Origin of the sequence: Enterobacter cloacae complex sp. SHL021, from assembly GCF_049237765.1 — a bacterium.
GTDB classification, from domain to species: domain Bacteria; phylum Pseudomonadota; class Gammaproteobacteria; order Enterobacterales; family Enterobacteriaceae; genus Enterobacter; species Enterobacter cloacae.
Genome location: NZ_JBMKJG010000010.1, coordinates 57,672 through 114,876 on the forward strand (window position 1 = coordinate 57,672; position 57,205 = coordinate 114,876).

The 57,205-nt window shown below is 53.8% G+C and carries 53 protein-coding genes (2 of these 53 only partly in view); 29 read left to right on the top strand and 24 right to left on the bottom strand.

Features of this window, described 5'->3' with window-relative positions; translation table 11 throughout:
- A protein-coding gene (locus tag ACOTZF_RS11965; protein ID WP_100168001.1) for a glycoside hydrolase family 127 protein crosses the window boundary here: on the top strand, positions 1 to 1,491 show its 3' portion. Its footprint begins 465 nt before the window's first position; 1,491 of the gene's 1,956 nt are visible here — the last part of the coding sequence; the start codon falls outside the window, past its left edge; its stop codon occupies positions 1,489 to 1,491.
- 53 nt (positions 1,492 to 1,544) lie between these two features.
- Here ACOTZF_RS11965 and ACOTZF_RS11970 read toward each other — a convergent pair whose 3' ends face one another.
- The 3 genes from ACOTZF_RS11970 to ACOTZF_RS11980 all read right to left on the bottom strand — a co-directional run bounded on the left by ACOTZF_RS11970 (position 1,545) and on the right by ACOTZF_RS11980 (position 3,100).
- A complete protein-coding gene (locus tag ACOTZF_RS11970) occupies positions 1,545 to 1,949 on the bottom strand; it encodes a type II toxin-antitoxin system HicB family antitoxin (protein ID WP_023621194.1) in 405 nt (134 codons plus the stop codon).
- Positions 1,950 to 1,963: 14 nt separating this feature from the next.
- Positions 1,964 to 2,149, bottom strand: coding sequence for a type II toxin-antitoxin system HicA family toxin (locus ACOTZF_RS11975; RefSeq protein WP_071843252.1), 186 nt, complete (start codon positions 2,147 to 2,149; stop codon positions 1,964 to 1,966).
- Positions 2,150 to 2,359: 210 nt separating this feature from the next.
- Entirely contained in the window at positions 2,360 to 3,100 is a 741-nt protein-coding gene (locus ACOTZF_RS11980; RefSeq protein WP_013094942.1) for a MipA/OmpV family protein, read from the bottom strand.
- Positions 3,101 to 3,217: 117 nt separating this feature from the next.
- Between ACOTZF_RS11980 and ACOTZF_RS11985 the strand changes: the two genes are divergently transcribed.
- Positions 3,218 to 4,183 (top strand): LysR family transcriptional regulator, encoded by a 966-nt coding sequence (locus ACOTZF_RS11985; protein ID WP_061771396.1) that lies wholly within the window; start codon positions 3,218 to 3,220, stop codon positions 4,181 to 4,183.
- Here the strand turns inward: ACOTZF_RS11985 and ACOTZF_RS11990 are convergent.
- From ACOTZF_RS11990 to ACOTZF_RS12015, 6 genes are all read right to left on the bottom strand, one after another.
- Positions 4,180 to 5,718, bottom strand: a complete 1,539-nt coding sequence (locus ACOTZF_RS11990; RefSeq protein WP_020686520.1) for an aldehyde dehydrogenase family protein — start codon at positions 5,716 to 5,718, stop codon at positions 4,180 to 4,182. The two genes, ACOTZF_RS11985 and ACOTZF_RS11990, sit on opposite strands and share 4 nt — an antisense overlap.
- Positions 5,719 to 5,804: 86 nt before the next feature.
- On the bottom strand, positions 5,805 to 7,652 hold the full coding sequence (gene selB, locus ACOTZF_RS11995; RefSeq protein WP_058661807.1) for a selenocysteine-specific translation elongation factor: 1,848 nt from the start codon (positions 7,650 to 7,652) through the stop codon (positions 5,805 to 5,807).
- On the bottom strand, positions 7,649 to 9,034 hold the full coding sequence (gene selA, locus ACOTZF_RS12000; protein ID WP_129253097.1) for an L-seryl-tRNA(Sec) selenium transferase: 1,386 nt from the start codon (positions 9,032 to 9,034) through the stop codon (positions 7,649 to 7,651). Before selA ends, selB begins: the two co-directional genes overlap by 4 nt.
- A 103-nt stretch (positions 9,035 to 9,137) precedes the next feature.
- A complete protein-coding gene (locus ACOTZF_RS12005; protein WP_013094937.1) occupies positions 9,138 to 9,746 on the bottom strand; it encodes a glutathione S-transferase in 609 nt (202 codons plus the stop codon).
- An 89-nt stretch (positions 9,747 to 9,835) separates the two neighbouring features.
- Positions 9,836 to 10,972 (bottom strand): HlyD family secretion protein, encoded by a 1,137-nt coding sequence (locus ACOTZF_RS12010; protein ID WP_013094936.1) that lies wholly within the window; start codon positions 10,970 to 10,972, stop codon positions 9,836 to 9,838.
- A gap of 2 nt (positions 10,973 to 10,974) precedes the next feature.
- A complete protein-coding gene (locus ACOTZF_RS12015) occupies positions 10,975 to 11,331 on the bottom strand; it encodes a DUF3302 domain-containing protein (protein ID WP_058650596.1) in 357 nt (118 codons plus the stop codon).
- Between the two features lie 659 nt (positions 11,332 to 11,990).
- Here ACOTZF_RS12015 and ACOTZF_RS12020 point away from each other — a divergent pair.
- The 4 genes from ACOTZF_RS12020 to ACOTZF_RS12035 all read left to right on the top strand — a co-directional run bounded on the left by ACOTZF_RS12020 (position 11,991) and on the right by ACOTZF_RS12035 (position 16,157).
- Positions 11,991 to 13,898, top strand: a complete 1,908-nt coding sequence (locus ACOTZF_RS12020; protein ID WP_020686515.1) for a PTS mannitol transporter subunit IICBA — start codon at positions 11,991 to 11,993, stop codon at positions 13,896 to 13,898.
- 102 nt (positions 13,899 to 14,000) lie between these two features.
- Positions 14,001 to 15,149: a mannitol-1-phosphate 5-dehydrogenase gene (mtlD, locus tag ACOTZF_RS12025; RefSeq protein ID WP_013094932.1), complete on the top strand. Its 1,149-nt coding sequence runs from the start codon at positions 14,001 to 14,003 to the stop codon at positions 15,147 to 15,149.
- Entirely contained in the window at positions 15,146 to 15,736 is a 591-nt protein-coding gene (gene mtlR / locus ACOTZF_RS12030) for a mannitol operon repressor MtlR (protein WP_013094931.1), read from the top strand. Before mtlD ends, mtlR begins: the two co-directional genes overlap by 4 nt.
- A 58-nt stretch (positions 15,737 to 15,794) precedes the next feature.
- Complete coding sequence (locus ACOTZF_RS12035; protein ID WP_023621173.1) at positions 15,795 to 16,157, top strand: YibL family ribosome-associated protein; 363 nt, start codon at positions 15,795 to 15,797, stop codon at positions 16,155 to 16,157.
- 33 nt (positions 16,158 to 16,190) lie between these two features.
- On the opposite strand, the gene ACOTZF_RS12040 is transcribed toward ACOTZF_RS12035, so the two are convergent.
- From ACOTZF_RS12040 to ACOTZF_RS12055, 4 genes are read right to left on the bottom strand one after another with little or no spacing between them, the layout of a single operon-like run.
- Positions 16,191 to 17,285 (bottom strand): fimbrial protein, encoded by a 1,095-nt coding sequence (locus tag ACOTZF_RS12040; RefSeq protein WP_062935110.1) that lies wholly within the window; start codon positions 17,283 to 17,285, stop codon positions 16,191 to 16,193.
- Between the two features lie 9 nt (positions 17,286 to 17,294).
- Positions 17,295 to 19,775: a fimbria/pilus outer membrane usher protein gene (locus ACOTZF_RS12045; RefSeq protein ID WP_048972671.1), complete on the bottom strand. Its 2,481-nt coding sequence runs from the start codon at positions 19,773 to 19,775 to the stop codon at positions 17,295 to 17,297.
- Between the two features lie 3 nt (positions 19,776 to 19,778).
- On the bottom strand, positions 19,779 to 20,450 hold the full coding sequence (locus ACOTZF_RS12050; protein ID WP_038982547.1) for a fimbrial biogenesis chaperone: 672 nt from the start codon (positions 20,448 to 20,450) through the stop codon (positions 19,779 to 19,781).
- A gap of 31 nt (positions 20,451 to 20,481) precedes the next feature.
- Positions 20,482 to 21,063: a fimbrial protein gene (locus ACOTZF_RS12055; protein WP_029881911.1), complete on the bottom strand. Its 582-nt coding sequence runs from the start codon at positions 21,061 to 21,063 to the stop codon at positions 20,482 to 20,484.
- Between the two features lie 1,081 nt (positions 21,064 to 22,144).
- On the opposite strand from ACOTZF_RS12055, the gene lldP reads away from it, so the two are divergent.
- The 5 genes from lldP (at position 22,145) to trmL (ending at position 27,795) form a co-directional block, all read left to right on the top strand.
- The gene (gene lldP, locus ACOTZF_RS12060; RefSeq protein WP_023621174.1) at positions 22,145 to 23,800 is read left to right on the top strand and encodes an L-lactate permease; all 1,656 of its coding nucleotides are present in this window, start codon (positions 22,145 to 22,147) and stop codon (positions 23,798 to 23,800) included.
- Positions 23,797 to 24,570, top strand: a complete 774-nt coding sequence (gene lldR / locus ACOTZF_RS12065; RefSeq protein WP_020686511.1) for a transcriptional regulator LldR — start codon at positions 23,797 to 23,799, stop codon at positions 24,568 to 24,570. The genes lldP and lldR overlap by 4 nt, the downstream gene beginning before the upstream one ends.
- Positions 24,567 to 25,754, top strand: coding sequence for an FMN-dependent L-lactate dehydrogenase LldD (gene lldD / locus ACOTZF_RS12070; RefSeq protein ID WP_013094925.1), 1,188 nt, complete (start codon positions 24,567 to 24,569; stop codon positions 25,752 to 25,754). Before lldR ends, lldD begins: the two co-directional genes overlap by 4 nt.
- 181 nt (positions 25,755 to 25,935) lie before the next feature.
- Entirely contained in the window at positions 25,936 to 27,276 is a 1,341-nt protein-coding gene (locus ACOTZF_RS12075; RefSeq protein ID WP_020686509.1) for an MFS transporter, read from the top strand.
- Positions 27,277 to 27,321: 45 nt separating this feature from the next.
- Positions 27,322 to 27,795: a tRNA (uridine(34)/cytosine(34)/5-carboxymethylaminomethyluridine(34)-2'-O)-methyltransferase TrmL gene (gene trmL, locus ACOTZF_RS12080; RefSeq protein ID WP_013094923.1), complete on the top strand. Its 474-nt coding sequence runs from the start codon at positions 27,322 to 27,324 to the stop codon at positions 27,793 to 27,795.
- On the opposite strand, the gene cysE is transcribed toward trmL, so the two are convergent.
- The 5 genes from cysE to ACOTZF_RS12105 all read right to left on the bottom strand — a co-directional run bounded on the left by cysE (position 27,792) and on the right by ACOTZF_RS12105 (position 30,903).
- The gene (gene cysE, locus ACOTZF_RS12085) at positions 27,792 to 28,613 is read right to left on the bottom strand and encodes a serine O-acetyltransferase (RefSeq protein ID WP_013094922.1); all 822 of its coding nucleotides are present in this window, start codon (positions 28,611 to 28,613) and stop codon (positions 27,792 to 27,794) included. The genes trmL and cysE overlap by 4 nt on opposite strands.
- A gap of 75 nt (positions 28,614 to 28,688) precedes the next feature.
- Positions 28,689 to 29,708, bottom strand: coding sequence for an NAD(P)H-dependent glycerol-3-phosphate dehydrogenase (gene gpsA, locus ACOTZF_RS12090; protein ID WP_013094921.1), 1,020 nt, complete (start codon positions 29,706 to 29,708; stop codon positions 28,689 to 28,691).
- Positions 29,708 to 30,175 (bottom strand): protein-export chaperone SecB, encoded by a 468-nt coding sequence (gene secB, locus ACOTZF_RS12095; protein ID WP_003860835.1) that lies wholly within the window; start codon positions 30,173 to 30,175, stop codon positions 29,708 to 29,710. Before secB ends, gpsA begins: the two co-directional genes overlap by 1 nt.
- Before the next feature lie 33 nt (positions 30,176 to 30,208).
- Complete coding sequence (grxC, locus tag ACOTZF_RS12100; protein WP_010426371.1) at positions 30,209 to 30,460, bottom strand: glutaredoxin 3; 252 nt, start codon at positions 30,458 to 30,460, stop codon at positions 30,209 to 30,211.
- A gap of 11 nt (positions 30,461 to 30,471) precedes the next feature.
- A complete protein-coding gene (locus ACOTZF_RS12105) occupies positions 30,472 to 30,903 on the bottom strand; it encodes a rhodanese-like domain-containing protein (RefSeq protein WP_013094920.1) in 432 nt (143 codons plus the stop codon).
- Positions 30,904 to 31,151: 248 nt separating this feature from the next.
- Between ACOTZF_RS12105 and gpmM the strand changes: the two genes are divergently transcribed.
- From gpmM to ACOTZF_RS12120, 3 genes are read left to right on the top strand one after another with little or no spacing between them, the layout of a single operon-like run.
- Positions 31,152 to 32,696: a 2,3-bisphosphoglycerate-independent phosphoglycerate mutase gene (gene gpmM / locus ACOTZF_RS12110; protein WP_029881907.1), complete on the top strand. Its 1,545-nt coding sequence runs from the start codon at positions 31,152 to 31,154 to the stop codon at positions 32,694 to 32,696.
- Between the two features lie 33 nt (positions 32,697 to 32,729).
- Positions 32,730 to 33,989 carry a murein hydrolase activator EnvC gene (envC, locus tag ACOTZF_RS12115; RefSeq protein WP_229283278.1) on the top strand — a complete coding sequence of 420 codons (1,260 nt, stop codon included), beginning with the start codon at positions 32,730 to 32,732 and terminating at the stop codon, positions 33,987 to 33,989.
- Between the two features lie 3 nt (positions 33,990 to 33,992).
- Positions 33,993 to 34,925 carry a divergent polysaccharide deacetylase family protein gene (locus ACOTZF_RS12120; protein WP_013094917.1) on the top strand — a complete coding sequence of 311 codons (933 nt, stop codon included), beginning with the start codon at positions 33,993 to 33,995 and terminating at the stop codon, positions 34,923 to 34,925.
- Between the two features lie 11 nt (positions 34,926 to 34,936).
- Here ACOTZF_RS12120 and ACOTZF_RS12125 read toward each other — a convergent pair whose 3' ends face one another.
- On the bottom strand, positions 34,937 to 35,737 hold the full coding sequence (locus ACOTZF_RS12125; protein ID WP_038982550.1) for a glycosyltransferase family 2 protein: 801 nt from the start codon (positions 35,735 to 35,737) through the stop codon (positions 34,937 to 34,939).
- Between the two features lie 206 nt (positions 35,738 to 35,943).
- Between ACOTZF_RS12125 and ACOTZF_RS12130 the strand changes: the two genes are divergently transcribed.
- Together ACOTZF_RS12130 and ACOTZF_RS12135 are read left to right on the top strand one after the other, a co-directional pair.
- The gene (locus tag ACOTZF_RS12130) at positions 35,944 to 37,149 is read left to right on the top strand and encodes a glycosyltransferase (protein WP_038982758.1); all 1,206 of its coding nucleotides are present in this window, start codon (positions 35,944 to 35,946) and stop codon (positions 37,147 to 37,149) included.
- Positions 37,150 to 37,164: 15 nt separating this feature from the next.
- Complete coding sequence (locus ACOTZF_RS12135; protein WP_038982551.1) at positions 37,165 to 38,079, top strand: hypothetical protein; 915 nt, start codon at positions 37,165 to 37,167, stop codon at positions 38,077 to 38,079.
- Positions 38,080 to 38,150: 71 nt separating this feature from the next.
- Here ACOTZF_RS12135 and ACOTZF_RS12140 read toward each other — a convergent pair whose 3' ends face one another.
- The 3 genes from ACOTZF_RS12140 to kbl all read right to left on the bottom strand — a co-directional run bounded on the left by ACOTZF_RS12140 (position 38,151) and on the right by kbl (position 42,127).
- Positions 38,151 to 39,731, bottom strand: a complete 1,581-nt coding sequence (locus ACOTZF_RS12140) for a phosphoethanolamine transferase (RefSeq protein WP_129253093.1) — start codon at positions 39,729 to 39,731, stop codon at positions 38,151 to 38,153.
- 164 nt (positions 39,732 to 39,895) lie between these two features.
- Positions 39,896 to 40,921: an L-threonine 3-dehydrogenase gene (tdh, locus tag ACOTZF_RS12145; RefSeq protein ID WP_029881902.1), complete on the bottom strand. Its 1,026-nt coding sequence runs from the start codon at positions 40,919 to 40,921 to the stop codon at positions 39,896 to 39,898.
- Between the two features lie 9 nt (positions 40,922 to 40,930).
- A complete protein-coding gene (gene kbl / locus ACOTZF_RS12150) occupies positions 40,931 to 42,127 on the bottom strand; it encodes a glycine C-acetyltransferase (protein WP_013094909.1) in 1,197 nt (398 codons plus the stop codon).
- Positions 42,128 to 42,342: 215 nt separating this feature from the next.
- Between kbl and rfaD the strand changes: the two genes are divergently transcribed.
- From rfaD to ACOTZF_RS12180, 6 genes are read left to right on the top strand one after another with little or no spacing between them, the layout of a single operon-like run.
- Positions 42,343 to 43,275 (top strand): ADP-glyceromanno-heptose 6-epimerase, encoded by a 933-nt coding sequence (gene rfaD, locus ACOTZF_RS12155; protein WP_013094908.1) that lies wholly within the window; start codon positions 42,343 to 42,345, stop codon positions 43,273 to 43,275.
- A gap of 2 nt (positions 43,276 to 43,277) precedes the next feature.
- Positions 43,278 to 44,324, top strand: a complete 1,047-nt coding sequence (rfaF, locus tag ACOTZF_RS12160) for an ADP-heptose--LPS heptosyltransferase RfaF (protein WP_129253091.1) — start codon at positions 43,278 to 43,280, stop codon at positions 44,322 to 44,324.
- Positions 44,325 to 44,327: 3 nt separating this feature from the next.
- Positions 44,328 to 45,311: a lipopolysaccharide heptosyltransferase RfaC gene (rfaC, locus tag ACOTZF_RS12165; RefSeq protein ID WP_029881900.1), complete on the top strand. Its 984-nt coding sequence runs from the start codon at positions 44,328 to 44,330 to the stop codon at positions 45,309 to 45,311.
- Between the two features lie 3 nt (positions 45,312 to 45,314).
- On the top strand, positions 45,315 to 46,424 hold the full coding sequence (locus ACOTZF_RS12170) for a glycosyltransferase family 9 protein (protein ID WP_038982555.1): 1,110 nt from the start codon (positions 45,315 to 45,317) through the stop codon (positions 46,422 to 46,424).
- 6 nt (positions 46,425 to 46,430) lie between these two features.
- Entirely contained in the window at positions 46,431 to 47,339 is a 909-nt protein-coding gene (locus ACOTZF_RS12175) for a glycosyltransferase family 2 protein (RefSeq protein ID WP_038982556.1), read from the top strand.
- Positions 47,327 to 48,538: an O-antigen ligase family protein gene (locus ACOTZF_RS12180; RefSeq protein ID WP_038982557.1), complete on the top strand. Its 1,212-nt coding sequence runs from the start codon at positions 47,327 to 47,329 to the stop codon at positions 48,536 to 48,538. Before ACOTZF_RS12175 ends, ACOTZF_RS12180 begins: the two co-directional genes overlap by 13 nt.
- A 23-nt stretch (positions 48,539 to 48,561) precedes the next feature.
- Here the strand turns inward: ACOTZF_RS12180 and ACOTZF_RS12185 are convergent, their stop codons facing one another.
- Positions 48,562 to 49,518 (bottom strand): polysaccharide deacetylase family protein, encoded by a 957-nt coding sequence (locus tag ACOTZF_RS12185; protein ID WP_038982558.1) that lies wholly within the window; start codon positions 49,516 to 49,518, stop codon positions 48,562 to 48,564.
- A gap of 150 nt (positions 49,519 to 49,668) precedes the next feature.
- Here ACOTZF_RS12185 and rfaQ point away from each other — a divergent pair, with 150 nt between their 5' ends.
- The 7 genes from rfaQ to coaD all read left to right on the top strand — a co-directional run bounded on the left by rfaQ (position 49,669) and on the right by coaD (position 56,561).
- Positions 49,669 to 50,739: a putative lipopolysaccharide heptosyltransferase III gene (rfaQ, locus tag ACOTZF_RS12190; protein WP_072207952.1), complete on the top strand. Its 1,071-nt coding sequence runs from the start codon at positions 49,669 to 49,671 to the stop codon at positions 50,737 to 50,739.
- Positions 50,736 to 51,863 (top strand): glycosyltransferase family 4 protein, encoded by a 1,128-nt coding sequence (locus tag ACOTZF_RS12195; RefSeq protein ID WP_062857567.1) that lies wholly within the window; start codon positions 50,736 to 50,738, stop codon positions 51,861 to 51,863. Before rfaQ ends, ACOTZF_RS12195 begins: the two co-directional genes overlap by 4 nt.
- A 2-nt stretch (positions 51,864 to 51,865) precedes the next feature.
- Positions 51,866 to 52,966, top strand: coding sequence for a glycosyltransferase (locus tag ACOTZF_RS12200; RefSeq protein WP_062935115.1), 1,101 nt, complete (start codon positions 51,866 to 51,868; stop codon positions 52,964 to 52,966).
- Positions 52,967 to 52,977: 11 nt separating this feature from the next.
- Positions 52,978 to 53,967, top strand: coding sequence for a glycosyltransferase (locus ACOTZF_RS12205; protein WP_013094898.1), 990 nt, complete (start codon positions 52,978 to 52,980; stop codon positions 53,965 to 53,967).
- 66 nt (positions 53,968 to 54,033) lie between these two features.
- Positions 54,034 to 55,308, top strand: coding sequence for a lipid IV(A) 3-deoxy-D-manno-octulosonic acid transferase (waaA, locus tag ACOTZF_RS12210; protein WP_013094897.1), 1,275 nt, complete (start codon positions 54,034 to 54,036; stop codon positions 55,306 to 55,308).
- Positions 55,308 to 56,078, top strand: coding sequence for a glycosyltransferase family 2 protein (locus ACOTZF_RS12215; RefSeq protein WP_062935116.1), 771 nt, complete (start codon positions 55,308 to 55,310; stop codon positions 56,076 to 56,078). The genes waaA and ACOTZF_RS12215 overlap by 1 nt, the downstream gene beginning before the upstream one ends.
- Positions 56,079 to 56,081: 3 nt before the next feature.
- Positions 56,082 to 56,561, top strand: coding sequence for a pantetheine-phosphate adenylyltransferase (gene coaD / locus ACOTZF_RS12220; protein WP_013094895.1), 480 nt, complete (start codon positions 56,082 to 56,084; stop codon positions 56,559 to 56,561).
- A 2-nt stretch (positions 56,562 to 56,563) separates the two neighbouring features.
- Here the strand turns inward: coaD and mutM are convergent, their stop codons facing one another.
- On the bottom strand, positions 56,564 to 57,205 hold the 3' portion of the coding sequence (mutM, locus tag ACOTZF_RS12225) for a bifunctional DNA-formamidopyrimidine glycosylase/DNA-(apurinic or apyrimidinic site) lyase (RefSeq protein ID WP_013094894.1). The gene runs 168 nt beyond the window's last position; only the last 642 of its 810 coding nucleotides appear in the window; its start codon lies off the right edge, out of view; its stop codon occupies positions 56,564 to 56,566.

Consider the following 57,205-nt stretch of genomic DNA (forward strand, 5'->3'; position numbering starts at 1 on the left):
CGCCGACTGCTGGAGGTGGTGTGCAAACTGGCAGATCATATCGACACCGTTTTCGGCCCCCGGGAAGGCCAGCTTCACGGCTATCCGGGCCACCCGGAAATCGAGCTGGCGCTGATGCGGCTGTACGACGTTACTGAGGAGCCACGCTACCTGAACCTGGTGAAATACTTCATCGAGGCGCGCGGTACGCAGCCTCACTTCTATGATATCGAATACGAGAAGCGCGGCAGAACATCGTACTGGCACACCTACGGCCCGGCATGGATGGTCAAGGACAAAGCTTACAGCCAGGCGCATCAACCGCTTGCTGAACAACAAACAGCGATTGGCCATGCGGTGCGTTTTGTCTACCTGATGGCGGGTATGGCACACCTGGCTCGTCTGAGCAAAGACGACGCAAAACGTCAGGACTGCTTACGCCTGTGGAACAACATGGCGCAGCGCCAGTTGTACATTACCGGCGGGATTGGTTCGCAAAGTAGCGGTGAAGCCTTCAGCAGCGATTACGATCTGCCCAACGATACGGTGTATGCCGAAAGCTGCGCCTCGATTGGCCTGATGATGTTTGCCCGTCGGATGCTGGAGATGGAAGCGGATAGCCGCTACGCCGACGTGATGGAGCGCGCCCTGTACAACACGGTGCTGGGCGGCATGGCGCTGGACGGTAAGCATTTCTTCTATGTTAACCCGCTGGAAGTGCACCCCAGGACGCTGGCCTTTAACCACATCTATGACCACGTCAAACCGGTTCGTCAGCGCTGGTTCGGCTGCGCCTGTTGCCCGCCGAATATCGCCCGCGTGCTGACGTCGCTGGGGCATTACATTTACACCGTTCGCCCGGATGCGCTTTTCATTAATCTCTACGTAGGGAATGAGGTCACCATCCCGGTGGGCGATGAGACGCTTAAGCTGCGGATCAGCGGTAATTATCCGTGGCAGGAAGAGGTCAACATTGAGATCGCCTCGCCCGTACCGGTGACGCACACCCTGGCCCTGCGACTACCGGACTGGTGCGCAAATCCTCACGTGTCGTTGAACGGAGAAGGCATGACGGGCGAGGTATCACGGGGCTATCTTCACCTCACCCGTCGCTGGCAGGAGGGCGATACGCTCACGCTAACCTTACCGATGCCGGTCCGCCGCGTGTACGGTCACCCACAGGTTCGTCAGCAGGCCGGAAAGGTCGCGCTGCAGCGCGGTCCGCTGGTCTACTGCCTGGAAGAAGCCGACAATGGCGCCAACCTGCATAATCTTGCCCTGCCTGCCGACAGTGAATTCCGGGTTTTCGAGGGTAACGGAATTTTCGCTCATAAGATGCTGATTCAGGCGGAAGGTGTCACGCATGACGCCGCAGAAGCGGGATCGGAGGCGTTATGGCAGTACGACCGTCCTGCGGTGCAACGTCAACCCAAAACGTTGACCTTTATTCCGTGGTTTAGCTGGGCTAACCGGGGAGAAGGGGAAATGCGCATTTGGGTGGATGAGGACTGAATATCTGCGGCCTGATGCCCTCACCCCAACCCTCTCCCACGGGAGAGGGATCGTTAAGGCAGCACGCGACGCGCTGCCTCAGCCAGAAAAGCGCTTCGGTTACTAAACTGCGGATGCTCACTCACAAAAGAATCAATTTTCACCAGCAATCGACGAGGCAGGGTGATATTGATACGCTCCGCCTTACCGTCGAATTGCTTCATATTGATATCTACAAGCAACCATTGTCCGCCGATAAAATCACCCGGTGTGGCTTCAAGATGTGCTTCAACATTGCCAGGGAGAGGTAACTCTTCATCCATTTCAAATAGCGCTTCGAAGTGAGCTGTCAGTGCATCACGTGCATCCTGAAAAGCATCATCCAGAGAATTGCCGGCAAAAAAACAACCAGGAACGTCAGGAAAAAAACCGCTGGCGCTACCGTCGGGATCAGAATGAATGTAAGCCGGATAAAACATAACTACTCCTGATATCAGTGTTTGATTCCCGCCTGCCGCCAGATTTGCGCGAGGGTGCCGGGTTTTATGTCCTTTTTGGGATGTGGAACGGTCACCAACCCCGCATGTACTGGGTGGCGAAACTGATGATGGCTTCCTTTCGTTCTTACACATTTCCAGCCATGCCTGACCAGAACAGTAATGACATCCGCACTTTTCACATTCCAACCCTTCCATGATTATACACATCATACACACCATCGCTACTGGTGCAGATGACAATAGACGAAAGGAAATGCACACGCAGCCGGGTTTTGTCTGAACAGGAAGGAGCAACGCAAAAAGAAAGGCGGAACAGGTAAATTGCAGATCAAAATACAGGCGCTATCACAACGCCGGGTAAGGCGAAGCCGCCACCCGGCTTTACAGCATCAGAAGCGCCAGCTCAGCCCGGTCATCAGTGCGAAGCTGTCGTCGCGGTCGATCATCGGGCTGTTCTTCACGTCGTCAGGCAATACGGTATAAACCGCGCTGGCGTTAAGGAACAGGTTCTGGGTTAACTGATATTTTGCCGCCAGACCCACGTATGGCGTCCAGCTGTCACCGGCGGCGTATTCATTCAGACCCGAGCGGCGAGACTCGCTGCCGGAAACCCCGTAGTAGTAGTCGTTATAGCTCTCGTCACTGTAGAAAATGCCCACAGATGGCGTCAGCGTGAGGCGTTCCATGCGGATGGGGCGGAAGTACGAAATCTCACCGACTACGCCACCGCTTTCATCCATCGCATCGCCGGAAACGGCCACTTTCAGCGAGCCCCAGTTTTCATGGCGGTAATAGGCGCCCCCCAGGAAAGCAGACGCTTTACGCTCATCCAGATGTTTCATCTGAGGGTCGTCGTTATCGTCGGGATCAAAATGCAGCGGCATCCACGACGCGGTCAGGCTAAATTCATTTTTTTCGTCTTTCCACAGGATCCATCCACCTGTGGTCTGGCGCACATAGAATCGGTCACCTTCATAGCTAATTAACGGAACCGCGGTGGTATTTTCATTATACCCTTTATAAGGTGACTCATTAAATACAGCCCCCGCGCCAAGTGAAAAGTCACCGGCCATTGCGGATGAAGTCGCAAATAACGTGGCAGCGATGAGTAAATTGTTTTTAATAGTCATTCCATGTAATCCATTTAAACGCCGAACAAGCGAGGCGAATAATAATGGTTACAAATTTGCGTATGCAACGCCGCTGTTTATATAATATTATATATAAAATCATATAGATGGGTGGGCATGATGAATAAATTACAACTAAAACCCCGTGAATTAAAAATAATTTCCGTCATCGCCGCTACCCACAGCATTGGCGACGCCGCCGCCCTGCTGGGCATGGCACAGGCCAACGTCAGTAAATATCTCTCTGATTTTGAAACACGAGTCGGTCTCAAGGTCTTTGAGCGCACCACTCGTCAGCTTGCGCTAACGCAGTTTGGTGAGGCCTTGCTTCCTTACGTGAACGCCACGCTGGATAAAAATAGTCAGCTTATTAATTTTATTGCCGATTATAAGCATGAAAAGCGTGGAAAGGTGACGATTTACGCCCCGACAGGCATCGTGACCTATCTCTCTCGTCATGTGATCCACCAGATAAAAGATATTGGCGATATTCGTATTTCGCTGAAAACATACAATCTGGATCGCAATGAATTTTCTGAGGGGGTGACCTTTCCGGATGACTGCGATATTTTAATTACCTATGCTCAGCCGAAAGATGAAAGTCTGGTCGCAAGTGTATTAACCCAATATTCCGTTACCGCCTTCGCGACCGAAGAGTATTTAAATCAGCACCCGTTAAACGGCCCGGAAGATTTAATTCATCACTCCTGTATTTTAATCGACTCCATGCTGGTGGATGATGCTAACATCTGGCGGTTCCGCGTTCATGGCAGTGATGATGTACAGGATTACCGGGTTACCGGGAATTATATTTGCGACAATACGCAAACTGCCCTGGAGCTGGCGAGGAATAATCTCGGTATCGTCTTTGCGCCGAAAGAGAGCCTGAGAAAAGAGTTAAAAAACGGTTCACTTGTTCCCTGCTTCCCGCATCAGGAAGAGTGGTGGCTGGATCTGACGGCCATCTTCCGCAAACGTGAATACCAGCCATGGCGCGTGCAATATGTTCTGGATGGCGTCCTGAATAATCTTCGCCAGCAAATAGCTCAGGCCGCCCACGGACGGCCTGAGCTGGATGACTAGAACAGCCCCAGCGGTTTATCGGAGTAGCTGACCAGCAGGCATTTCGTCTGCTGATAATGCTCCAGCATCATTTTGTGCGTTTCACGCCCGATGCCTGACTGCTTATAGCCCCCAAAGGCCGCGTGCGCCGGGTAGGCGTGATAACAGTTGGTCCATACGCGTCCGGCCTGGATCCCCCGGCCCATTTTATACGCCAGATTGCCGTTGCGGCTCCAGACGCCTGCCCCCAGGCCATACGGCGTATCGTTGGCAATCTCCAGCGCCTCCTCCATCGTTTTGAAGGTGGTCACGGCCAGCACCGGTCCAAAAATTTCCTCCTGGAAAACGCGCATATTGTTTTTGCCAGACAGTATGGTCGGCTCAAGGTAATACCCTTCCTGCAGATCGCCGCCGAGCACTTTACGGCGTCCACCGGTCAGGACATCCGCCCCTTCTTTTTTGCCGATATCAATGTAATTAAGGATGGTTTCCAGCTGTCCATGCGACACCTGCGCGCCCATCTGCGTCACGTTATCTAGCGGGTTACCGCTGCGGATCGACTCCACGCGGCGAATGGCCCGTTCCATAAAGCGCTCATAGATGGACTCCTGCACCAGCGCGCGGCTTGGGCAGGTGCAGACTTCGCCCTGGTTAAAGGCAAACAGCGCAAACCCTTCCAGCGCTTTATCGAAGAAGGCGTCCTCTTCCGCCATCACGTCCTCGAAGAAGATGTTCGGGGATTTTCCGCCCAGCTCCAGCGTCACCGGAATGATGTTCTGGGTGGCGTACTGCATGATCTGCTGACCCACTTCCGTCGAGCCGGTAAACGCCACTTTGGCGATGCGTTTTGAGGTCGCCAGATATTCCCCAATCTCCCCCCCGGCCCCGTTGACCACGTTAATCACCCCCGGGGGCAGCAGGTCACCGATAATGTCCATCAGCAGCAGTACTGAAAGCGGCGTTAAGCGGGCCGGTTTCAGCACAATGCAGTTCCCGGCCGCCAGCGCGGGCGCCATTTTCCAGCTCGCCATCAGCAGCGGGAAGTTCCACGGGATAATCTGCCCCACCACGCCCAGCGGCTCGTGGAAGTGATACGCCACGGTGTCGCTATCGACTTCACTAATTCCCCCCTCCTGAGCACGAATACAGGAGGCAAAATAGCGGAAGTGGTCAATCGCCAGCGGCACATCGGCCGCCATCGTTTCACGGATCGGCTTGCCGTTATCCCAGGTTTCTGCCGTCGCCAGCAACTCAAGATTTTGCTCCATCCGGTCGGCAATTTTGAACAGGATCGCCGCCCTGTCCTGCACGGAAGTCTGTCCCCATTTATCTTTGGCTTTATGCGCCGCATCCAGCGCCAGATCGATATCGCGCTTGCCTGAGCTGGCTATCTCACACAGCGGCTGGCCGGTGACGGGGGTCAGGTTGGAATAGTATTCGCCGTCGACGGGTGCCACCCAGTCGCCGCCAATAAAGTTGTCATAACGGGGTTTTAGCTTGAGAGGGAAACCGTACTCGCCTGGCTGAATGCGTGAAGAGGGAGGATTGTTTGTCATGACCGTCTCCTTGCTGTTGGTGTACAACAAGGGTAGTACCGGCTGGTGATTTTATCGCCAGCCGGGAGTGGTGTTTACGACAGGGGTCACGCTGTTTCTGGAAAGAGCAACGAATCCCGTAATAAATGGTCGTTACCGCGACGGCGGGTAAAACCGATGCGGTTGAAATATTCCAGGATCTGAATGGCAAGCTTTCGCCCCACGTTCAGACGATCGCGGAAATCAGCCGCACAGGTGGAGCCTCGCGCCTGATCCAGTTCGCGGATCAGACTGGCAAACGCGACGATACGATCGTTGCGGTAATAACGATCTTTCACGATCGCAACGATGAGCCCCTGCTGCGCGGCATGGCGCAATACCTGGCGCATCACCTGCTCGTCGGTATTCGTTTCACGGGCGAGATCGCGAACCCACCAGGGCTCATCGCCAAACAGAGGGGCCGCTTTTTGCCAGATTGCCTCTTGCTCTGCGGTGAACCCGGCTTTGTGTTCCGGCAGATGCAGCCAGCCGTGGTGGCTTTTGATCACGCCGCTTTCACGCATGTTTTCTATCAGCAACAGCACCAGCGCATCGTCTTCCATTGGCAGCGCCATACGACGCAGGCGCTCGCGCCCCGGGCCAGGCTCATCCTGATGCTGTTCATGGTAGGTGGCAAGCGTGTTTAACACCTTTCGCTGCCAGCACGCCGCAACCGGCGCGTTCAGCAGGTTATTACCGGCCTGGATAAATCCCGGCTGCTGGGTCAGCGGGAGGAGGCCTTCGTTGCTGAGCTGTCGTGCCCAGGCGAAGTCGGTCAGGTTCACCGCACCGCGTTCAAGATGCACCTCCAGCGCAGCCTTATCGTTACTGGCCTGCGCCAGTGCCGACAGCCACTGCAAATACTCCGGTTTACGCTTCCCGCGACGCGGCGGGTTGAGCGTCACCACCCGCGCCCCGGCCAGCGTTTCTCGCGCCGAAATATCACGCAGCACCAGACGGTCATTATCTGCCAGCCAAAGTGGCGTATCGAAAACCAGTTCAGCGAGATCGTTTTTCAGCAGCGACACGCGCCCGGTGATATGGCTGGCCGCATGGTGGATATGCAGCGGCTGCCACTGACTGAGCGGGATATGCGTCTGCAGGGAGACAATCACCCGCTCAGACGGTTCTGGCGGCGCCTCAGACAGCAGCCAGTCGCCGCGGTTTAGCTGCGCTTTCTCCGCATCGCCGGCAATATTGAGGGCGATACGCTGCCCGGCATGGGCATGATCAACGGGCTGGTTTTGTGCATGCAACCCGCGCACCCGCATCGGCTTGTTAATACCCGTCAGCCATACGGTATCGCCCACCTTCACTTCCCCACTCAGGGCAGTACCGGTCACCACCAGACCCGCACCTTTAACGGTAAACGCCCTGTCGATGGCCAGACGAAAGCGATGATGGCTGGCATGTTCCCGCGACGAAAGCTGCTGCAAATGGTGGCGAAGTGCGTCGATCCCGCGCCCTTCTGTGGCGACTGTTTCAAACAGCGCAGCATCGGTAAAGCCATATTCGCGCAACGTGGCCTCCACCGCCTCGCGCACCTCGTTAATACGCGTCGCGTCCACACGATCGGCTTTGGTCAGCGCCACGGTTAGCTGTGGGTTGCCCGTCAACTGCAGGATCGCCAGGTGTTCACGCGTTTGCGCCATAACGCCGTCATCACATGCCACCACCAGCAGGGCATGGTCAATACCTCCGACCCCCGCCAGCATGTTGGAAAGAAACTTTTCGTGTCCGGGGACGTCAATAAAGCCCAGCACGCGGCCATCGGGCTGCGGCCAGTAGGCATAACCCAGATCGATGGTCATACCGCGCTTTTTCTCTTCCGGCAGGCGATCGGCATTCACGCCCGTGATGGCCTGCAACAAGGTGGTTTTTCCGTGGTCAACATGACCGGCGGTGGCAATAATCATTTCAACAGCATCTCCAGAAATCGCTCTTCATCTTCAAGACAGCGTAGATCCAGCCACATTCGGCCATCGTAAATTCGCCCGATAACCGGCGTAGGCAGAGCACGCCAGCGCGCAGAGAGCGCATCAAGCCTGCTGCCGCGGCCATCGCGCGGGGTGAAGGTCAGGGCCGCGCTGGGCAGCCGATCCACCGGTAACGAGCCACTGCCAATTTGCGACTGGCAGGACTCAATGCGCACGTCGAAATCGGCGTAATGCGACGCGACATTCGGCAACAGTAACTCGGCCTGCGCGCGAATCGAGGCGGCATCACGCGTTAACAGACGCAGCGTTGGCAGGCGTTCCGCCAGTTTCTCCGGGTGGAGATAGAGCCGCAGCGTCGCGTCCAGCGCGGCAAGCGTCATTTTATCGGCACGCAGGGCGCGCTTCAGCGGATGCTGCTGCAGTTTCGCAATCAATTCACGCTTACCGACGATGATCCCGGCCTGCGGCCCGCCCAGCAGCTTATCACCAGAAAAACTGACCAGGCTAACGCCCGCCGCAATCATCTCCTGCACCATTGGCTCTTTCGGCAGACCATACTGGCTCAGATCCACCAGCGAGCCGCTGCCGAGATCGGCAACGACCGGCACATTCAGCTCCTGGCCTATCGCCGCCAGCTCGGCCTCTTCAACGGCTTTAGTGAACCCTTCGATATGATAATTACTGGTGTGGACCTTCATCAGCAGGGCGGTGTTTTCATTAACCGCCGCACGATAATCTTTCGCATGGGTCCGGTTAGTGGCACCCACTTCATGCAGGGTACAGCCCGCCTGGCGCATCACGTCCGGGATGCGAAACGCGCCGCCAATCTCCACCAGTTCGCCGCGCGAGACGACCACCTCTTTGCCGCTGGCGGTCGCTGCCAGCATCAACAGGACCGCCGCCGCGTTGTTATTCACAATGCAGGCATCTTCAGCACCGGTGAGCTGGCAAAGCAGATCCGCCAGGGCCCGATCACGATGCCCGCGTCCTGCACCGTCGAGATCGTACTCCAGCGTGACAGGCGAACGCATGGCCTGCGTTACGGCATCTACCGCCTCTTCCGCCTGCTGCGCACGCCCGAGATTGGTATGCAGGACAGTCCCCGTCAGGTTAATCACCGGGCGCAACGCGCTTTGCCCTTTATCAACCAGCCTCTGTTCCAGCTCCTGCTCCCACGCCACGCACCAGCCGGGCAAGGCATTTTCTGCCTGAATATGGCGCCGGGCCTCGTCCTGAAGCAGACGTAACATCTCAACCGTCGCGGTATGACCGAACCGCTCAACAGCGGAATGAATAAGGGGTTCTCGAAGGAGTCGGTCGGTAGCGGGGATCTGGCTGTACAGGGAGTGATGAGTAGTCATGGAAGCGCCTGGCGAGTAAATATCATCCCCCCTCCCGACGGGAGAGGGAGTTAACATGTGGAGGGATTGTACCGCCTCCTGACGCGAAGTGTTATAACCCGCGTCAAGCCTTTGGCGGTTCGGTACGGGCGAAGCTCTCGCGCTGGAAGAGCGTTTCGGCAAGCTTCACCAGCAGCGGACGGTCGACGCACCAGCCAGGGGAGACGCGACGAAAGTTGAGATAACCAATGGCGCAGGCGATAGCGATCGTCGCCAGATTCAGGCTATCCGTTGCTATTTTGCCCTCCTGGATGAGCTGCTCGCACCTGTCCAGGCTGCGGCTGATTTTCTCACGCTGGCGCAGCAGCTCCGTTTCCGACTGCTGAGCAACGGGCCTTGCCTGCTCGCGCACGGAAGTTAACGCCGCATCCATGATGCCATCGGCCAGCGCTTCAATTTGCTTCACTGCCAGGGCCGCCTTCGGATCTGCCGGTAACATGGCTGGCGCAACGCCGAGCAACTCGATGTACTCAGCGATAATCGGGGAATCAAACCAGTATTCGCCCTCGTCCGTTACCAGCGCCGGGACTTTCCCCAGCGGGTTGTACTGCGCAACGCCGTTTTCGGCGTTATAGGGCTGTTCATTAACGAATTCAAATTCAATCCCTTTCTCCAGCAGGAGAATCGAGATCTTTCGCACGAAGGGACTGGTGTAGCTGCCGATGAGTTTCATTGCCTGATCCTTGATGCCAGAAAAAGTCAGTATGGATCAAGCGCTGAAAAAAGGGCAGGTATGCATGTCGCATTCCTGCCCGGCGAGGATTAATGATCAAGATAGAGATAGTGCATCCAGCTGGTCATGCGCAGCAGGACTTTACGCATCACCGAGACGTGCGCGAAATGGTCGGAATAGACCGCCACCTGCGCGTAAATACCGTCCGGCAACGCATCAACGTCGGCGTTAGGCTCCAGTTCTATCAGCGCCTGCACGCCATCCGTTCCCGGTGTTACTGTTAGCGATTGCAGTGCCCCCTGCGCCTGATATGAGCCCCCTGGCACCACCGGCAGAATGCTGGTGAGCTTGCCGGAGAAGACCTGCCCCGGCAGGGCGTTAAACACCACTTCCGCTTCATCGCCCGGCTTCAGACGCAGCAGCGAGTTCTGACGGAACTGGGCCACAATCTGGCGTTTCTGTTCAGGAATAAAGACCATGACCGGGCGCAGCGGCAGCGCGGCGGCATACGTTCCCGGGCGAATCAGCACCTGGGTGATGTAGCCATTGCTCGGCGCACGTACCACGGTCTGATCCAGGTTGTATTTGGCTTCGGCCAGCTGGGCGCGTAAAGAGGCAATCTGCGACTGTTCGCCGTTCACCATGCTGTCTAACTGGCTTTTGATCTGCGTTTGTTCCGCCACTGAGCCTTTTACCAGCGCGTCCTGAGCCAGATAGTTCTGCCGCGCGTTGTCGATATCGCTCTCAGAGAACGGGTTTACCTTCGCCTGGCTGCCTTTGAGATAGCGCTGGTAATCTTTATACAGACGGTCCCGCTCGGCGGACACGCGCGTGGTGTTGGCTACTGCTTCCGACAACTGCGCTTTGAGCACGTCGATATTGTGCGTCGCGGTCACCAGGTCGGCCTGCAGTCTGTCGACCCGTGCCTGATAGCGGCCCGGGTCAAGTTTAAATAACACTTCGCCTTTTTTAATAAGCTGGTTATTTTTATCAGTGACTTCGCTGACCACGCCGGTCACCTGCGGCGTAATCGGAATGGAAATAACCGCTTTTTGCGCCGTAAACGTATACGGGTGGTTATAGTTCATTAATAAAATAAGGCCCGCCACAATAAACACCCCACCTAATGTAGCGGTGGCGAGCGTCCACTGGTTGACCGGAATACGGAATATTTTAAAAATCGCCCAGGCAAACGCCACGTAGGTCAAAATAATCAACAGATCCATAATTAGCGCTCCAGCGTTTTCGTATCAGCAGTGGGCTGTACCGCTGCCAGCTTTTGTTCTAATTCGGCCACGCGTTTGGCCAGCGCATCCATACCCGGCACCTCATCAGCTTTGGTGATGTGGTTTTGCATGCCCCAACCGCGATCTTCCCGGTACAGCGTGGCCCAGATCCACAGGAACGGCCAGATGGCATGGAGCGTAAACAGGCTAATCCAGCCCGCCGTGTGGATTGCATCGGCATGGGGATGATTACGCTTTTTGGCCATGTTATAGGGGATGTCATGAATGGCGATGATTCCGTAAAACAGAACCAGAAAAACAAAAATCAATACGCCCAGCGCAAAATAGTTGAGAAACATATTCTCCTCACTTAAAAAACGTCAACTCATTAAATTAATAAAACAGTACGCAACCTAATTAATTTATTTTTAAACATAAAAGGTAGACTGGTTATTTCAGAGCCGGGGAGTATCGGTTTTTATAATATCTCCATGCAAGTTTATAAACGTGTCAAAATATATCCTGAATAATAATATACTTAACCTTACATTATGAGCGTAATCCACGTTTTCGCTTTTCGCCATACCACACATGAAAAGTGGTTTTTTAGCTTTGCGTGTTGCTCAGAACCATCGTGACGCTCATTCGTCAGGCAGAATTTGCCGCCGATCACAGCCGGAGAAATCCGCATAAAAATTTTTTGTGAATTAAATCACAACTCAGAAACAAACCCGCGACAACTAAATGTGATTCATATCACAAAAACAGGGGTGTTTTGCCGATTTTCTCCCCATTGTGTTTTTTTTAGACTGTGGTTTTGTGATTCAGATCACCTCATTTCCCGCCACACCCCCTGCATTTACGTGATTACGATCACACAATTTTTCGCCGTCTGGACAGTTGAACGATTCAGTGCCAGATTTCACAGCATCAGAACAGGGCCCGGCTACCTCTGCCGCCTCATTAACAATAAACCTCGGGCCGCAAGCCTAAGCGTAAACAGAAGAAGGGGTGTTTTATGTCATCCGATTTCAAGATCAAAGTTCAAAGCTTTGGTCGTTTCCTCAGCAATATGGTGATGCCAAATATCGGCGCGTTTATCGCGTGGGGTATCATCACTGCATTATTCATTCCGACAGGGTGGTTGCCTAACGAAACGCTGGCGAAACTTGTTGGCCCAATGATTACTTACCTGCTGCCGCTGCTCATCGGTTATACCGGTGGTCGTCTGGTGGGCGGTGACCGTGGTGGCGTAGTGGGTGCCATCACAACCATGGGTGTTATCGTCGGTGCGGATATGCCGATGTTCCTCGGTGCGATGATCGCCGGTCCTCTGGGTGGCTGGGCGATTAAGAAATTCGACGTTTGGGTTGATGGCAAAATCAAATCCGGCTTCGAGATGCTGGTGAACAACTTCTCTGCGGGCATCATCGGGATGATCCTCGCGATTCTGGCGTTCCTCGGCATTGGCCCGGCAGTTGAAGTCCTGTCCAAGATTCTGGCGGCGGGCGTTAACTTCATGGTGGCGCACGACATGCTGCCGCTGGCGTCTATCTTTGTTGAACCGGCGAAAATCCTGTTCCTGAACAACGCCATCAACCACGGTATCTTCTCACCGCTGGGTATTCAGCAGTCTCATGACCTCGGCAAGTCCATCTTCTTCCTGATTGAAGCGAACCCGGGTCCGGGTATGGGCGTTCTGCTGGCGTACATGTTCTTTGGTCGCGGCAGCGCGAAGCAGTCTGCTGGCGGTGCGGCTATCATTCACTTCCTGGGCGGTATTCACGAAATTTACTTCCCGTACGTGCTGATGAACCCACGTCTGATCCTGGCCGTTATCCTCGGCGGTATGACCGGTGTGTTCACCCTGAGCGTGCTGAACGGTGGTCTGGTTTCTCCGGCGTCTCCGGGCTCTATCCTGGCGGTACTGGCAATGACGCCGAAAGGTGCCTATTTTGCTAACATCGCGGCTATCTGTGCGGCAATGGCGGTCTCCTTCGTGGTCGCTTCTATCCTGCTGAAAACCAGCAAAGTGAAAGAAGATGACGATATCGAAGCGGCCACCCGTCGTATGCACGACATGAAAGCCGAGTCCAAAGGCGCAACGCCGCTGTCAGCGGGTGATGTTTCTAACGACCTGAGCCACGTGCGTAAAATCATCGTTGCCTGTGATGCCGGTATGGGTTCCAGCGCAATGGGTGCCGGCGTGCTGCGTAAGAAAGTGCAGGATGCAGGCCTGACCAATATCTCAGTGACCAACAGCGCCATTAACAGCCTGCCACCGGATGTTGACCTGGTGATTACGCACCGTGACCTGACCGAACGTGCCATGCGCCAGGTACCGCAGGCACAGCATATTTCGCTGACCAACTTCCTCGACAGCGGCCTGTACACCAGCCTGACTGAACGTCTGGTGGCCGCACAGCGTCACGAAGACAACGAAGTGAAAGTGCGGACCAGCCTGCAGGACAGCTTTGACGAGAGCAATGCTCACCTGTTTAAGCTGGGCGCGGAGAACATCTTCCTCGGTCGTACCGCAGCCACCAAAGAAGAGGCAATTCGCTTTGCCGGTGAGCAGCTGGTAAAAGGCGGCTACGTTCAGCCTGAATATGTCGACGCGATGCTGGAACGCGAAAAACTGACGCCAACCTACCTGGGCGAATCCATCGCGGTACCGCACGGTACGGTGGAAGCGAAAGACCGCGTGCTCAAAACCGGCGTGGTGTTCTGCCAGTATCCTGATGGCGTGCGCTTCGGTGAAGAAGAAGACGACATTGCCCGTCTGGTGATTGGTATCGCCGCTCGCAATAACGAGCACATCCAGGTGATTACCAGCCTGACCAACGCGCTGGATGATGAGTCCGTCATCGAGCGTCTGGCACAGACTGAAAGCGTTGAAGAAGTGCTGGCACTCCTCAACAAATAACAGCGTATCTTCCCTCTCCCTTTTGGGGAGAGGGCTAGGGTGAGGGGTATACGTTCCTCACCCCAGCCCTCTCGGGTAAAAACATTGATAAAGGTTAACACTATGAAAGCATTACATTTTGGCGCAGGTAATATCGGTCGTGGCTTTATCGGCAAACTGCTGGCAGACGCGGGCATTACGCTGACATTCGCCGATGTGAATCAGGTCGTTCTGGATGCCCTGAATGCCCGTCATAGCTACCAGGTACACGTGGTGGGAGAAAACGAGCAGGTTGAAACGGTCTCTGGCGTCAACGCGGTAAGCAGCATTGGCGACGATGTTATCGACCTCATCGCCAGCGTTGACCTGGTGACCACCGCGGTGGGCCCGGTGGTACTTGAGCGCATCGCGCCTGCGGTCGCAAAAGGCCTGGCAAAACGTAAAGCGCAGGGCATCGATACCCCGCTGAACATCATTGCCTGTGAAAATATGGTGCGTGGCACCACGCAGTTGAAAGGTCACGTTCTGGCCGCCGTTGCGGACGAAGACAAAGCCTGGGTTGAAGCGCACGTTGGCTTCGTGGATTCTGCCGTTGACCGTATCGTTCCGCCGTCAGAATCTGCAACTAACGACCCGCTGGAAGTGACGGTAGAAACCTTCAGCGAGTGGATCGTGGACAAAACCCAATTTAAAGGCGCGCTGCCGACCATTCCAGGTATGGAATTAACGGATAACCTGATGGCATTTGTGGAACGTAAACTCTTCACGCTGAACACGGGTCATGCTATAACCGCGTACCTCGGAAAATTGGCCGGTCATCAGACTATTCGTGATGCGATCCTCGACGAGAAGATCCGCGCGGTGGTAAAAGGGGCAATGGAAGAGAGCGGCGCGGTGCTGATCAAACGCTACGGTTTTGATGCTGATAAACACGCAGCATATATCCAGAAAATCCTCGGTCGTTTTGAAAACCCGTATCTGAAAGATGACGTTGAGCGCGTGGGCCGCCAGCCATTGCGTAAGCTGAGCGCGGGCGATCGCCTGATTAAGCCGCTGCTGGGTACGCTGGAATACGGCCTGCCGCACGCCAACCTGGTGAAAGGGATTGCCGCCGCGATGCACTACCGCAGCGAGCAGGATCCGCAGGCGCAGGAGCTGGCACAGTTGATTGATGACCAGGGCGCACAGGCTGCGCTGGCGCAGATTTCCGGTCTGGACGCCAACAGCGATGTGGTTGCGGAGGCGGTTAACGCATATAACGCAACCAAATGATGCACAGTGAGGCGCAGGTGATCCTGCGCCCTGATTACAGATTGTCAGATATGCAGGCAATAATGGAACAAACCCAGGCCTTTGAAAATCGTGTGCTTGAGCGTCTGAATGCTGGCAAAACCGTACGAAGTTTCCTGATTACCGCCGTCGAGTTGTTAACCGAGGCGGTGAATATCCTGGTACTTCAGGTGTTTCGCAAAGACGACTACGCGGTAAAATATGCTGTAGAACCGTTACTGGACGGCGACGGACCGCTGGGCGATTTATCCGTGCGTCTGAAGTTGATTTATGGTCTTGGCGTGCTGAACCGGCAAGAGTATGAAGATGCGGAGCTGTTGATGGCGCTGCGCGAAGAGCTCAATCATGACGGTAATGAGTACACCTTTACCGATGACGAGATCCTTGGCCCCTTCGGCGAGCTGCATTGCGTTACCGCGCTCCCCCCTGCCCCCCATTTTGATAACAGCGACCCGGAACTGTACGCCATGCAAAAGCTGCGTTATCAACAGGTTGTCCGTTCCACGATGGTTCTTTCCCTGACTGAGCTGATTTCCCGAATCAGCTTAAAAAAAGCGTTTCAGAAGTAAGCCTGCTCACATTGGTGTATCCTTCCCTCTAAATTCCCCGTTTTCAGAGTTATTTGTCATGAAAGAAGTCGAAAAGAACGAAATTAAACGCCTGAGCGACCGCCTGGATCTGATCCGCCATCAGATGGCCGGTCTCTCGCTGGTAGACTCCGCCGAGAAGTACGCCGAGCTGGAGAAAGAGACCGCGAAGCTGGAAGCGGAGATCGAGCGCCTGCGCGAAGTGAAAAGCCAGAAGCTGAGTAAAGAAGCGCAGAAGCTGATGAATATGCCGCACCGCCGCGCCATTACCAAAAAAGAGCAGGCCGATATGGGCAAGCTGAAGAAAAGCGTACGGGGTCTGGTGGTGGTCCACCCGATGACCGAGCTTGGCCGCGAGATGGGCCTGAAAGAGATGACGGGTTTTTGTAAGACGGCGTTCTGATCGGTCTCCCCTGCCGCAGCGGCAGGGGAACACTCAGTTGTAAATCAGGTTAAACGTGGCCATCGCATCCGCTTTTCCCGCCGTCACGTTCTCTTCTGTCTGAATATAATGCGCATCAAACCAGAAGGTCTGCGTCTGGTTATCTCCCACCTGCCCAAGCGCCGACACCTGCGGGGTGTTCCACGGCACCACCTGCCCCTGAACCGCACCGGTATTGTCGCCATAAAGCAGTTCGATCCCGACGCCGCTGGCGCTGTCCTGCTGCTTCGTTAACGCCAGCGCCCGATCGTTGCCCGGCGTGGTATCGCCGAAGAAGCCCATCTTCACCGTCGTGTTATTTTCACAGGTCACCGGAATGCTGAAGCGTCCGCCACCGGCGCGGGAGCCTGTGCCGTGAAATTCCCGCTGGCTTACGGTTCCCATCGGCACCAGAATGCTGCGGGAACCAACGGAACAGCTGGTATGCCTGACCGTGAAGCTGGCGAGACGGATCTGCACCGGTGTCGCGACGCTGGTCGCGCTGGCTTTATTTTCTCCCGCCTGTAATATCAGCGATCCGACGTTTTGCTCCTGGGAGTTGGCGTTATCATCAGGCATGGCGCTGGACGTCGGTATTTTGTAAAACATCACCCAGAACTGCATCTTATAGGTTGAGGCGCTGGCAAAAGCAGGATTCTGTGAGGCGTCGCAGATACGGCGTGACTCGTTGCCGTCCACCGGGCTGGTGCCGTCAATATACCGCACGGCATCCGCACCACAGTACTGCTGCTCGCGGAACCCGAGCGCGTAGCCGATGCCTTCAATCTGGGTTTTGTAGACGTGCCGCGACGCACCGTCTTCCCCCACCACGGTGCCGACGGGATTATCCATCTCGACAAATCCGATACTTCGCCAGGCGTCATTTCCGCCATCGCAGCTGTAAAAATCCGCCCCGGTAGACTGTATCGGCGCGGAAACCGGCGTCCAGTCCGCTGTGCCAGGAGCATATCCAATGGCGTAGGGTACCTGGACAACCCACTGATTGCGCGTGGTGTGGCAGGGCGAGGCCTGAGCGTGCGCATGAAAACTCAGCATGCCAAAAAGAGAAAGTAGACTGAGGTAGAAAACCCATTGAATAAAGTGACGCATAATATTCCTCTAGTGGCACTCAAGAGACAGCGTAGCGATGCCGGGAGCCATATGAACCGCCCCCAGTTTGAACGGCGTCTGGCACTGACGCGGCTCTCCGTCTTCATACCAGGTTACGCGCAGCGTGCCGCGCTCCGGTACTCCGCTCAGGTAAGCCTGACCGCCGTCAGCCACCATGCTTCGGTTGGCTGAACGACGTTTTTGCTCCACCACCTCGGCCTGGGCGCCAAATGGCAATGGCTCGCCGTGGTATCGCAGGGAGAACAGCACGCGATAGCCAATGTGCGTTGCGTAATTAGCAAGCACCACCGCGCCGCTGGTGGGAACGAGCGTCAGACCGCTCTGCTCAACGTCGACGTTTTCGCCAAGCGTCGCCGTATCAAGATTGACGGTATTCTTACGATAGGCCGAAAGCGCGGGCATAACCGCGTAGCCGCGACTGTCGGTATGGATGCCGCTGTAGCCCTCCGGCTCAACGTTCGCCGCGCCAGGCACGCGCAGCAGGGCGACGCTATCGCCCAGCGGCTGGCTGAGCGTAACGCCATACTGTGTGGCGATAACGCCCCCGGCGAGGCCGAGACTGGCATTATCGCCGTTTCGGCTGCGATCATAACCGAGGCTTACGTTGCCGTAGCCGCCGTTGTATTGCAGCGCCAGACTGGTGTTGTCGGCTTGTCCCTCACTGGCTTTACTCTGCTGAACGCTATAGTTGAGGTTGCGGTTCGCCAGCGCGCTGCCGTTGAGTGACACCTGCTGCGTGGACATCCCACGGTTATTTTTATTGATGAAGTAACTCACCGAGCTGTCCGGTAGCCAGTTACCGAGCGGAATATTGATATTAAACGACACGGTGCGATCGGGATGTTGCTCACGTGCTGAGTCGGTATAGTCATACCCCGCTCCCCATGAAATGCCCCGCCAGCTGGTGTACCAGCCAAGGTGTATGGTTTTATCCTGCCCGGAGGTGTGCCAGTAATCCTGCATCCACGCCGAAACGCTAAGGCTGCCGAACTGCCCCAGCGTCTGTGAGAAGGTTATTTGCGAGCGGCTACGGCGGTTATTGAGCCGTAACTGCTGGCTGTCAGACTGATTCAGCTCGCTAAACTCATAAAAGTTGCGCGAAGCATAACGATAGCTCGCCAGATTGAAGGCGGTGCCGGTGGTATTAAAATCCTTCTGATACTGAACGCGCCACGCCTGCCCTATTACGCTTTTGCCGTCAGATAAACGGCTTTTTGCCAGCGTATCGTCAACGCCCAGCGAGCCGAACGCGCCAAACCCTCTGCCCACGCCAATGGCGCCGGCCTGGTAGTTATTCGCGGTACGAAAGCCGCCGTATACCGTCATACTGGAGAACAAGCCGTAGAAAAAAGCGCCTTCAACAAAGTCCGGCGACCGGGCATCGCTGGAGCCGGAGTGAAAGCGTCCGGCGTTGAGGCTGTATTTCAGGCTGCCCTGGCGCCGCATAAACGGTACTGCAGAATAAGGCTGGGTAAATACGCGTTTCGAGCCGTCGCTTTCCGTGATGGTCACCTGCAAATCGCCGCTTTGCGCGCCGGGGAACAGATCGTTAATAACAAACGGCCCGGCGGCAACCCAGGTTTCATAAATGACATAGCCATTTTGCGAAACAGAAACCCTGGCATAGCTGTGCGCGACGCCGCGAATTGTCGGCGCGAAGCCGCGCTGGCTGTCGGGTAACATACTCTCGCTGGATGAGAGCTGAACCCCGCGAAACGCCACGCTATCGAACAGGTCGCCGGCAGTCCAGGCATCGCCGATCCGCAGCTGGCTGTTCAGACTGCGAATATCCCTGCTCAGCCAGCTGCTTTGTGACTGAAAACGATTGCCGCCCGCGTTGCTGTAGCTCCAGGCCGACGTATTACGCAGCCGCCACGGTCCCAGGTTTACGCCGTTACGCAGGCTAAGGTAGCTTGACGTCGTGTCGCCGTTTTGATGATGAGCCTGCCCCCCCGTGAGGCTGTAATCAACAAATGCCGCCGGAATACCGTCATCCCACTGCGACGGAGGCACATAGCCACGGCTGCGGTGCGTCATCGCCGCCTGCGGCAGGCTGAGAAACAGGCGCTGCTGGTTAAAATCATAGGAGGTCCGCGCCGCCGGGATAAAATCGGCGATATGCGTGAAGGTTTCTCCCTCCTGCAACCGGGAAAGCGCCGGGATCGCCCCCACATTCACCCCGAGCGTCTCCAGCAGCGGCACGCTAAACACGGGCTGCAGGCTGCCTTTCTCATTGACGAAAGTAATCTCCTGATGCCGTTCCTCGCGTCCATTAACCTCAATCGTTACGAGCCACGTGCCGGGCATCTGCCCGCCCTTTTCGGAGAAATAGTGCAGATCCGCCGTTTTCTGTTCGGCAGAAGAAAGCTCCAGCGCGGCGGGATCAAAATAATCCTCGGCCCATCCTGTACGGCTTATGCTGAGCAGCAGCACCGAAAGTGGCGCATAACGAAACAGGCGAGAAGGCATGGTTTAAAGAGGCTGCGACCGGGTCGCGGTAATAGCGCCAAAATCATTAATAGCCGACCAGGTAACGCTGCCGGAGGCTGCCACAGGCCATTCGCGGGTTTCGCCTGGGCCGATCATGCCCGGTTGCTCAATGTTGTGCCCCGAGACGCTGAGGCGATAAAAAGAGACGTAGTACGGCGTCGGGTTGGTGGCCTCAAGCCCTTTCTGCGTCGTTGAGAATCTCACCTTTTGCCAGGCGGTTGCAGCATCGCCTTTCAGGTTTTCAGGGCGGTAGAAAATTTTAAATTTCGATTTAACGTTAATTTGTAATTCGTTGCTGCTCTCTTTTGGCTTTGGCGCAATGGCCTTAATATCGAGCCAAAATACGGATTCACGATCTGCGGGCAGCGGCGCGCCGGTATATTGAATACGAAGCGTATTGGTCTGATCCGGATCAAGCCTGAATAGTGGCGGCGTGACGATAAATGGCGCGGCGCGGTTTTTCCCTTCAGCGTCATTCTCAACCCACGACTGAATCAGATAGGGTACTGCACTTTCCATATTAGATACAGAAAATGCCACCTCCTTACTGTTTTGCGGGTATACGATCCGTGTTCCCCCCATTACTACGCCTGCGGAAACTGACGCAGAGCTAATCATTAATGCAGTGAGCATAATATACGACAAACGTTTCATCTCTATTATCTCTGGAGGTGGCTAAAAATAATCAGTTATAAACCATCAGGAAATTGGACACAGCGTTGACATCACCCGCTTTGATTTCCGTTCCATCTTTGTCCAGTGCGGCAAAGAACGTTAATTCTGCATTGCCTTGAGCATCTGGTGCGGTGGTTTTTGAAACCGTACCCGGCTTAATAACCGTGCTGCGATCGCTGTTATAAAGCTTCACCCCGACGCCCGTCGCCATACCCGTGCCTGGCGTAACCTGCAACAGCGAGTCATCAACCGCATCTTTATTCCCGTCAAACAGCACCGCCACAGATTTAACCGTTTCCGGGCATTTTTCGACGTTGATTTTGAACTCACGCGGCGTTGTTTCGACGTGTTCATCGAAGTAGCTTTTCGCCCACGCCCCAAGATCTACCGTTTTGGTTTTTGATGCCGTAGTAATGTTACAGGAAATAAGGGTAATCTTGCCGGTGAAGTTGATTGTACCGCCTGTGCTCTGTGTACCTGCGTCTGTATTCAGGCTAGTATTAACGCCTGAATTACTGCTTGCCAGCACCGCCTGAGAAGATAACAGAAACCCCGCCGTGGCAAATGCCAGCGCCACATTTTTGATTTTCATTAGGAACACTTTCCCCTCTGTAAATTAAACAGATATTGATTTTTGTACCAGGTACAATAATTTCTATAAGGATTTTAAAACCGTCACCCAAAGGGTACTAACAGAATTGGTGACGCGACCTCAAAGAATAAATCAGGGTCCATCCCAGCGTGACAATCCGTATATTTTCTGCAAACCCTTTCGCTATATCCTACAGTTTTGGAAAACTCGTCAGGCCGCAAATAACAATGATTAGTTTGTGGTTAAAATTTAATTCAGCATCTTCTGTAACGTTGTATCTGAATAAATAGTAAATCAAATGTCTTTTAACGTCTACGCACTTAAAAGCGCTCAGCAGGCCTGTTTCACATTTCATATTTAACAGCCAGATAACATATTTAACGCATTTCCATAGCCCTGAGAATTATTAACTACCTCCTAATACCGAAGCTAAATTATTTTACTTACACAACTGATCATTGTTTGATCAATTTTTTAAGAATATTATTAGAAGAAATTATTAGCATCGTGCGAAAAACATCGTTTTTATACTGGCCAGGTGCTCTTATAAAGGATATTTTATCATTGATCAGCAAATGATCGTTTGTAATAAGCTGTTAAATCCTATATGTGAAATTTACCTTAAATGTAATTTTTTGCTAAACATGATATTCCGCATTTTTACCTAAAAAAAATTTTTATTTTTAGGTAAAAAATCACACCCTAAACACGCAAGACACCCAACACAAACCAGAATAAAACATAAATCCCTCCTAAAGTTAACATAATTGCGGTACTTGCTTCTCTTTATCCCCTTCTCCAGGCACCGCGCCTGACTGAATGACACGATTTTGACCCGGCTCCTGCTCAACCCTGAACATTGTGGATTTGGTCCTACCAATGGGTTTTAAAGCTATCCTTCGTTCACAGTTTCAATGATTCACGTCACAAATATATTGCCGAATAGCAACAGTTGATTAACCATTCATTGTCATTACCCCTACAACACAATATTGGCAGGACCACTTTTACACAGACTGTGACGCAGAGATGAGCGGAGACTCACCCGCAGCATAGGCTGTCTGGTCCCCAGGAGACCTGCATGAGCCTCTGGCAACAAAACTACGACCCGGCCGGAAATATCTGGCTGTCCAGCCTGATCGCATCGCTGCCGATCCTGTTCTTCTTCTTTGCGCTGATTAAGCTTAAGCTGAAGGGCTACCTCGCCGCGACGTACACCGTCGCCATCGCGCTGCTGGTGGCGCTGTTCTTCTACAAAATGCCGATCGATCGCGCGCTGGCATCCGTTGTCTACGGTTTCTTCTACGGCCTGTGGCCGATTGCGTGGATCATCATCGCCGCAGTGTTTGTCTATAAAATCTCAGTCAAAACCGGGCAGTTCGACATCATTCGCTCGTCGATTCTCTCCATCACGCCGGACCAGCGCCTGCAGATGCTGATTGTCGGCTTCTCCTTCGGGGCGTTTCTGGAAGGGGCGGCAGGGTTTGGTGCGCCGGTGGCAATCACCGCCGCGCTGCTGGTGGGGCTGGGCTTTAACCCGCTCTATGCCGCCGGTCTTTGCCTGATCGTCAACACCGCGCCGGTGGCGTTTGGTGCGATGGGTATTCCGATTCTGGTCGCAGGCCAGGTGACTGGCCTGGACAGCTTCGAGATTGGTCAGATGGTTGGCCGCCAGCTGCCGTTCCTGACCATTATCGTGCTGTTCTGGATCATGGCGATTATGGACGGCTGGCGCGGCGTGAAGGAGACCTGGCCTGCGGTGATGGTGGCGGGCGGTTCGTTCGCGATTGCCCAGTATCTCAGCTCCAACTTCCTTGGCCCGGAGCTGCCGGACATTATCTCTTCCCTGGTGTCGCTGGTCTGTCTGACGCTGTTCCTGAAACGCTGGCAGCCTGTGCGCATCTTCCGCTTTGCCGATATGGGCGCGTCGCACGTGGATCAGACGCTCGCCCGCACGGGCTATACCGCCGGGCAGATCGTTCGCGCCTGGTCACCGTTCCTGTTCCTGACCGCCACCGTAACGCTGTGGAGCATCCCGCCGTTTAAGGCCCTGTTCGCCCCGGGCGGTGCGCTGTACGACATGGTGATTAACATCTCCGTGCCGTTCCTCGACAAGATGGTCGCCCGTATGCCGCCAGTGGTGCACGACGCCACGCCGTACGCGGCGGTATTTAAGTTTGACTGGTTCTCCGCCACCGGCACGGCCATCCTGTTTGCCGCACTCCTTTCTGTGGTGTGGCTGCGCATGAAACCGGCCGCCGCGGTACAGACCTTTGCGGCGACCATTAAAGAATTGATGCTGCCGATCTACTCCATCGGCATGGTGCTGGCGTTCGCGTTTATCTCGAACTACTCCGGCCTGTCATCAACGCTGGCACTGGCGCTGGCCCATACCGGCCACGCCTTCACCTTCTTCTCGCCGTTCCTCGGCTGGCTGGGGGTGTTCCTGACCGGTTCAGATACCTCGTCTAACGCCCTGTTCGCCGCCCTGCAGGCGACGGCGGCTCAGCAGATTGGCGTCTCTGACGTACTGCTGGTGGCCGCGAATACCACCGGCGGCGTGACCGGGAAGATGATCTCTCCACAGTCCATCGCCATTGCCTGTGCGGCAGTAGGGCTGGTGGGTAAAGAGTCGGATCTGTTCCGTTTTACCGTGAAACACAGCCTGATATTCACCTGCATGGTCGGGGTGATCACCACCCTGCAGGCCTATGTCTTAACCTGGATGATCCCATGATAGTCATGCCCAGACGCCTGTCCGACGAGATTGCCTCTCGCGTGCGGGCGCTGATTGAAGAACAACAGCTGGAAGCGGGCATGAAATTGCCCGCCGAACGTCAACTCGCCGCCCAGCTTGGCGTGTCACGCAATTCCCTGCGTGAAGCGCTGGCGACGCTGGTCAGCGAAGGAGTACTGGTAAGCCGTCGCGGCGGCGGCACCTTTGTGCGCTGGCAACATGACGACTGGTCCGAGCAAAACATCGTCCAGCCGCTCAAAACCCTGATGGAGAATGACCCGGACTACAGCTTCGACATCCTCGAAGCCCGTCACGCTATCGAAACCAGTACCGCCTGGCATGCGGCCATGCGGGCAACCGAAGCCGACAAAGAGAAGCTCAGGGCCTGCTTCGACGCCACGCAAAGCAGCGACCCGGATATCGCTTCGCAGGCGGATGTCCGCTTTCACCTGGCGATTGCCGAGGCGTCGCACAACGTGGTGCTGCTCCAGACCATGCGCGGTTTTTTCGACCTGCTGCAATCCTCCGTGAAGCAGAGCCGCCAGCGCATGTATCTGGTCCCGCCGGTCTTTGCTCAACTGACCGAACAGCACGAGGCGGTGCTCAACGCCATTCTGGCCGGTGATGCCGAGGCCGCACGCAAGGCGATGATGGCGCATCTGGGCTTCGTCCACACCACCATTAAACGATTTGATGAAGATCAGGCCCGACAGGCGCGTATTACCCGTCTGCCTGGCGACAGTGATATATCCAGGGAGAACAAAGCATGATTATTTCAGCAGCCAGTGACTACCGCGCCGCGGCGCAGCGTATTTTGCCGCCGTTCCTGTTCCACTATATCGACGGCGGGGCCTATGCCGAATATACCCTGCGCCGTAACGTGGAAGATCTGTCGGAGGTGGCTCTGCGTCAGCGCGTGCTGAAGAATATGTCGGATCTGAGCCTTGAGACGAAACTGTTTAACGAAACGCTCTCCATGCCGGTAGCACTCGCCCCGGTCGGGCTGTGTGGCATGTACGCCCGTCGCGGTGAAGTGCAGGCCGCTGCGGCGGCGGATGCCAAAGGCATCCCGTTTACCCTCTCCACCGTGTCTGTCTGCCCGATTGAAGAGGTGGCCCCGACCATCAAACGCCCGATGTGGTTCCAGCTGTACGTCCTGCGCGATCGCGGCTTTATGCGTAACGCGCTGGAGCGCGCCAAAGCGGCGGGCTGTTCCACGCTGGTCTTTACCGTTGATATGCCCACCCCCGGCGCGCGCTACCGTGATGCCCACTCCGGCATGAGCGGCCCGAATGCTGCTATGCGTCGTTACTGGCAGGCGGTAACACATCCGCAGTGGGCGTGGGACGTGGGCCTGAATGGCCGTCCACACGATCTGGGGAACATCTCGGCTTATCTCGGTAAACCTACCGGGCTGGAAGATTACATCGGCTGGCTGGCGAACAATTTCGATCCGTCCATCTCCTGGAAAGACCTGGAGTGGATCCGCGAATTCTGGGACGGCCCAATGGTGATCAAAGGGATCCTCGACCCGGACGACGCCCGCGACGCGGTGCGTTTTGGCGCAGACGGGATAGTGGTCTCGAACCACGGCGGACGTCAGCTTGATGGCGTGCTCTCATCCGCACGCGCCCTTCCGGCAATTGCGGATGCGGTTAAAGGCGACATCGCTATCCTCGCCGACAGCGGTATTCGTAACGGGCTGGATGTGGTGCGTATGATTGCGCTGGGTGCCGACAGCGTACTGCTGGGACGCGCTTACCTTTACGCGCTGGCCACCAGCGGCCAGGCAGGGGTAGCAAACCTGCTTAACCTGATTGAGAAAGAGATGAAGGTTGCAATGACTCTCACCGGGGCGAAAACAATCGGCGAGATCAGCAAGGATTCTCTGGTGCAGGAGCTGAGTAAGATCCCTGCGGCACTGGCACCGCTTACCCACGGAGACGCGGCCTGATCCCCTCCCCTTAACCTGCCCTACTCACGCGTCCGATCTCCTCCATCGGGCGCGTTTTTGTGCCACAAATAACATCTAGATAACATATTAGATAAGAATATTTGACATCCCCCGCCACACGCAATTGTATAGACAAGCAAATACAAGAACACAAAAACAACATCACATCAGAGAGGAGCGTATGGCCTATTCAGGTAAGGTGGATATTCAGCAGGTAATCGACGACAGTTCCTTTTCATGGTTTCACTGGCTACTCATTGTGCTGGGCTTTCTGGTGCTGGCAATCGATGGTTTCGATACAGCGGCAATGGGCTACATTGCCCCGACACTCTCGGCAGAATGGGGGATCCACAAACAGGATCTGGGGCCGGTACTGAGTGCCGCGCTGCTGGGACTGTCGCTGGGTGCGCTGATCGCAGGTCCGGTATCGGACCGGATGGGCCGCAAGCGCGTGCTGGTCTTTTCGTGTTTATTCTTTGGTCTTGCAAGCCTGGGCGCCGCCTGGGCGCAAACCCTGAACACCCTGACGCTGTGGCGATTTCTCACCGGCCTGGGTTTGGGTGCGGCAATGCCTAACGCCATCACGCTGATCTCAGAGTTTGCCCCTAAGCGCTGTCGCGCCATGGCGATCAATACCATGTACTGCGGTTTTCCTCTGGGCGCGGCGGGTGGTGGGGCAATCTCCTCCTGGCTGATTCCTCACCACGGCTGGCGAAGCGTACTGCTGACCGGCGCAATTGCCCCGCTGATCCTGACGCTGCTGCTGGCGCTGTTTTTGCCGGAGTCGGTGAAGTTTCTGGTTCAGCGTGGAAGAGACGTGATGCAGATCCGCCGTATCGCCAGCCGCTTCGCCCGCGGCACGCTGGATGGCGTGACCGGCTTTTTCCTGGCGGAGGAGCGGGTCGCGTCTAAGAAAGGGAGCGTGGCACAGCTGTTTTCTATGCCCTGGCTGCCCGGCACCCTGATGCTGTGGGTGACCTACTTTATGGGGCTGGTGATTTATTACGTCCTGCTGAGCTGGATGCCGACGCTGATGCTGGGGATGGGTTATCCGCTGGCGGAATCTGCCTGGCTCACCTCGCTGTTCACCTTCGGCGGTACCGCAGGCATTCTTCTCGCCGGGTGGATGATGGACCGCTGGGAGGCGCACAGGGTGGTGGCAGGTGGGTTTATGCTGACCATGGCGCTCATCCTGCTGCTCGGCATGGAGCATAATCACATCGCCCTGTTTGGCGGATTGATTTTCCTGATGGGGATCGCCATGAACGGCGCGCAATCAGGGATGCAAACTTTGGCCGCCACCTTCTACCCAACCGAATGCCGCGCGACGGGTATCGCGTGGATGCAGGGAATTGGCCGTTTTGGTGGCGTGGCGGGTACCATGACCAGCGCGCAGCTTCTCTCCATGCAGTGGCAGGCAGACAGTATTTTGATGATCCTCAGCCTGCCCGCGCTGGTGGCCGCGGGTGCCACCGTCTACAAAATGCTGCGCTGCCGCCCACAGGAACCCGGCGTCGCGTAGTGCCCGTCATTTCTGCTATGCTGCCCCCGCAATTAAGGGGGCAGCATGCTTAACATCGTTTTATTCGAACCAGAAATTCCGCCTAATACCGGCAACATTATCCGCCTGTGCGCCAACACCGGGTTTCGCCTGCATATTATCGAGCCGATGGGTTTTACGTGGGATGACAAACGCCTGCGTCGTGCGGGGCTGGATTATCATGAATTTACCGCGGTGGTTCGCCATCATGATTACGCCGCGTTTCTGGAAAGCGAAAAGCCAGAGCGCATGTTTGCCCTGACGACTAAAGGCACGCCCGCGCACAGCGCCGTGAGCTACCAGGCAGGTGACTATCTGATGTTTGGCCCGGAAACCCGCGGCCTGCCGGCCACGATTCTGGACGCCCTGCCCGCTGAGCAGAAAATCCGTATTCCGATGATGCCGGACAGCCGTAGCATGAACCTGTCGAACGCCGTGTCCGTGGTGGTGTATGAAGCCTGGCGCCAGCTGGGGTATCCGGGCGCCATTCTCAGAAGTTAAATGCCGTCACCATACTCAAACGTATGGTGAATGCCGTTGAAGTGCTGATCCATGTCCATCGATGGTTTATCACTGTCTGGCTTACCGACGATGCGCGCCGGTACGCCAGCGGCGGTGGTGTGCGGCGGCACGGGCTGCAGCACCACAGAGCCCGCGCCGATTTTCGCGCCGCGGCCCACTTCGATATTGCCGAGGATTTTGGCACCCGCGCCAATCATCACCCCTTCACGAATTTTCGGATGGCGATCGCCGCTGGTTTTGCCGGTACCGCCCAGGGTAACCGACTGCAGGATCGACACGTCATCTTCAATGACCGCCGTCTCACCGACAACAATCCCGGTGGCATGGTCGAGCATGATCCCCCGGCCAATTTTGGCCGCCGGGTGAATATCAACCTGGAAGGTCACAGAAACCTGGTTTTGCAGGAAAATTGCCAGCGCGCGGCGGCCTTCCTTCCATAACCAGTGGCCGATGCGGTACGCCTGTAAGGCATGAAAACCCTTCAGGTACAGCAGCGGCGTAGAATATTTATCGACCGCCGGATCACGCGTGCGCACGGCCTGAATATCACAGGCGGCAGAGGCGATCATTTCCGGGTCTGCGGCGTAGGCCTCTTCCACCACTTCACGAATGGCGATGGCGGGCATGATTGAAGACGCCAGCTTGTTGGCGAGCATATAGCTCAGGGCACTACCGAGGTTTTCGTGCTTGAGTAACGTTGCATGGTAGAAACTGGCCAGCATCGGCTCACAGTCGGCCAACGCCCGGGCTTCGGCTTTAATATTATTCCAGACGATATCCAGTTCTTCACACGGCATTGCTTACTCCAGACGATAGTATAATGACCAGCCAGTTCTGCGCTGGCTGGGTCATTCAGGTGACAATGGTTCCGACTAGTTACTGCTGCGCTCGTCCTTGCGCGCACGACCTAATAAGGTCAATGCTGCCTCGCGCGCATTTTTTCCGCAATACAATACCTGATAAATTTCCTCGGTTATTGGCATTTCGACACCAAAACGGTGCGCCAATTCGCGGACTTCTTTGGTATTGCGGTAGCCTTCAACCACCTGACCAATCTTCTCCTGCGCGCCTTTTACATCCATGCCCTGACCGAGCATCATGCCAAAGCGGCGGTTACGCGACTGGTTGTCGGTACAGGTCAGCACCAGATCGCCTAAACCCGCCATCCCCATAAAGGTGGCCGGATCGGCACCCAGTGCCGCCCCGAGACGGGACATCTCGGTTAACCCACGGGTAATCAGCGCAGTACGTGCATTGGCACCAAAGCCAATGCCGTCGGACATCCCGGCGCCAATGGCGATGACGTTCTTCACCGCACCGCCCAGCTGCACGCCGATAAAATCGGGGTTGCTGTACACGCGGAAGCTCTTGCCGCAGTGCAGCAGCTGCTGGAGATCGTCGGAGAAGGCCTGGTCGGTGGATGCCAGCGAAATCGCTGTCGGCAGGCCTGCGGCCAGCTCTTTGGCAAACGTTGGGCCGGAGATAACCGCCAGCGGGATCTCGGTACCCAGCACTTCGCGGGCAACGTCCTGCAACAGACGACCGGTTTCGGCTTCCAGCCCCTTCGTTGCCCACACAATGCGTGCATCCGGGCGCATCAGCGGCTTGATCTGCTGTAGCACGTCGCCAAACACATGGCTCGGCACCACAATCAAAATATTGCGGCTGGCTGCCAGCGCGGTCGCAAGGTCGCTTTCCAGGTGCAGGGAGTCAGGGAACGGAACGTCAGGAAGGAACGCCACGTTGCAGCGGTCGTGCTGCAGCGTTGCGATATGTTTTGGGTCGTGACCCCACAGGACCACCTCGTGACCATTTCTTGCCAGCGTGATGGCAAGAGCGGTGCCGTAAGAGCCGGCACCGATCACAGTCATTGACGCATTAACAGTGCTCATCAGGCATCCTGATGTTGTTCAGCACCTTCGCCAGCCTGCTGCTGCAGATAGTTCATGAACAGCGCATCAAAGTTAACTGGCGCAAGGTTCAGTTGCGGGAATGTACCGCGAGAAACCAGGCTGGTGATGCATTCACGCGCATACGGGAACAGGATGTTCGGGCAGTATGCACCCAGGCAATGCGCCATCTGGTTGCCTTCAATACCGCCGATGGAGAAGATACCGCCCTGCTGAACTTCACACAGGAATGCAGTTTCTTCGCCCAGAGAGGCGGTCACGGTCACACGCAGTACGACTTCATACACGTCATCAGCCAGCTGGGTTGATGCGGTATCCAGATCAAGTTTAACCTCTGGCTGCCAATCTTTCTGGAAAACATGTGGCGCATTTGGCGCTTCGAAAGAGACATCCTTGGTGTAGATACGCTGGATCTGGAAAGTCATTTCGGTGTTGTTTTGTTCTGACATGGAAAAACCCTTTTTAAATTGTCCTAAAGTCTCTTAGCTCAGCAGGGGATCGAGTCCACCACGGGCGTCGAGCGCATACAAGTCATCACAGCCGCCAATGTGCTGCGCATCAATAAAAATCTGCGGAACCGTCGTGCGACCACTACGTTGAATCATCTCTTCGCGTTTTATCGCGTCACCATCGATCGGCAGTTCCTGGAACGTTACGCCTTTGCTGTTCAGCAGCGCTTTCGCACGGTGACAGAACGGGCAGGTCGCTTTGGTGTAGATCTCGATATTGGCCATCACTGAACTCCTTATTTACCGCGCACCAAAGGAAGGTTTTCTCCGCTCCAGCCGGAAATGCCTTCTTTCAGTACAGAGACGTTTTCGAAGCCTGCTTTATGAAGCAGGCTAGCAGATTCCTGCGCCTGCATGCCGGTACCGTCAACAACGATAATCGGCTGGGCTTTATGCTTCTCAAGCTCGCCCACGTTGTTGGCTTTGATTTCAGCTGGCAGCAGGTTGATAGCGCCTGCAATGTGCCCTTTGCGGAAATCGTCACGCTGACGCAGATCGACCACGACGGCATCTTCTTTGTTAATCAGACGCGTCGCTTCACCACGGGTGATAACCTTAATCTTAGACGTCAGGCCCTTAAATGTGGTGAACAGCACAGCGGCCAGCAGGCCAATCCACGCGATGCTCAGAACCGGATGGCGGCTAACGAATTGCATAATTTCTTGCATGGAGGGTAACTACTCCCGACTTAGTGATTAAAAAAACCAGGACAGGAGTATACCTGTGCGTTGTGGCAAATACAGCCAGCGACCCTAAGCTAATCCATTTTCTGCGGCATGCCACCTAAAAAAATGCCTCAAAATGGTCGGAGAAGCATCTTGCCCCTGCCCTTTCTTTGATCTTCTGCGGCTATTTGAACGATTCAGCTGTAGTAAAATTACGCAAATTTTTGACTCTTGAGCATGAGGTTGTCGCAATGTCGGTTTCTAAAAAACCTATGGTACTGGTGATTCTGGATGGCTATGGCTACCGTGAAGATCAACAGGATAACGCCATTTTCAACGCTAAAACCCCGGTCATGGATGCGCTGTGGGCGAAACGTCCCCACACTCTGATTGACGCATCCGGCCTGGAAGTGGGTCTGCCGGACCGTCAGATGGGTAACTCTGAAGTCGGTCACGTCAACCTGGGCGCCGGGCGCATTGTCTATCAGGATCTGACGCGTCTGGATGTTGAAATCAAAGAACGCACCTTCTTCGCCAACCCTGTGCTGTGTGGTGCGGTGGATAAAGCCGTTGCCGCAGGCAAAGCCGTGCATATCATGGGTCTGCTGTCTGCCGGCGGCGTTCATAGCCATGAAGATCATATTATGGCGATGGTTGAACTGGCCGCTGAGCGCGGTGCGGAAAAAATCTACCTGCACGCGTTCCTGGATGGCCGCGATACGCCACCGCGTAGCGCTAAAGGTTCGCTGGAAGCCTTCGAAGAGAAATTTGCCGCACTGGGCAAAGGCCGCGTGGCATCTATTATTGGCCGCTACTACGCCATGGATCGCGATAATCGCTGGGATCGTGTGGAACAGGCCTATGACCTGATGACGCTGGCAAAAGGCGAGTTCCAGTTTGCGACTGCCGTTGAGGGCCTTGAAGCCGCGTACGCGCGCGATGAAAACGACGAATTCGTGAAAGCGACCGTCATTCGCGCAGAAGGCCAGGCTGATGCCGCCATGGAAGATGGCGACGCGCTGATCTTCATGAACTTCCGTGCTGACCGTGCGCGTGAAATCACCCGCGCATTCGTTAACAGCGATTTCGACGGTTTCGCCCGTAAGAAAGCGGTGAACATCAACTTCATCCAGTTGACCGAATACGCCGCTGACATCGACGCCCCATGCGCTTACCCACCAGCTTCACTGGCCAATACCTTCGGTGAGTGGATGGCGAAAAACGATAAGACGCAGTTGCGTATCTCCGAAACCGAGAAATATGCCCACGTCACCTTCTTCTTTAACGGCGGTGTAGAAGAGCCGTTCAAAGGCGAAGATCGCATTCTGATTAATTCACCAAAAGTCGCTACCTATGACCTGCAGCCAGAGATGAGCTCTGCGGAATTGACCGAAAAACTGGTTGCGGCGATCGTTAGCGGTAAATACGACACCATCATCTGTAACTATCCGAACGGTGACATGGTGGGTCATACCGGGGTGATGGAAGCGGCTATTAAAGCGGTTGAAGCGCTGGATCACTGCGTTGAGCAGGTTGCCAAAGCGGTTGAATCCGTTGGCGGCCAGCTGCTGATTACCGCTGACCACGGTAACGCAGAGCAGATGCGCGACCCGGCAACCGGACAGGCGCATACCGCCCACACCAACCTGCCGGTTCCGCTGATTTATGTAGGTGATAAAGCACTGAAAGCAGTGGAAGGCGGCAAGCTTTCTGACATCGCGCCAACCATGCTGTCGCTGATGGGTATGCCGATCCCTGAAGAGATGACTGGTAAGCCGCTGTTCATCGTGGAATAATCGCTCCCCATGAGGGGAAAGGCGATTTTTTCAATCACATGGGTCGTGAAACCGCTTAGGTTATCAGTCAGACCTCTGTTTTACGCCAGCGCACTCAGCGCTGGCGTATTGCTGTGCGCCGCATCCGCCCACGCGGACGATCGCGCTCAGCTGAAATCCATTCAGGCCGATATCGCCGCCAAAGAGCGTGCGGTACGTCAGCAGCAACAGCAACGCGCGTCGCTGCTTGCTCAGCTTAAGCAGCAGGAAGAGGCGATCTCCGCCGCCGCACGTAAGCTCCGCGAAACACAAAACACCCTCTCCCAGTTGAATAAACAGATCGACGAGATGAACGCGTCGATTGCCAAACTGGAACGTCAGCGCGATGCGCAGGAACGTAATCTTGCGGCACAGCTTGATGCCGCATTCCGCCAGGGTGAACACACCGGCCTTCAGCTGATCCTCAGCGGTGAAGAGAGCCAGCGCGGTCAGCGCCTGCAGGCCTATTTCGGCTATCTGAACCAGGCGCGTCAGGAGACTATCGCGCAGCTAAAACAGACGCGCGAAGAGGTCACCACGCAAAAAGCCGAGCTGGAAGAGAAGCAGAGCCAGCAGCAGACGCTGCTCTACGAACAGCAGGCCCAGCAGGCAAAGCTCGAGCAGGCTCGCAACGAACGTAAGAAAACCCTTTCCGGGCTTGAATCCTCCATTCAGGCTGGTCAGAGCCAGTTGAGCGAAATGCGCGCCAACGAATCGAAGCTGCGTAATAGCATCGCCCGAGCGGAAGCCGCGGCAAAAGCCCGCGCCGAAAAAGAGGCTCGCGAGGCGCAGGCCGTTCGCGATAAGCAGCAGGAAGCCTCCCGTAAAGGCACAACCTATAAACCAAGCGAAAGCGAACGCTCATTGATGTCACGAACCGGTGGCCTGGGCTCCCCTCGCGGTCAGGCTTACTGGCCCGTTCGCGGTACAATTCTGCATCGTTATGGCGAACAGCTGCAGGGTGAACTACGTTGGAAAGGGATAGTTATCGGTGCGTCTGAAGGTAGCGAAGTGAAAGCCATCGCCGATGGCCGCGTGATCCTGGCCGACTGGCTGCAGGGTTACGGGCTTGTGGTGGTGGTTGAGCACGGTAAAGGCGACATGAGCCTCTACGGTTACAACCAGAGCGCACTGGTCAGCGTTGGCACTCAGGTGCGCGCGGGTCAACCCATCGCCCTTGTGGGCAGCAGTGGCGGTCAGGGCCGCCCGTCACTCTATTTCGAAATTCGTCGCCAGGGTCAGGCGGTCAATCCACAGCCGTGGTTGGGAAGATAAGTTTTGCTTCAATTTCGTCGAATTGTTCTCTCCGTCGCCAGCGCACTGGCGCTGGTCGCACCGGTATACGCCGGTAAACTCGCCATTGTGATTGATGACTTCGGTTATCGTCCGCACTATGAAAATCAGGTGCTGGCGATGCCGGCAGCCATTTCTGTCGCCGTCCTCCCGAATGCGCCACATGCGCGTGAGATGGCGACCAAGGCCCACAACAGCGGCCACCAGGTTTTGATCCATCTGCCGATGGCCCCCATCAGCAAACAACCGCTGGAAAAAGATACTCTGCGCCCTGAGATGAGCAGCGATGAGATCGATCGCATTATCCGCGACGCTTACAACAAAGTTCCGTATGCCGTGGGGTTAAACAACCATATGGGCAGCGCGATGACATCCAGCCTGTACGGGATGCTCAAAGTGATGCAGGCGCTGGAGCGTTACAACCTCTACTTCCTCGACAGCATGACCATCGGCAACAGTCAGGCGATGCGTGCCGCGCAGGGAACGGGGGTGAAGGTGATTAAGCGCAAGGTGTTCCTTGACGATACGCAGAACGAAGCAGACATTCGCGTGCAGTTTAATCGCGCTGTGCAGCTGGCCCGCCGCAATGGCTCCGCGATTGCCATCGGCCACCCGCATCCGTCGACCGTTCGCGTCCTGCAGCAAATGCTACCGACCTTGCCTTCGGATATCACGCTGGTCCGCCCGAGCGATCTCCTGAACGAACCACAGGTTGATACGTCGACGCCGAACCAGGGTAAACCAGGGTCATCAACGCCGCGTAACCCGTTCCGCGGCGTAAAACGCTGTGTGCCGAAACATGCCCCTGAACCGGTTTATGCGACCCGGTTCTTCTCTGTGATTGGTGAAAGCATGAGCCAGAGTACGCTGGTGCAATATTTTCAACATCAGTGGCAGGGCTGGGGTAAGAAAGCCTGATCGGCTCACGCTTATTCTGTAATGTGAGAGTCCGTTTGCTCTTTTGTAACGGGCTCTTTTCTTTCCTGATATTGATACCAGGCTTTGAAATACTTCAAAAAACTGTAGGCCGTGGCATACAAGCCTGTTGCTGCCCCCACTCTGCCCTGACGCCAGGCACCACTGAACAGATACCATTTGAAAAAGGCGCCGATGGCGCTGATCACACCTCGACCGATAGAGGGGCGTATCGTTTGATATTGAACCAGGCGGGTTGTATAACCATTCAATTTGCTAAAAAGTTCATGCAATGTGTGAAATGTATCATGTCTGACATAACCGGGAATGCGTTCAGAGTGGCGAAAACCTTCTACCTTATCGTCTACGGGTCTGTTATTAAATCGTGCCTGCTTACGGTTAAAAAGTCGTACCGGGAAATCAGGAGAAGAGACAGGATATAATGTTCGGACTTTTTCGCCCAAAACATACCAGTGACGACATATCCGCCATGCCATTACAGGATCGGGTTCGTCACTCCTTTTTAATTTTAAAATAGCATCAACAGTGTCTGAATCGAGAATTTCATCACTGTCGATGCACAGGACCCAGTCATGACTCGCTAATGACACGGCATGGTTCATCTGCTCGCCATGCCAGCCATATTTTTTGTATACCGGCGACAAACCATAACTCTGGCAAATATGTAGTGTATTATCTGTGCTTCCGGAATCAACAATGATGATTTCATCCGCTATTTTTAAAAGAGGCGGAATTACGTCACGTAACAACCTTTCTGAGTTGAAAGTTAATAAGCAGACCGTTATTTTAAACATTTTTCCACTCACTCAATAACAGCATAAATTTTTTCATTAATACTATCTAAATGAGAAGAGACGATTAAAGTCTTAAATCACACTTTTAAAATAATCGTGTTTGAAAATTTATCTTACAGAAAAAACTATCACAATAGAAAAATCTATTTTATTTCAGCAGATTCTTTATAATGCGGTCAGATCAAGGGTAGCACATGGATTCAGACATGCCGCAAAAACGTAAAATCCTCCTCCTGGACACAGGCAAAGAATGGGGGGGAGGCACCAACAGTATGCTTGAGCTTCTGAAGCGAATTGATCGCGACAAATTCGACATTACTTGTTGTTTTTACAACGATTATAGTCGTGCTGGTGGTCAAACCATAGGCCAGGTGCTAAACAGCATTGGGATCCCGCTGATCGTCATTCCTCAACATAAGCAACCAGCATGGGCAAAATTGTTGAAAGAAGCAGGACGTGGTCTGCTGTTTTTCTCGCGCAATGCCCGCAAAGCGTTTACGCGGCACGTCGATACCCTGTGGCGTATCAGGCCCAATGTCAGCAAAATCGAAACGCTTTTCTCGCATGGTGGTTTTGATACGCTCTATATGAATAACCAACCTGGCTCGAACGAGGAAGGTTATCTCGCGGCGGCGAAACTACAGGCGCGATTAATTCAGCACTGCCGTATTGAACCTGTTCTGTCCCCACCACTGGTGAAACTGGTCAATGCGCATGCCACAAAGATCATCGCGGTCTCGCATGGCGTTGAACAGGTGCTGCTGCAGCATGGTATCCGACCCGATCTGTGTACGACCGTTAACAATGCCATCGACATTCACCAGCCTTTACCGGATCGCGGCGCAATGCGTCAGCGACTGGGCATAGATGACGAGACCTTTGTGTTTGGCAGCATTGGCTCATTGATCCCACGTAAAGCTAACCACCATACGCTTGAAGCACTGGCGCAGTTCAGTCTGAAGCATCCTGAAGCGAAGTGGAAAATGGTGCTGGTCGGTGAAGGCCCTGAGCGTGATGCGTTAGCAGCACAGGCCCAAAACCAGGGTATTGCAAGTCACGTGATCTTCACAGGTTTTCAGAATACCCCTTTTGATTACCTCGCCACGTTTGACGCATTTATCCTCGCCTCTAAAAGTGAAGGCCTTCCTCGCGTAGTGCTGGAAGCGATGCTACTTAATATCCCCGTTATTGGATCCCAGGTGACCGGCACAGGTGAACTCATTGACCATGCCTCTACCGGGTTGCTTTTCCCCTGGAGCGATGTTTCACAACTAGCGCAACATCTGGATAGTATCTGGACGGATGCTGACCTGCGGGCTCGACTGGCTGCAGCGGCCTGGCAAAATGTTTGTCGTAACTATGCCATTGAAAAGTATGTCAGCGGTGTCGAAGCCGTGCTTGGCGCGCAATAAACTAACGAGATAAATATGTTTAAATTTCTTAACGCTCGCTATCGTCATATCACCGGGCGGCACAATATTCCTTACAGTTCTCTTCACCTGACGGGCGAATTGGCTACGGTTGATTCAATTGTCATTCCCTGTACCGGTGCAGATTTCGTCGAAGAAGCATTACTCTCTGCCACTTTCGCGGAGCGCTATGCCACCGGGATTAGCGAAATAGTCATCGTCAGCGATCAGCCAGAGTCAGCCTTTGGTACATTGCCGCCTAAAACCCGCGTAGTGACGCTTAGCCTTCCGGTCCGTGAGGAAAATTATCGTTATAAGCAGATCTACCTCAGCCGCCTGATGAAACTTAACGCCCCGCTACAGGCGCGCGGTGAAGGTGTATTGATGATCGATTCCGACCTCAATCTGCTAAAAATGCCCGAGATTAAAATCGCGGATATGCACCTTTACTCAAGCTTCCGCCAGGGGAAAATGATTGCCAAACTGGACGGTGCACCGGTTGAAAAAGTGCCAGCGTATTATAAAGATATGGTACGGCCGTATCTGGTTGACCATGTTAACAGTGCCTTCCTTGCGGCTACCAAAAAGACCTGGCGTCGTATTTGCCCATTGTGGCTGGCGCTATTTCAGGATACCTGGGAACTCATGGACGACAGTCAGCCCCCAACTGACCAGTTGCCGCTCACTGCCCTACTGGACATGCTGGATTTAAAAACCGTCAACCTGGGGGACTGGGTAAACTGGCCTGTTTCAAAAAAAATTGGCGGACAGGAAGCCGTAATTCCAAAAGAGGTGATTGGTGCTCATGGCGGTTTCCCTCTCTCCGAATGGCAGAAATATATAAAGTCAGCAGATAATAAATTACTGTTCAAAGGTCAAGATTATACCCGCAAAGTGCGGTATTTGACTGACGAAGAGAAAAAGAACCAGTAAATAAAAGGGGCCTCAAGCCCCTTTTATTATTTTACGTCACCTTGATGTGCAGTAGATATCACACGTCCGGGCTAACGTATATTACTCCAGTAATAGGTCTTACCTGTGGTATCCAGTACTGAGACATTCTTATCGTAACCGGCAAGCCATGAGTGTACCGACTGGACAGGTTGACCCTGACGATGGATCCCCAACCACAATTCAGCAAGCGTGTTCACATCATCAGCAGACCAGACGGTGTAATAGTCTCCTGTGTATTGCCTGGCTTTATCAACCTGTTGCCCATACCAGATAAACACAGGGATGTGCAGAGCCTCTCGTGGAGGGTTCACGTTTCCGTGAGAATAAACGACAGCGCGTTGCGGATCACGAATCAAACCATGATCGGAAAAATACATAACCGAAGAAGGCGAGTTGGCCAGCATGCTAAACATCTTGCCCATCAATGTGTCTGTATACCGTACCGAGTTGTCATAACAGTCATCCGCCTCATTACTACCATGTAACACCGCCTGGTTTGCCGGAAAGCGCGTACAGGATGGTTCATGGCTGCCGTATAAATGCAAGACGATCACTTTTTTACCCGGGGCTTTTAATGCATTCTGCAGCAGAGGTAGAAGATCTTCATCGTAACCGCCTTCGAGCCATTTATGCTGTTTCGTATTCATCGCAATCCCGGTGATGACGTTGTTATGCGCCCCGCCTTTACCCTGATGACTAAACCAATAAGTTTCATAGCCCGCTTTATTGGCAATATTAATAACATTATCACCATATTTTTTCGGATCGCGAATATTCACTTTATCAGCGGTCATGGCCAACGGAACGGCCATAATCGTAACCGGCGCTGGCGCTACAGCATTACGGAACAGCAAGAGCTGCGATTTCTGCTTTTCCAGCTCTGGTGTAGTATCTCGTTGATAACCGTAGATGCCCATATTCGCCGCTCGCTCAGACTCACCGATAACCAGCACGTAGTTCTCAATACCGGTATCCGAAAGCGTGAGCTTGTAATCAGGAATGTTGTTACCGATATTGGCAATGACCGCGTTATCTTCAATAGCCTGCATGAAAACTTTTGCCGTACTGACTGGTGTCGCCTGAACCACGCGCTGCGCCAGACTTTCGACGCTGCTTTTCCTGAGCTGGTGTTGTAGTGCCTGACCATAGAAAGCCAACAACGTCACGCCAAGCACAATGGCAGGCCAGCGACGAAATCGCGGTGCAACGGGCCATGCACCCGTATTTGCGGTATAAATAAAAAAAGCAGAGAGTGTGATAAAAATAATGCATTCACGCCAGTACACGCTGAGCATTGAACTTGCTTCATCCGGTGTGGTGTGGATTATGCTCATTGCAAACCCATAACTAAACGCAGAATCGAAATTTCTCCATGCATATAGCTGGAGAGAAATATCTGCCGCAACTGGAATGAGAAGTACAATCGCCAGTACATTGCGTATTAATTTATTGTCTATGCACTTGAGCATCAACAACATCAATAAAAAAACAAACGATCTGTTAATTACCAAATTATATCGGGCATGTAAAATATTTACAGCCATAAGTATTAAAAGAGAAATCGCCAGATTTAAAAAAGAGGTAAACCGTGAAGTTGTATCAACCAGCTTCAGCGAAAGGTGCGTAGACATAATGTTTTGACAAGCCTGACAGTGTCTTCCTGACGTAATTATTATTAATAAACGCGTGGAGAAGAAAGATTGGTATTTTATTGAAAAGTAACAAGAAAATTTCGAAAAGTCAAACTACCATAATTAGCACTGGCACCCGTTTATACGGGTGCCAGCTGGCAGGTTTAATCCCAGCTCAAAATAACTTTCCCGGACTGGCCCGAACGCATCGCGTCAAAGCCTTTCTGGAAATCATCAACGGAGAAACGATGTGTAATAATCGGGGACAGATCCAGGCCAGACTGAATTAATGCCGCCATCTTATACCAGGTTTCGAACATTTCACGGCCATAGATGCCTTTAATGAACAGCCCTTTGAAGATAACTTTATTCCAGTCGATAGACATATCCGACGGCGGAATACCCAGCATCGCAATACGACCGCCGTGGTTCATGGTATCCAACATAGTACGGAACGCCGGTGGTGCGCCGGACATCTCAAGACCCACGTCAAACCCTTCGGTCATGCCCAGCTCTTCCATCACATCGGCCAGGCTCTCTTTAGAGACATCCACCGCACGGGTGACGCCCATCTTGCGGGCCAGCGACAGACGGTATTCGTTCACGTCGGTAATCACTACATTACGCGCACCCACGTGCTTCGCCACCGCTGCGGCCATAATCCCGATAGGGCCCGCACCGGAGACCAGCACATCCTCGCCGACCAGGTCGAAAGAGAGCGCCGTATGTACCGCGTTGCCGAACGGGTCAAAGATCGAGGCCAGATCGTCAGAAATGTTGTCCGGAATTTTGAACGCGTTAAAGGCCGGGATCACCAGGTACTCGGCAAAGCAGCCCGGACGGTTCACGCCCACGCCAATAGTATTACGGCACAGGTGCGTACGCCCACCGCGGCAGTTACGGCAGTGGCCGCAGGTGATGTGTCCTTCACCGGAGACGCGGTCGCCAATGTTAAAACCTTTCACTTCCTGACCAATCCCAACCACTTCACCAACGTATTCGTGGCCGACAACCATGGGTACCGGAATGGTTTTTTGCGACCACTGATCCCAGTTGTAGATATGAACGTCAGTGCCGCAAATGGCGGTTTTACGAATTTTGATCAGCAGATCGTTATGACCGACTTCCGGCTCCGGCACGTCGGTCATCCAAATCCCTTCTTCCGCTTTCAGTTTGGATAACGCTTTCATCACACGTCCTCAGGCAATTACGCCCAGCTGTTTACCGATGCGGGTAAAGGCTTCCACCGCACGTTCAATTTGTTCAGGCGAATGCGCCGCGGACATCTGGGTGCGGATACGCGCCTGGCCTTTTGGTACGACCGGGAAGAAGAACCCAGTCACATAAATGCCTTCTTTTTGCAGCTCACGGGCAAAGTTCTGCGCCACGACGGCATCGCCCAGCATGACCGGGATAATGGCGTGGTCAGCACCGGCCAGGGTAAACCCTGCCGCACTCATTTTTTCGCGGAACAGGCGCGCGTTGGACCACAGACGGTCGCGCAGTTCAGCCCCGGATTCCACCATCTCCAGCACTTTGATGGAGGCGGCAACAATGGCCGGCGCGAGGGAGTTGGAGAACAGGTACGGACGGGAGCGCTGGCGCAGCCACTCCACCACCTCTTTACGCGCAGCGGTATAACCGCCAGACGCGCCACCAAGCGCTTTACCCAGCGTACCGGTGATGATGTCCACGCGGCCCATCACGTCACAGTATTCATGCGAGCCACGGCCGTTTTCACCCACAAAACCGACTGCGTGCGAGTCATCGACCATCACCAGCGCATCGTATTTATCCGCCAGGTCACACACGCCCTTCAGGTTGGCAATCACGCCGTCCATAGAGAACACGCCGTCAGTGGCGATGAGCACATGGCGAGCACCCGCTTCACGCGCCTCTTTCAGGCGTGCTTCCAGTTCAACCATATCGTTGTTGGCATAGCGGAAACGCTTCGCTTTACACAGGCGCACACCATCAATGATGGAAGCGTGGTTAAGGGCGTCGGAGATAATGGCATCTTCTGCACCCAGCAGCGTCTCAAACAGACCGCCGTTGGCGTCGAAGCAGGAGGAGTACAGAATTGCGTCTTCCATGCCTAAGAAGTTCGCCAGCTTTTTCTCAAGCTGCTTGTGACTGTCCTGCGTGCCGCAGATAAAGCGTACGGAGGCCATACCAAAACCGTGGGTATCCATACCGCTTTTCGCCGCAGCAATCAGCTCAGGGTGATTCGCAAGACCCAGGTAGTTGTTCGCACAAAAGTTGATCACATGGCTGCCATCGGCAACGGTGATGTCCGCCTGCTGAGCAGACGTGATAATACGCTCTTCTTTAAACAACCCTTCCGCACGCGCGGTTTCAAGGTCGCTGTTTAACTGTTTGTAAAAATCACCACGCATTGCAATTCTCCAGACTCGGCAAATTTCGGCACATATTACCCAAACCTATAGTTCATGACGAGATGACACATTATCTCTTCTCGTTTTTGCAGCATAAATCACGTGTACCCTTGCGCTATGTCGGTGAATGGCTGAAGGGCAGCCATACTAATGATATGATAGAACCATTAGCGTCCAGGATTGTCCCCGGACTCCACACTTCAAAGGTTACAGTTATGATCATCGTTACCGGCGGCGCGGGCTTTATCGGCAGCAATATTGTTAAAGCTCTCAATGACAAAGGCATCACCGACATCCTGGTGGTTGACAACCTGAAAGACGGCACCAAGTTCGTCAACCTGGTGGATCTGAACATCGCTGACTACATGGATAAAGAAGACTTCCTTATCCAGATTATGGCAGGTGAAGAGTTCGGCGAGATCGAAGCCATCTTCCACGAAGGGGCATGCTCCTCCACCACCGAGTGGGACGGCAAGTACATGATGGACAACAACTATCAGTACTCTAAAGAGCTGCTTCACTACTGTCTGGAGCGTGAAATTCCGTTCCTGTATGCCTCTTCGGCGGCCACCTACGGCGGACGTACCTCTGATTTCATTGAATCCCGCGAATATGAGCAGCCGTTGAACGTTTACGGTTACTCCAAGTTCCTTTTCGACGAATATGTGCGTCAGGTGTTGCCAGAAGCGAACTCCCAAATCGTTGGTTTCCGCTACTTCAACGTCTACGGGCCGCGCGAAGGCCACAAAGGCAGCATGGCGAGCGTGGCGTTCCATCTGAACACTCAACTGAATAACGGCGAAAGTCCAAAACTGTTCGAAGGCAGCGACGGCTTTAAGCGTGACTTCGTCTACGTAGGCGACGTTGCCGCCGTGAACCTGTGGTTCTGGGAAAATGGGGTATCCGGTATTTTCAACCTTGGCACCGGCCGCGCGGAGTCTTTCCAGGCCGTGGCTGACGCAACGCTGGCGTATCACAAGAAAGGCAGCATTGAGTACATTCCTTTCCCGGACAAACTGAAAGGCCGCTACCAGGCATTCACCCAGGCCGATCTGACCAACCTGCGCGCAGCGGGTTATGACAAGCCGTTCAAGACCGTTGCCGAAGGCGTAACGGAATATATGGCCTGGCTGAACCGCGACGCGTAAGTATGAGAATTCTGGTGATCGGCCCGTCATGGGTGGGCGACATGATGATGTCGCAAAGTCTCTATCGCACGCTCAAGGCGCGTTATCCCCAGGCGATAATCGACGTGATGGCACCCGCATGGTGCCGTCCGTTGTTATCGCGTATGCCGGAAGTGAATGAAGCCATCCCAATGCCGCTCGGCCACGGGGCGCTGGAAATTGGCGAACGTCGTAAACTCGGCCACAGTCTGCGCGAGAAGCGTTATGACCGCGCTTACGTGTTACCCAATTCGTTTAAATCCGCGCTTGTGCCCTTCTTCGCCGGTGTGCCGCACCGTACCGGCTGGCGCGGTGAGATGCGCTACGGTCTGCTGAATGACGCACGCGTGCTGGATAAAGAGGCCTGGCCATTAATGGTGGAGCGCTATGTGGCGCTGGCCTACGACAAAGGCGTGATGCGCAGCGCAAAAGACCTGCCGCAGCCGCTGCGATGGCCACAGCTACAGGTCAGCGAGGGTGAAAAATCCCAGACCTGTAACGCGTTTGGTCTTTCCTCTGAACGGCCGATGATTGGCTTCTGCCCGGGCGCAGAATTCGGCCCGGCAAAACGCTGGCCGCACTATCACTACGCAGAGCTGGCAAAGCAGTTGATTGACGAAGGTTATCAGATCGTTCTGTTCGGCTCGGCAAAAGACCACGAGGCGGGGAACGAAATTCTTGCAGCCCTCAGCACAGAACAGCAGGCCTGGTGCCGCAACCTGGCCGGGGAAACCCAGCTCGAGCAGGCGGTGATTTTACTTGCTGCCTGTAAAGCCGTAGTCACCAACGACTCCGGGCTGATGCACGTCGCCGCCGCGCTCAACCGCCCGCTGGTTGCGTTGTATGGTCCAAGTAGCCCGGACTTTACGCCGCCGCTCTCAAATAAGGCGCGCGTTATTCGTCTGATCACGGGTTACCATAAGGTGCGTAAAGGCGATGCCGCGCAAGGTTATCACCAGAGCCTGATCGACATCACGCCGCAGCGCGTTCTCGAAGAACTCAACGAACTGCTGCTGAGCGAAGAAGGATAACGAATGCGGGTATTGATCGTTAAAACCTCTTCGATGGGTGATGTGCTGCATACGCTTCCGTCGCTGACGGACGCCATGCGGGCCATTCCTGGCATTCGTTTTGACTGGGTGGTGGAAGAAGGCTTCGCGCAGATCCCTACCTGGCACGAAGCGGTCGACCGCGTGATCCCGGTGGCCATCCGCCGCTGGCGTAAAGCGTGGTTTTCCACACCGATTAAAGCCGAGCGCAAAGCCTTCCGCGATGCGGTGCAGGCGCAGCGTTACGACGCCATTATCGACGCGCAGGGGCTGGTCAAAAGCGCCGCGCTGGTAACGCGCCTGGCACACGGTGTAAAGCACGGCATGGACTGGCAAACCGCCCGCGAACCACTCGCCAGCCTGTTCTATAACCGTCGTCACCATATTGCAAAGCAGCAGCACGCAGTGGAACGCACCCGCGAGCTGTTCGCAAAAAGCCTCGGTTACACAAAGCCGGAAACGCAGGGTGATTACGCGATTTCGCAGCATTTTCTGCGTGATGCAGAGAAGCCTGCGCAGCCCTGGCTGGTCTTCCTGCATGCCACAACGCGCGATGATAAGCACTGGCCGGAAACGCACTGGCGAAGACTCATTGAACTAATGCAACCTGCCGGCATCCATATTAAACTGCCGTGGGGTGCTGAACATGAGCGCCAGCGTGCTGAACGTCTGGCAGCCGGTTTTTCGCACGTCGAGGTTTTACCAAAACTCACGCTGGCGCAAGTTGCTGCAGAGCTGGCCGGAGCTAAAGCTGTCGTTTCCGTTGATACGGGTTTAAGCCATTTAACCGCGGCGCTGGATCGTCCAAATATCACGATTTTTGGCCCGACCGATCCCGGTTTGATTGGGGGTTACGGTAAAAACCAGCATCAAATGGTCAGCCCGACTCAACAAACGAGGGACATTAGCGCAGATGCCATTTTTTCATTTTTACAGGACAGCCACTGGCTTTCCGACAGGGATATCTAACGAATGAGTTACGTATTTCTGCTGATTTTACTCCTTCCGGTGAAGCTTATCCGGAAGCTGTTCCGCAAAGATACAGGTAAAAACCTGGTCATTCAGACAGCCAAAATCGGTGATTTTGTTAATGCGACGCCCCTGCTGGCATACCTGCAAAAAAGTGATGTGCTTATCAGTCGCAGCGTAGGTGCGCTGGCGAAGCATGACGAAACGATCGAAGAGATTTTTTTTATCGAGCAGCATAAGCGTAGCCTGTGGCGTAAGCTCAGCTTTGCCTGCCGCATCATGAACCGCTACGACAACGTCTATCTTCTGCAACCCAACAGCGTAAATCTCTTTTTTGCCGCCGTCTGTAATGCCAAAAACAAACAATTTTTAAGCATTTACACCCGCAGATGGTATCACGGGATTTTCTATCTCACCGCCGACGGTACCGTTGAGCACGGCAAAAAAACGCTATCAGTGACCAATTACCTGAAGCTGGCCGACCGTTCGTTGACGTGGCAGGACTCGCCCAAGCACGCCACAAAGCCGCTGTTCAAACCGGCGACCTACCCGGCAATTCTCGACAAACCTGATGTGATCCGCATCGGCATCAGCATTGCCGCAGGTAATAAAGCCAAAACGGTGCCGCCGGTCATCTGGAAGCGAATTATTGATCGTCTCGCCGACCTGCCCTGCGAGTTTTATGTGTTTGGCGCCCCTGATGAACAGTCGTGGCTGGACGATATCACCCGTGCTTACGGTGACATTCCTAATGTCGTTAACCTCATCGGCAAAATCCCTCTCGAAGATCTTCCGTGGGCGATTTCCAGGATGGATTGTTATATCGCGTCTGATTCAGGCAATGTCTATATTGCCGATGCAGTAGATGTACCCGTAGTGCTGCTGTTTGGCCCATGCTGCCACTATGAACAACGCCCACTTGGAAATGTGATGCTGATAGGTAACGACGACAATATTTGTTCTTATGTTTTTGAGACTAAATACTATTTCTCGCAAGACAGGGAAGAACTCTTTGCTGTAACAGACGAATCCTTAAACGAACTCAAACGTTTCATTTGCGCGTTACCAAAAGCTACCGCAACCCCATATACCTTTGATGCCCTGGGAAACTAATTTTTTATGGCTTTTCTAAGCATCATTATTGCTGCACATAACGCCGAAGATACCCTTCACACAACGTTAGAAAGCCTGCACGATGCCATCGATAATGCGGGCGACGATGTTGAGGTAATTATCTTTAACGACAGCTCCGATGATTCCACGCAAGATATTATTGAGACGTGGTTGCCAGCGTTTCCGAATGTGCACTCCCGGCACGTTCAGTTTCGTAATGTAGGCCTTGTTCGCAATAGCGCATTCTCTCTGGCATCAGGTGACTACATTACCATGCTGGATAGTGATGACCGACTGAAACCGGGTAGCATCAGGGACGCTGTAGCATTCCTCAAGACAGAGCGTCCTGATATGCTGCTGACGCGCCTGCTAGAAATTCGTGATATCAAAAAAATCACCCCCAACTGGCAAGGATTTTCTCCCGTTGCGTTGTCGCAACGGGAGGCTATAAAACGTTTCCTGCTGCATAAAGATTTCCAGGCACATCTCATTGGTCAATTCATTCATCGCAAGTTATACGAAAGTAATCCGATTCCTTCGATGGTGTGTTATGAGGATTTTGCGGTATTCCCTGGCATGTTGATGCAATCGAGTAAAATAGCCTATCAACGTCGCGGGCACTATTACTACATCAAGCGTAGCGACAGTTTGTCGAGCAAACTCGACGCGAGCAAAATCAAGACGCTTGTGGAATGCACATTGCTGATGGAAAAAACATTCCCGCAGCCGTTTCAACATCTCATAAATTGTCATTGGTTTGATATTTACAGTAATCATCGGCAACATCTGACCGACCAGCATTTCCAGCTCGTTAAACAACGGGTAAAAGCACTTTATTCTCTCTCATTTTTCTTATCCAGCGATGTTCGCTTCAGCTATAAAAAAAGGGTTATTGAGGCATTATGGAAAAAGTAAAGTTAAGACTTTATCAGTTAACGCTCACGCTAAGCCTTGTGTCTTTAGCATTGGTGCTGGTTAGTTCAGGTAAACAAAGAGAATTTTTCTATATTGCTATCTATGCCAGTATTTTAGGCTTAGCCGTTGAGTATAAAAAAATCACCTGGAGGCCTTTTAGCATCGCATATTCTGTACTTCTGGTGGGGATCCTTAACCTGATCTGGTATTTCTCTTATGAATTCCATAATGAGGGGTTAAACGCGTATAGTGATTATCTTGGAGCAAGTAAGAAATTAATACTGGCAAGTTTTTTGATCTTCTATCTGGATCGCTTTAAATCTCATGTAACGAAACAGAACTTCCAAAAATATTTCTTAATCGCTACGTCAGTTGGCTTTGTACTGGCTACAGGATATGGGCTTTTCCAGGCCATACAAGGTATTGATCGCGTCGAGATGGCTATCAATCGGCCAACAATTGCGGCTTACATCTACTCTGTTCTTTCGTTAGCGTTCGTTTATAGCTTGTATCTTCAGCAAAATGTGAAACTGTACTTACTGGCTGGTTTCGTTGTGTTGCTGTCTTACTTCGTAATTTTATTGACCGCCACGCGTGCTGCTATGGGACTCTACCTCATACTGGCTATTGTTCTCACGCTTTATCAATTTAGAAAAATTCATCTAAAATCGCTGATGATTTTCTTATGTATTGTTGCGGGTATCATTATCGTCAGTTACAAGCCGTTGATTTCACCAAAAATTCAACAAACTCAAAATGAGATAACCAAATATCAAAAAGGCCACGATGCCACATCCCTCGGTGCGCGTTTTTCTATGTGGAATGTGGGAATAATGACTGGCCTTGCCCATCCTCTGGGACAGTCTATTGAAAGCAGGGAAATCTGGGCAAAACAGTATGTAAAAGAGGGCCATGCGCATGTTGCCGCTGCACTTGGATACATGCGAATTCATTTGCATAATGAATTTATTGAAAAATACTCTCTGCAAGGGATCCCAGGTCTGGCAGTTTTACTCTTTTTCTACGTTTCGATGATTGTATACGCCATGACTAACAGAAATGGTCTGCTGTTAACGGCTATGCTTCTCTTACTGCTCTACGGACTGACAGATGTGATGCTATTGAGTTCAGAAGCCTTAATTTTCTTCATGACACTTTTTGCATTAAGCACCTCGTTTTCGCAAACAAAGCGACAATAATCATAATGCCCGCGATGCGGGCATTAATTTTTCTTGTATTGATAAAACTCCGCCAACGTCATCCCAACCGTCTTATCGGATAACCAGCTAAAGAGCACTTCCAGATCCTGATACAACCCTTCAATCGCCGCCTCATCTTTAAACGTAGGACTTCCGCCCGGCATAAATTCAGAGGAATGCAGCATAAACTCCACGTAGTCATGTCCCTGAGACAGGCATTGCTGTGCGACCTGAATCATCTGCGACGCATTACCACCGGACGGTCTCAACCAGTTTACGGACGGTGAACGATATTTACCGCGCAGGCGATCGTAGCCCTGTTTGACGGTGTTCAACCAGGCCGGATGCTTATACTGGATGCTCATCGGCACTTCGAGTAAAGGGCTATTGCCCGCTCGTGAGATATCGTCTGTATCAATAAAGTAGGCGTGGTCTGGAAAGAGCTGATAATTGGTTCCGCCATTCCCCTGCGGTGCGCCTTTCGCGTTGCGCCAGTTCACGCGCGGCGTAACAGAGCAATCAACCTGGTAGCCCAGTTCGATCAGCAGTCTGGCGTAACGGCTATCAAATGCCCAGCGCCCGGCGCGATGGCTTAACATTTTGGTCTGGAAGGTCTCTTCCAGCAGACGGGTCATGAACAACACTTTCTCGCGCATCACCTCATCTGAAAATTCAATCAAATACGGCTGCCAGCGCCAGTCATCTCCGGTGAGATCGTGTTCAGGAGGGCTATTCCATGCGTGAAGGTGCATCCCGACTTCACCCTGACCGCGGGCGATCACATCTTTGGCAAACTCAATGAAAACCGGCTCAATCGCCATCTCATAATTTGTCAGCCATACGGGTTTGAAACCGAAACGCTCACAAAGCGTCTGGAATCGCGCCAGATAGCGCGCATTCTCCGTTTTAATGACGCGGTGATTTTGCCAGAGATTATCGCCTTCAGTATCAATCGTGATGATAAACGCTGGTTTTTTCATAATGAGTCCGCAAGACAGGAAAGTTAGCGCTATGTTACGCACTCACCGAAGCATGAGTAAACCCTTCCAGGGAATTTCCTGAGATTATGGAGAAAGAGTGCAAGTCGCTATCAGGTCTATTAGAATTGCCAACAGTACAACGCCAATAAGATGATGATGAATAACTTACCTGACACGCCTGATTTGCGCATTTTACTTATCAAACTCCGCCATCATGGCGACATGTTGCTGACCACTCCCGTCATTGATTCGTTACGTCAAAAATGGCCGCAGGCACAGATTGATGTGCTGTTGTATGAAGAAACCCGCGATATGCTCGCCGCACACCCGGCGATCGGTACTGTTTACGGGATCGACCGTAAATGGAAGCAGCTGGGCACGCTGAAACATCTGCAAAAAGAGTGGCAGTTGCTCTGTGCGTTAAGGAAACAGCATTATCACCTGGTGATTAATCTTGCCGATCAGTGGCGCAGCGCTATCGTTACCCGTTTCACCGGCGCACCGGTACGACTCGGGTTCGCTTTTAATAAGCGCAACAACGCATTCTGGCGGTTTTGCCATAGCGATTTGGTCTCTGTGGCCGGGCACAACGCGTTGCACACTGTCGAACAGAACCTCTCTATTTTGTCGCCATTACCGGTCACCGCTCAACCTGCCGTGACCATGGCCTACCATGCTGAAGACTGGCACGAGGCCCACCAAAAGTTGATGCAAAACGGTGTGGGAGACAACTACATCGTGATTCAGCCTACGTCGCGCTGGTTCTTTAAATGCTGGGACGAAGGCAAAATGGCGCAAACCATCACGGCGCTGCAGCAGGATGGCCACACTGTCGTCCTCACCGCCGGGCCGGATAAAAAAGAGCTGGCGATGATCGATCGCATTCTCGCCGCCTCGCCAGATACGGGGGTCGTCTCGCTGGCAGGTCAACTCACGTTGCGTCAACTGGCTTCGCTTATCGATCATGCGTCTCTTTTTATTGGCGTTGACTCCGTTCCGATGCATATGGCCGCTGCGCTTCAGACCCCCTGTGTGGCATTGTTTGGCCCATCAAAACTCACCTTCTGGTCACCCTGGCAGGTTAATGGGGAAGTCATCTGGGCAGGTGATTACGGCCCACTGCCCGATCCAGACGCCATTGATACCAAAACAAAAGAACGCTATCTCGACGCCATTCCCGTTGATGCTGTCGTCTCCGCCGCAAGGAGATATCTGTCATGAAACACCATCGCCTGGCGATTGTTCGCCAAAAGTATCGCCCGGATGGCGGGGCAGAACGCTTCGTGTCTCGCGCCCTTACCGCGCTGAGCAACCAAAATCTCGAGCTCAACGTCATCACGCGCGAGTGGCAGGGTGAGAAGCAGGACGACTGGCATATTCATATTTGCGATCCGCGCAAATGGGGCCGCATCAGCCGCGAGCGCGGGTTTGCGCATGCCGCACGTGCGCTCTGGCAGCAGCAGCAGTTTGATATTGTGCAAAGCCACGAGCGCATTCCGGGCTGTGACATTTATCGTGCAGGCGATGGCGTACACCGACGCTGGCTCCTGCAGCGCGCACGCATTCTGCCTGCCTGGCGTGCAAAACTGCTGATGCATGATCGCTATCACCGCTATGTGATGAATGCCGAACGTGAAATGTACCAGGCGCCGGAGTTAAAGGCGGTTATCTGTAATGCGGAGATGATCAAGCGTGAAATCGTCGAAGACTTTGATATTGACGCAAAAAAAATACATGTGATTTATAATTCAATTGACTCCACCCGTTTCGTTCCGGCAGAAGAGGCACAACGTATCGCATTGCGTCAGCAGTTTGGTTTGCCGACCGATGCCGTCATTTTCTGCTTCGTAGGGTCAGGATTTGAACGAAAAGGATTGGCCAGCGCTATACGCGCCGTTGCGGGTACTACGGCATGGCTGATTGTGGTTGGGCAGGATAAAGCAGAACGTCGCTATCGCGACCTCGCCCGTTCATTAGGCTGCGAGGGGCAAATCCGTTTTCTGGGGATGCAAAAAGAGACGCTGCCATTTTATCAGCTATCTGATGGTTTACTGCTACCAACGCTGTATGATCCTTTCCCTAACGTCATTCTTGAAGCGATGGCCTGCGGTTTGCCGGTCATTACATCAGAGAGTTGCGGTGGGGCAGAATTTATTCAGCAAGGCCAGAACGGATTTTACTGTGACGCACTTGATATCAGCACCCTGAAGGAGGCGGTAGCGGCCACCCCTTCGCTGGAAAAAAATAACGATATGGGACGAGCGGCACGTGAACGTGTAAAAGACGCCACCCCCGAAAAACTGTCAAGTCAGCTTATTTCGCTTTATCAAAAATTACTGGATTAAAAATGCGCATCCTAATGATTATTGATGGTTTACCCGGTGGAGGAGCTGAAAAAACGGTTCTTACACTCTCCAGCGGATTAACAGAGATGGGGCATCAGGTCTCTCTCTTCTCGCTGCGGAAAGTGTGCGACTACGCCATTCCGGAAGGCATCGATTATCAGGTCGTTCAGGATACCTGCAAAAAACCGTGGCGGAAGCTAACGGAGATCCCACGCCGCGCCAGGCTGCTGGATCAGGCTATCGAGCGGGCGGAGCGCAGCGGCAAATTTGATGTGGTGTTCTCGCATCTGCACAAAACTGACCGCATCGTGGCACACTGCCGCGCCCTGGAGCGCGATAAAGTGTGGTTCTGCGTGCATGGCATGTTCTCATTCTCCTACCTTCGCCATCGCCGTGGGCTTTCACGCTGGTTTAAACACACTAAGATTCGCCATACCTACGAAAACCGCAACGTGGTCGCCGTCTCCGGCGCCGTGTTGAAAGATCTTTCAGAAACGCTGGCCCTGAATCTCCGACGCACGGCGGTAATCCATAATCCTTTTGATATTCCTGAAATCCAGCGTCTGGCGGACGCCCCCTTTGAGATGCAGGGAAAGGATTACATCATTCACGTCGGCCGCTTCCATGAACACAAGCGCCACGATCGCCTGCTACGGGCGTTCGCGCTGAGTCAGCTCAATACCACGCTGGTTATGATGGGCAATGGCTCTGAGGCTAAAATTCAAAAGCTTAAGCAGCTTGCCCGCGAACTGGGCATTGAAGACAAAACGGTTTTCCGTCCGTTCGAACCTAATCCTTATCCCTGGATTAAAGGGGCACGCATTTTAGTGTTAAGTTCTGACTGCGAAGGTTTTGGTAATGTGCTGGTTGAATCCATTATCTGCCAGACGCCACCCGTCAGTACACATTGTCCAGGTGGCCCCGCCGAAATCCTCAAGGGAGACTTATCCCGCGGTCTGGCAGAGATGAATGACGAGTCTCTGGCAAAAACGCTGGCGGATATTTATACCTCTCCACCGGTCGTTGATCGCGCAACCATTGCATCGTTCGGTATCAAGGCCATTTGCCAGCAATATATTGCTTTGGTCGACAATCAAAAATAATCAGGTTTCTTATGCAAAATTCAGCGCCATTATTAAGCGTGGTGGTAGCCGTTTATAACGGTGAAGCGTTCCTGGATCAGTTCTTTACCTGCCTTGTGGATCAACGCATCGACAGCATGGAAGTCATCATCGTCAATGACGGCTCCACGGACCGTTCGATGCAGATCGTCGAAAACTGGCGCGAAAAGCTGCCGCAGATGCAGGTTATTGAGCAGCAAAATCAGGGCGTATCCATCGCGCGTAATACCGGTCTGGCCGTCGCGACGGGCCAATATCTTTCTTTCCCTGATATTGATGATGTCTTTAAACCCGGCATGTATCAGCACCTGCTTGATATGGCTGTTACGCAACGTCTTGATGTTGCTACCTGTAACGGCAACTACGTCTGGGAAAATAATAAGAAGCCTTCACGCCCTATTTTCCCTGAAGACAAACTGGCATCAACGGGCGTCATGTCCGGCCCTGCATGGCTCAAAATGGCGCTCGACTCCCGTAAGTTCCTGCACGTGACCTGGCTGAACATCTATCGTCATGACTTTATTCGCGAGCACGGTTTTCACTTTGAACCGGGGCTGCGCCATCAGGATATTCCGTGGACCACAGAAGTACTGCTGGCGGCGGAGCGGGTGCAGTACACCAGTGAACGTTACTACGACTACTACATTCACTCTGCGTCGGTGTCTCATATGCCGGACAATGATGACACGCTCATTCGCTCGGCGCGTCACTACATGAAAATCCTGCAGATGCTCGATGCCATTAATCAGCGCTACCCCGATAAAGTGAAAGGGATCCCTGCTTGCCACTGGCAAATTGCCAAAGAAGGGCTGGGCATCATTCATACTTTCGACAACATGAAAGATGAGCAGAAAAAAGCATTTATTATCAAAGAGTTTTTCGATAAAGGGATCTGGAAACTCATCTGGAAAAATGCAAAAAGTCCCCGACTGCGCTGGCGACTGGGCCGTCGTTACTTCCGTTTGAAGCGCTATGTGGCATAAGAGATAGCTTTACCTGGCCCAAATGCTTAGAATTTGCCCGCCGAAACTAAAAAGACGGATAATCGCTTGGAATTGTTGTATACCGCCCTGCTCTATATCATTCAGCCACTGGTGTGGCTGAGACTGCTGCTTCGTAGCCGTAAAGCGCCTGCGTACCGAAAACGCTGGGCTGAACGCTATGGCTTCTGTCGCAATAAAGTTGCCCCGGACGGTATTTTGCTGCATTCCGTTTCTGTTGGCGAAACGCTGGCAGCGATCCCGCTGGTTCGCGCCCTGCGTCACCGTTATCCGTCGCTGCCGATCACCGTCACGACCATGACCCCGACCGGCTCTGAGCGCGTGATGTCCGCCTTCGGTAAAGACGTGCATCACGTCTATCTGCCTTACGACCTTCCCTGCGCCATGAACCGTTTTCTGGAAACCGTTCGCCCTAAACTGGTGATCGTGATGGAAACCGAGCTGTGGCCGAATATGATTTCCGCTCTGCATGCCCGCAAAATCCCCCTGGTGATCGCTAACGCGCGTCTGTCAGAGCGTTCGGCGAAAGGCTACGGCAAGCTGGGGAAATTTATGCGCCGCCTGCTCAGCAAGATCACACTGATTGCTGCGCAAAACGAAGAAGACGCAGCGCGCTTTATCTCGCTTGGCCTGAAACGCAACCAGCTGGCGGTGACAGGCAGCCTGAAATTCGATATCTCCGTCACGCCTGAACTTGCCGCCCGTGCTATCACGCTGCGCCGCCAGTGGGCACCGCGTCGCCAGGTCTGGATTGCGACCAGCACCCATGATGGCGAAGAAGCGATTATCCTGCAGGCACACCGTAAGCTGCTGGAGAAATTCCCCGATTTGCTGCTGATTCTGGTGCCTCGCCATCCCGAGCGTTTTAAAGACGCCCGTGAAATGGTGCAAAAAGGCGGCTTCAGCTTCACCCTGCGCAGCAGCGGTGAGATCCCCTCCACCAGCACGCAGGTGGTTATTGGCGATACCATGGGTGAGCTGATGCTGCTGTATGGCATCGCTGATCTGGCCTTTGTTGGCGGCAGCCTGGTGGAGCGTGGTGGCCATAACCCGCTGGAGCCAGCGGCCCATGCCATTCCCGTGCTGATGGGTCCACATACCTTCAACTTCAAAGATATCTGTGCGAAATTGCAGCAAGCGGAAGGGCTAATTACCGTGACCGATGCGGATTCGGTGGTCAAAGAGGTCTCGACTCTGCTGACCGACGAAGATTACCGCCTGTGGTACGGCCGTCATGCCGTCGAAGTACTGCATCAGAACCAGGGTGCCCTCACCCGTCTGCTGCAGCTTCTGCAACCTTATCTGCCGCAGCGGAGCCACTAATGTCAACGCGCCTGTCGGTCGTTCTGATCGCCAAAAACGCTGCCGACCTGCTTCCGGATTGCCTGGCCTCCGTTGCCTGGGCTGACGAAATTATCCTGCTCGACTCCGGTAGTGAAGACAACACGGCGGACGTTGCCCGCGCAGCGGGTGCAAAAGTCTATACCAACACCGACTGGCAAGGTTATGGCATCCAGCGCCAGCGCGCGCAGGAATATGCCACCGGTGATTATGTACTGATGCTCGACACAGACGAACGCATCACGCCGGAGTTGCGTCAGGCCATTCAGGCGGTGCTTGCCGCACCAACGCCGGGCACGGTCTACAGCATTGCGCGTCGTAACTATTTCCTTGGCCGTTTTATGCGTCACAGCGGCTGGTACCCCGACCGGGTCACGCGCCTCTACGAGCGCGAGCGGTATCAGTACAATGATAATCTGGTCCATGAATCCCTGGCCTGCGACAGTTCGCCAGTCGTCCCTCTGACGGGCGATCTTTTGCACCTGACCTGCCGGGATTTCGCCAGCTTCCAGCGTAAACAGCTCAACTATGCCACTGCCTGGGCACAGGAGCGCCATCAGCGCGGCAAGAAGGCCACGCTGACAGGTATCTTCACCCATACGCTGGGGGCGTTTCTGAAAACGCTGCTGCTGCGTGGCGGCGTGCTGGACGGTAAACAGGGCTGGTTACTGGCCGTGGTAAATGCCCAGTATACTTTCAACAAATACACCGAGCTGTGGGCGCTCAGCCGCGGCTACTCAGAGAAAACGTGAGCCATGAGCACAAAAGCGATTTATCCAGGTACCTTTGATCCGATCACCAATGGTCATCTTGATATCATCACCCGTGCGGCGTGCATGTTCGACAAGGTGATTCTGGCGATTGCTGCCAGCCCCAGTAAAAAACCGATGTTTGACCTGAACGAGCGTGTCGCGCTTGCCACCGAGGCCATTGCGCACCTGCCGAACGTGGAGGTGGTGGGCTTCAGCGATCTGATGGCCAATTTTGCCCGCGCTCAGCAGGCGACGATTCTGATCCGTGGCTTACGCGCAGTGGCAGACTTCGAGTATGAGATGCAGCTGGCGCACATGAACCGTCATTTGATGCCGGAGCTGGAAAGCGTATTTCTGATGCCATCCAAGGAGTGGTCGTTTATTTCTTCCACGCTGGTGAAAGAGGTGGCGCGTCATCACGGGGACGTTACCCATTTCCTGCCGGTTAACGTCCACCAGGCGTTGATGGACAAGCTAAAGTAGCGCTATTTCTGGCACTGACGGCAATAGAATGTGGCGCGCTGGGCATGCTTTGTTGCGATGATCGGCGTTCCACACACCCTGCACGGCTCGCCTTTGCGGCCATACACCTGCAGCTCCTGAGCAAAATAGCCAGGCTTACCGTCGCTTTGCAGGAAGTCCTTCAGCGTCGTTCCCCCCTGCTCAATTGAGCGAAGCAGCACCGCTTTAATCACCCGCACCAGCAGCTCACACTCCTGCGCCGACAGCGAAGAGGCCAGCCGATCGGGATGGATCCCGGCCGCAAACAGCGATTCGCTGGCATAGATATTCCCCACGCCGACCACCAGTTTGTTATCCATCAGCCAGGGTTTAATCGGGGTTTTCTTTTTCGCACACTTCGCTTTCAGGTATTCCGCGTTAAACGCTTCTGAAAGCGGCTCTGGCCCCAGATGTGCCAGTACGCTATGTCCTTCCAGTTCTTTGGTCCACAGCCATGCGCCAAAGCGGCGGGGATCGGTATAACGCAACACTTTGCCGTTACTCATCACCAGATCGACATGGTCATGCTTTTCCGCAGGCAGCTCTTCAGTGAGGATCCGCAGGCTGCCGGACATGCCAAGATGAATGATGATCCAGCCATCGGGCAGCTCCAGAAGCAGATATTT

Bases quoted from the DNA above. Each gene is read 5' to 3' on its own strand.
- ACOTZF_RS12045 (WP_048972671.1), bottom strand. From the start codon at position 19,775: ATGCCTTCTCGCCTGTTTCGTTATGCGCCACTTTCGGTGCTGCTGCTC.
- ACOTZF_RS12200 (WP_062935115.1), top strand. From the start codon at position 51,866: ATGCGCATCCTAATGATTATTGATGGTTTACCCGGTGGAGGAGCTGAA.
- secB (WP_003860835.1), bottom strand. From the start codon at position 30,175: ATGTCAGAACAAAACAACACCGAAATGACTTTCCAGATCCAGCGTATC.
- ACOTZF_RS12015 (WP_058650596.1), bottom strand. From the start codon at position 11,331: ATGTTTCTCAACTATTTTGCGCTGGGCGTATTGATTTTTGTTTTTCTG.
- mtlD (WP_013094932.1), top strand. From the start codon at position 14,001: ATGAAAGCATTACATTTTGGCGCAGGTAATATCGGTCGTGGCTTTATC.
- rfaD (WP_013094908.1), top strand. From the start codon at position 42,343: ATGATCATCGTTACCGGCGGCGCGGGCTTTATCGGCAGCAATATTGTT.
- ACOTZF_RS12035 (WP_023621173.1), top strand. From the start codon at position 15,795: ATGAAAGAAGTCGAAAAGAACGAAATTAAACGCCTGAGCGACCGCCTG.
- selB (WP_058661807.1), bottom strand. From the start codon at position 7,652: ATGATTATTGCCACCGCCGGTCATGTTGACCACGGAAAAACCACCTTG.
- kbl (WP_013094909.1), bottom strand. From the start codon at position 42,127: ATGCGTGGTGATTTTTACAAACAGTTAAACAGCGACCTTGAAACCGCG.
- ACOTZF_RS12020 (WP_020686515.1), top strand. From the start codon at position 11,991: ATGTCATCCGATTTCAAGATCAAAGTTCAAAGCTTTGGTCGTTTCCTC.
- gpmM (WP_029881907.1), top strand. From the start codon at position 31,152: ATGTCGGTTTCTAAAAAACCTATGGTACTGGTGATTCTGGATGGCTAT.
- ACOTZF_RS12185 (WP_038982558.1), bottom strand. From the start codon at position 49,518: ATGAAAAAACCAGCGTTTATCATCACGATTGATACTGAAGGCGATAAT.
- ACOTZF_RS12130 (WP_038982758.1), top strand. From the start codon at position 35,944: ATGCCGCAAAAACGTAAAATCCTCCTCCTGGACACAGGCAAAGAATGG.
- ACOTZF_RS12125 (WP_038982550.1), bottom strand. From the start codon at position 35,737: ATGTTTAAAATAACGGTCTGCTTATTAACTTTCAACTCAGAAAGGTTG.
- lldR (WP_020686511.1), top strand. From the start codon at position 23,797: ATGATAGTCATGCCCAGACGCCTGTCCGACGAGATTGCCTCTCGCGTG.
- rfaQ (WP_072207952.1), top strand. From the start codon at position 49,669: ATGATGATGAATAACTTACCTGACACGCCTGATTTGCGCATTTTACTT.
- ACOTZF_RS12010 (WP_013094936.1), bottom strand. From the start codon at position 10,972: ATGGATCTGTTGATTATTTTGACCTACGTGGCGTTTGCCTGGGCGATT.
- ACOTZF_RS12170 (WP_038982555.1), top strand. From the start codon at position 45,315: ATGAGTTACGTATTTCTGCTGATTTTACTCCTTCCGGTGAAGCTTATC.
- ACOTZF_RS12215 (WP_062935116.1), top strand. From the start codon at position 55,308: ATGTCAACGCGCCTGTCGGTCGTTCTGATCGCCAAAAACGCTGCCGAC.
- ACOTZF_RS12195 (WP_062857567.1), top strand. From the start codon at position 50,736: ATGAAACACCATCGCCTGGCGATTGTTCGCCAAAAGTATCGCCCGGAT.
- ACOTZF_RS12180 (WP_038982557.1), top strand. From the start codon at position 47,327: ATGGAAAAAGTAAAGTTAAGACTTTATCAGTTAACGCTCACGCTAAGC.
- lldD (WP_013094925.1), top strand. From the start codon at position 24,567: ATGATTATTTCAGCAGCCAGTGACTACCGCGCCGCGGCGCAGCGTATT.
- rfaF (WP_129253091.1), top strand. From the start codon at position 43,278: ATGAGAATTCTGGTGATCGGCCCGTCATGGGTGGGCGACATGATGATG.
- ACOTZF_RS11990 (WP_020686520.1), bottom strand. From the start codon at position 5,718: ATGACAAACAATCCTCCCTCTTCACGCATTCAGCCAGGCGAGTACGGT.
- ACOTZF_RS12205 (WP_013094898.1), top strand. From the start codon at position 52,978: ATGCAAAATTCAGCGCCATTATTAAGCGTGGTGGTAGCCGTTTATAAC.
- trmL (WP_013094923.1), top strand. From the start codon at position 27,322: ATGCTTAACATCGTTTTATTCGAACCAGAAATTCCGCCTAATACCGGC.
- gpsA (WP_013094921.1), bottom strand. From the start codon at position 29,708: ATGAGCACTGTTAATGCGTCAATGACTGTGATCGGTGCCGGCTCTTAC.
- rfaC (WP_029881900.1), top strand. From the start codon at position 44,328: ATGCGGGTATTGATCGTTAAAACCTCTTCGATGGGTGATGTGCTGCAT.
- ACOTZF_RS11980 (WP_013094942.1), bottom strand. From the start codon at position 3,100: ATGACTATTAAAAACAATTTACTCATCGCTGCCACGTTATTTGCGACT.
- ACOTZF_RS11985 (WP_061771396.1), top strand. From the start codon at position 3,218: ATGATGAATAAATTACAACTAAAACCCCGTGAATTAAAAATAATTTCC.
- selA (WP_129253097.1), bottom strand. From the start codon at position 9,034: ATGACTACTCATCACTCCCTGTACAGCCAGATCCCCGCTACCGACCGA.
- tdh (WP_029881902.1), bottom strand. From the start codon at position 40,921: ATGAAAGCGTTATCCAAACTGAAAGCGGAAGAAGGGATTTGGATGACC.
- coaD (WP_013094895.1), top strand. From the start codon at position 56,082: ATGAGCACAAAAGCGATTTATCCAGGTACCTTTGATCCGATCACCAAT.
- lldP (WP_023621174.1), top strand. From the start codon at position 22,145: ATGAGCCTCTGGCAACAAAACTACGACCCGGCCGGAAATATCTGGCTG.
- ACOTZF_RS12105 (WP_013094920.1), bottom strand. From the start codon at position 30,903: ATGCAAGAAATTATGCAATTCGTTAGCCGCCATCCGGTTCTGAGCATC.
- mtlR (WP_013094931.1), top strand. From the start codon at position 15,146: ATGATGCACAGTGAGGCGCAGGTGATCCTGCGCCCTGATTACAGATTG.
- ACOTZF_RS12075 (WP_020686509.1), top strand. From the start codon at position 25,936: ATGGCCTATTCAGGTAAGGTGGATATTCAGCAGGTAATCGACGACAGT.
- ACOTZF_RS11970 (WP_023621194.1), bottom strand. From the start codon at position 1,949: ATGTTTTATCCGGCTTACATTCATTCTGATCCCGACGGTAGCGCCAGC.
- ACOTZF_RS12135 (WP_038982551.1), top strand. From the start codon at position 37,165: ATGTTTAAATTTCTTAACGCTCGCTATCGTCATATCACCGGGCGGCAC.
- ACOTZF_RS12005 (WP_013094937.1), bottom strand. From the start codon at position 9,746: ATGAAACTCATCGGCAGCTACACCAGTCCCTTCGTGCGAAAGATCTCG.
- ACOTZF_RS12040 (WP_062935110.1), bottom strand. From the start codon at position 17,285: ATGCGTCACTTTATTCAATGGGTTTTCTACCTCAGTCTACTTTCTCTT.
- cysE (WP_013094922.1), bottom strand. From the start codon at position 28,613: ATGCCGTGTGAAGAACTGGATATCGTCTGGAATAATATTAAAGCCGAA.
- ACOTZF_RS12175 (WP_038982556.1), top strand. From the start codon at position 46,431: ATGGCTTTTCTAAGCATCATTATTGCTGCACATAACGCCGAAGATACC.
- ACOTZF_RS12140 (WP_129253093.1), bottom strand. From the start codon at position 39,731: ATGTCTACGCACCTTTCGCTGAAGCTGGTTGATACAACTTCACGGTTT.
- ACOTZF_RS12050 (WP_038982547.1), bottom strand. From the start codon at position 20,450: ATGAAACGTTTGTCGTATATTATGCTCACTGCATTAATGATTAGCTCT.
- ACOTZF_RS12055 (WP_029881911.1), bottom strand. From the start codon at position 21,063: ATGAAAATCAAAAATGTGGCGCTGGCATTTGCCACGGCGGGGTTTCTG.
- grxC (WP_010426371.1), bottom strand. From the start codon at position 30,460: ATGGCCAATATCGAGATCTACACCAAAGCGACCTGCCCGTTCTGTCAC.